Source organism: Auritidibacter ignavus, from assembly GCF_003703835.1.
Lineage (GTDB): Bacteria > Actinomycetota > Actinomycetes > Actinomycetales > Micrococcaceae > Auritidibacter > Auritidibacter ignavus.
The window spans coordinates 1-57671 of the sequence record NZ_RDQR01000010.1 but is presented as its reverse complement, the minus strand read 5'-3'; the positions used below and the strand labels follow the sequence as shown (position 1 = coordinate 57671).

The following is a 57671-nucleotide window of genomic DNA, read 5'->3' as shown; positions in this document are numbered from 1 at the left end:
ACTGGGGTCTGGTCCCTGGCTGGGCGAAGGATCTGTCCTTTGGGTCCAGAACGTTCAATGCCAGATCAGAAACGGTGGTCACCAAACCAAGTTTTCGTGCTGCCGTTCGATCCCAACGTTGCGCGGTTCCGGTCGATGGATACTACGAGTGGAAAAAGCTTCCCGGTACCACTGCACGAGGCACCCAGAAAAAACAGCCCTATTATGTGAGCCGCAAAGACGGTGCCCCGATCTTTTTTGCTGGGTTATACGAATGGTGGGCTGACCCTGAAATAGCCACCGATGATCCGCGTGGCTGGGTGCTGTCTACCACGATCCTCACCGGGGCTTCTCCGGAACCCGGTAGTAGCCCCGAGGTCCTCGACGAGCTAGCGGGACTGCATGATCGGTTTCCGTTGCCCATGAATCAGTTGACCATGGACCACTGGCTGGCGCCGGAGAAATTGACCAATGCTGATCAGGCCCAAGCTCTGGTCGATACCGTGGTTGCACAAGCCTACGACACAGCGGGCGACCAGTGGCAGATGCACCCGGTCTCGACCGCGGTCGGCAATGTGCGCAACAACGGCCCCGAACTGACTAAACCGGTCGAGACGCAACATCTTCCAGGACTCTAAGATCCTTCGCTTGGTCGCACACCCTCTTTTATCTACCAATCAAATGTTCTTATCTTGTCCCTGGTAGCCCGATAAGTTCAGTTGCAGTTAGAACGAATGTTCTCTTAGACTGGTGGTCATGATCGGCCTTCCCAACGATCATGTGCTTCCCATTTCTGCATATTTGGCCTGAGAACCAGGCTGATTGATTGGAAGTATGGTGAAAGAAGGCATCATCATGGGGTTGTTAACTCAATCTGTTCGGGTCGTGTGCACCACGGCCGGCATGCCCTTACATCTGCATCTCAAGGGCCGAAACTATACCGTGGTCGCTGAACCACAGCGTTGGTTTCAACGTTGCCGCTGGTGGTCCCAACAATCACGTTTTGTCGCTGGTAGGGGCCAAGGGATGATCGATCACGAAGTATGGCGCCTACAGATCAGACCCGCTATATCTTCGTCCACGCAACCGGTGATGACCGTGGATGTCTCCCATCATCTGGACTCCGGGCTGTGGAGGCTCATTAAGGTTCACGATGGTGCCCAGCTTGCCGAACGGGAAACCGCTTAGGGATGGGCATCCGGCATACCTCGCCGTTTCCCCATCTGAATGTTTCCAGCTCGTATAGTACGCACTACGGTGTGTCCTGGCCAGAAGATTTAGTGGCTGCAGCAGCTGCTGATGGGGCAGAAATTCTAGGGCTCACAGACCGTGATGGGCTCTACGGGATGGCAAAGCACCTCCGCGCATGTCTTGATCACGGGATTGCACCTGTGGTGGGAGTTAACCTAGCGGTCGCTGGAGATCATCCTGCACCGAAACCAGGCCGTATCCCACGCCATCGGTTAGGACGCCTCACTATTTTGGCAGCCGGTCATCATGAGGCCGGGTCATGCTCCTCACCTCATATGGGTGCTGGCTACCGTGCGCTGGTACGGCTGATCTCTCAGGCCCATGCACACACGCTGGGCGGAACCAGCGGGGGAGCCCCCTACATCACCGTCACAGAGCTGGCTGATGCCATGGGAGGCGGCTACTCTACTACGGCACCGGCACCGGATCTCTATGTTCTGCTGGGTCCAGAATCACCGGTCGGTCGCGCCTTTGCCCAACGGCGTTACCACGACGGGCGGAAGTTGCTACGTCAATGGCGAAATATCCTGCCACACGGTGGGCTGTGGATTGAGGTTGTCAGCCATCTAGCTCCGCCGGGGCAACGACTCTCAACCTCACACGCGGTGAAGTTTTTACGGGTTGCCGAAGACCTGGGACTTCCCTCGGTGCTCACCAATGCGGTGCGCTATGTTAGCCCCGATCAAGCAGCCACCGCCGATGTGCTGGATGCGGCCCGTAGCTTGACCAGTTTAGATCAGTTACACGATCTTCAGCCCACTGGCCAAGGGTGGCTGAAAAGCTCCGCACAGATGCACCAGCTGGCTGGCGAAATATCGCATCAGGCAGGTACCGGTCTGAGCGGAGCCCGTCAGCTGATCACCCGTACCCAAGAGCTGGCTCGCCGGTGTGTGCTGGATCCTCGAACCGATCTTGGATGGGGACAACCCAGGGTGCCAGAAACCGGGGTGATCGGTCTGAGCGCAGATCCCGGACGTGAACTCACGCAACGTTGTCGGGCCGGACTTACTCAACGCTTTCCCGGAGTGCCGGAACATTCCCGCCACGGAATTCAGCTGTCCCATCGCCTGCAACACGAGCTGAACATCATCCAGGACTTGGATTTTTCCAGCTATTTTCTCACCGTGGCAGAAGTGGTTGCCATGATTGAGAACATGGGAGTGCGTGCCTCGGCCCGTGGCTCGGGTGCGTCCTCGCTGGTCAATTACGTTTTACGTATCTCAGATGTCGACCCCATCGAACACGAGCTGATCTTTGAACGGTTCCTCTCTCAAGATCGGTCGACTCTGCCCGATATTGATATCGACGTCGAATCTGCCCGACGCCACGAGATCTACCGAGCGATCTTTGATCGCTTCGGTGACTCACGCACCACGTTAATGAGCATGCAAAACGGGTACCGAGTTCGCGGGGCGATCCGTGATGCTGGACGTGCCCTGGGCATGGAAGAACACGACGTCGATGCCATTGCCCAACAGATGTGGCGGTTTTCAGCCTCACATTTTCGAGAAGCCATGGAGACTATGCCAGAACTAGCAGAGTTCTCCCACCGGTTACAGGCCCAACGGAGCTTGGGCAATCACCAGCTGGACTTACTAGTTGATATCACCGAACGCCTCGACCGGTTGCCACGACACATCTCCATGCACCCCTGCGGGGTGATCCTCTCCGATTCCACCCTGCTCGATCGCACCCCGGTGCAACCTTCCGGGATCGATTTGCCCATGAGTCAGTTTGATAAACACGACATGGACTCGATGGGGCTGTTGAAACTGGATGTGCTGGGAGTGCGCATGCAGTCCACCATCGCCTACACGCTCCAGCAGATCCAGGAATCCACCGGGGAAGTCATCGACCTCGAACACGTCAGCCGCGATGATCGCGCTACCTTCGACATGATCGGTAGTACCCACACCCTCGGATGTTTCCAAATTGAATCACCGGGCCAGCGTGAGCTGATCGGCAAACTGGAACCCCGAAACCTCAATGACCTGATCATTGATATCTCGTTATTTCGCCCCGGCCCCATGAAATCCGACATGGTGAGGCCTTTCCTTGATTTCCGCAACGGAGATGCCCCGGCGCACTATCCTCACCCGGCGCTACAAGGGATTCTGGAAGAGACCCACGGGGTCACGGTATTCCATGAACAAATTCTGCGCACCCTGGATACACTGACCGGTTGCGGACTGGCCCGAGCCGATGAGCTACGTCGTCAACTCGGCTCGGAGCAACAAGACAAGGTTGAATCCTATTTTCGTTCCCGGGCACACCAACGAGGTTGGGACCGCGCAGTCATCGACGAGGTGTGGAATACCCTGGCAGCTTTCGGGTCATTTGGGTTCTGTAAAGCACACGGGGCAGCCTTCGCGGTGCCGACCTACCATTCAGCCTGGCTAAAAACCCATTACCCCGAAGCCTTTATGGCTGCAGTACTCGAACACGACCCCGGTATGTATCCGCAACGTGTGATGGTCGCCGAAGCCCGCCGGTTGGGTATCCCGGTGCTTCCGGTCGATATTAACCGGTCCACTGAGCACATGCACCTGGAATGGGTGCCCGACCAAAAGCGTTGGGGCATCCGGCTGTCGCTGACGACGGTCTCGGGCATGAGCGCGACCGAACGAAAACGTCTCCTCGCGGCACGACCCTATACCACCCTGGCTGATGTGCGCGATCGCTCCGGACTCCATCGCCGGACCTTAGAACACTTAGCACAGCTCGGTGCTCTCGATGCTCTGATCACCCCGCACGGGCTGTCGCGGACCGATCTGGTGCACTATCTGCAACACCAACATGCCCGACAAGACTCTGCCACAGGAGACCTGTCGGGCCGTCGAGTCCGCAAACCGTCGCGTCAAATTCCCGGGCAACTGGCCTTTGAACTTCCCGACACCGAGCTGTCGAGCCTGCCGGCACTGTTTCCTGCTCCGACGGTAACCGAACAGGTTGCGACCGAATTAGATCTCACCGCCTTGGATACCACCGCGCACCTGATGCAATCCCACTACCCGTATCTGAATGCTCTGGGCGTGACCCCAGCTGACAAACTGTTGAGCCTGCGCACTCAATCTCGCGTGTTGGTTGCTGGAGTTAGAGTTGCTACTCAAACTCCGCCGATGCGTAGCGGACGTCGGGTGGTGTTTATCTCTGTCGATGACGGGACCGGACTCGTTGACACCACGTTCTTTACTGAGGCCCAACATAACTCCGGCAACCTGCTGTTTGGTTCCCGTCTCTTGCTCATTGAAGGTACGACACGTAGAACCGGTCGCCGAGCGGTCAATGTGCAGGCTGTTCGGGCTTGGGACCTCCATGACCGGCAACGTCTGCCCGACCCGGACTACTTAGACAAAACCCGAGAGCAATGGGCCGCCTGGTTAGACCGTGACCGCAAGCTTCCGCCGCTGAAGGTCATACCCCACCATGCCCGGCCCATTCCCGTTCCAGATCCCGAGACGTGGGAACCCACGCCCCTTGACAGCACTCCACAACCATGATCTCAGGACACAAACAAAAACGAAGGGACCACCATGTACCTGAGCACACCAGATCAACCCATTAGCCTGGCTGCTCCCAAAAACATCGTCTACGCATTCCAGCAGGCCTGGAATCAACACGACGACCACCACTTAGCCAAACTGTTTGTTGCTGACGCCTCATTCGTTAGTGACACCGGATTGTGGTGGACAGGCCACGACGAGATTCAGCGAGCTCACGCGGAAGACTTTCAGGGCCCCCTGCGGGCGGCAAGCATCATCGTCGGCCGGGTCGAACTACGCATGCTGGGCGACCGCCACGCCATGGTCCAGGCCCGCGTCACCATGACCGGACACCACGATCGCACAGTACCGGCTGATCACCCCCGTCGCATGATCATGAGTTTCGTCCTCGCCCGAACAACGCATTCCTCACCGGAGTCAGCGACCACCGGTGGAGCACACTGGCGTATCGTCTCCGCGCACCAGACTGATCTCACCACTCATGGTCTCGCAGCTTGTGTCGATGCCGGCCCTACTGGGCTCTAACGGGAATACTGTTGTCTTATGATGAAGACTTCATGGCTGGTCTTGACCGCCGGACTAATGCTGACGGTGACCTTGGCAGGCTGCTCGAACGATTCCCAGGAGCCGGAGGAGCCCGCGAGCCCAGAATCAGCCACCACTGCCTCAACTCCGAGTCCGTCACAGACGGTTATGGACAGGCCATCAAACACGTTAAAGCCGGGCGAGAAAACGCTGACTGACAGCAACAGTCCGTCAGCAACCGACCAGGACACGTCAGGGGATCAGCCACCGCTGAGCTCCGGTGTTCAGGAATCTGAGGGATTCCCGGACTCTTCCCAGGGTGACGGCCTGTATGCCACCGGTGTGCGGTCAGCGGTCCACGAGGGGTATGACCGCATTGTCATCGACCACGCCGGGAGCGGAACACCGGCCTATCGGGCTGAATACACCGATCACCCACTGGCTCCAGGTATTGGGGAACCCATTCCGGGAGCCGAGGAGTCTTCCGGCACCTATTTAGAAATCAATCTCACCGGCATGGCCTCCCACGATCAGGTTGACGAAGCCCAGGCGCTACAGAACGGGCATCGGGTGACCTCCCTGGATGCCCAAGTGGCCCAAGATGTGGTGACCTACTTACCCTGGGAGGCCACCTCGACCTATTACATTGGCGTGGACCAACAACGTCAGTACCGCGTGCAGGTTCTCGAAAATCCCAGTCGCGTGGTGATTGACCTCGCCCATGACTGACAACACTCAGCGAAATAGGGGAGAACCCGGGGTCAGGCGTAGAATGTGCTGTGGTTGTTTGGTGGTCCCGTATGCCATCAAAAACTCAACCTGACATCAAGGAGGAACAGGCCTGTGGCCGAAATGAACCAAATCACGATCACCGTTGATGGCGAACAACGTGCGGTGGGCGCAGAGACAACCGGTACCGAACTCTTCGTCGATCAAAAAACCACGGTGGTCATGAAAGTCAATGGCGCATTGCAGGACCTGTCCCGCACCATTCCCGATGGTGCCGACGTGGTGGCTGTGGACATCACCGACCCTGAAGGTCTCGAGGTATTGCGTCACTCGACCGCACACGTGCTGGCCCAGGCTGTTCAAGAGCTGTATCCCAATGCAAAGCTGGGTATTGGCCCCTACATTACCGACGGGTTCTACTACGATTTTGACGTCGAGGAACCTTTTACCCCAGAAAACCTGAAGGCTCTGGAAAAGAAAATGCTGAAAATTGTCAACCAGACTCAGCATTTCCGTCGCCGTGAAGTCACCGAAGCGCAAGCCCGCGAAGAGCTGGCTCACGAGCCCTATAAACTCCAGTTGCTCGACAAACAGCACGAAGCCGATACCACCGGCGAAGGCGCCTCAGTAGAGATTGGCGCCGGCGAAATCACCATCTACGACAACATCGATCACCATGGTGAAACCGTCTGGAAAGATCTCTGCCGTGGACCGCATGTGCCGACCACCAAGCTGATCTCCAATGCTTTCGCCCTGACCCGCGCCGCTGGCGCGTACTGGCTGGGGAATGAGAAGAATAAGCAGCTACAACGCATCTACGGTACCGCTTGGCCGACCAAACAGGATCTGAAAGCCTACCAGGAACGCGTGGCTGAAGCCGAGCGTCGTGACCATCGTAAACTCGGTGCCGAACTAGACCTGTTCTCTTTCCCCGATGAGCTCGGTTCCGGTCTTCCGGTCTTCCACCCCAAGGGCGGAATTATTCGTAAGGAAATGGAAGACTATTCTCGGACCCGCCACGAAGAAGCCGGCTACGAGTTCGTCTATACCCCGCATATCACCAAACAGCACCTGTATGAAGTGTCCGGCCACCTGGACTGGTATGCCGAGGGGATGTTCCCGCCGATGCATGTCGATGAAGAGCGGGACCCAGAGACCGGCGACGTCACTCGCCAGGGCCAAAACTACTACCTGAAGCCGATGAACTGCCCGATGCACAACTTGATCTTTGCCTCTCGTGGCCGGTCCTATCGTGAACTGCCGTTGCGGTTATTTGAGTTCGGGTCGGTCTATCGCTATGAGAAATCCGGTGTCGTGCACGGTCTGACCCGCGTGCGCGGGATGACACAGGATGACGCGCACATCTACTGCACCCGCGAACAGATGAAAGACGAGCTGTCCAATACCCTGAAGTTTGTGCTGGACTTGCTGAAGGACTACGGGCTCGACGACTTCTATTTGGAACTGTCGACTAAGGACCCCGAGAAGTTCGTGGGATCGGACGAGATTTGGGAAGAAGCCACCCGCACCCTGGCCGAAGTGGCCACCGACTCCGGTCTGGAACTGGTTGACGATCCGGGTGGGGCTGCCTTCTATGGACCGAAGGTCTCCGTCCAGGCTCGCGATGCCATCGGACGCACCTGGCAGATGTCGACCATCCAGCTGGATTTCAATCTGCCGGAACGTTTCGACCTGGAATACCAGGCAGCCGACGGCACCCGGCAGCGTCCGGTGATGATCCACCGCGCGCTGTTCGGCTCGATTGAACGCTTCCTTGGCGTGCTCACCGAACACTACGCGGGTGCTTTCCCCGTCTGGTTAGCTCCCGAACAAGTCATTGCCATCCCGGTTGCGGAGGCATTCAATGACTACTTGGACACCATTGTGCAACGGTTGCGCGAGCGCGGTATTCGGGTGCGATTGGATGATTCCACCGACCGATTCCCGAAGAAGATCCGCACCGCCTCGAAGCAGAAAGTTCCCTTCGTGCTGATTGCCGGGGGAGAAGACCAAGAAGCCGGTGCGGTCTCCTTCCGGTATCGGGACGGTTCCCAGGACAACGGGGTGCCGATCGATCAAGCCATTGAACGCATTGTGCAGGCGGTGGAGACTAAAGAGCAGGTTTAAATCATGACGGATAACCAACAGACTCCTCACCCAGAAGACGCCGAGGTGACCGATGGCTTTGAGCTGCCGGGAACCCCGGACCGGCTCGATCGGTTGTGGACCCCACACCGGATGGCCTACGTCAAGCGTGGCCAGGGACAAGTCAAGGATGAAGCAAGCTGTCCGTTCTGTGCTGGCCCCTCACGTAGCGATGAGGACTCCCTGATTGTCGCCCGGGGTGAGCATTGTTATGTGTTGATGAACCTCTATCCCTATAACCCCGGGCACCTGTTGGTGTGTCCGTACCGTCATGTTCCTGACTACACGGACCTAACCATCGAAGAGACTGCCGAATTCGGACGTCTCAGCCAGATTGGCATGGTCGTGCTCCGACGGGTTTCACGAGCCCAGGGGTATAACCTGGGGATGAACCAGGGCAAGGTCGGCGGTGCCGGGATTGCGGCCCACCTGCATCAGCACATTGTCCCGCGGTTTGGCGGAGACGGGAACTTTATGCCCATTATCGCCCAGACTAAAGCACTGACGCAGACTCTGGCAGAAATGCGCGAGCTCATCGCCGAGGATTGGCCGGAGGCGACCCAAGAATTTGACCACCACCAGTCGCAGTCCGGTCACCAGACCGATGCCGCTGACCGTTCACAATGAGGCGCTATGACTACTTACACCCCTGCCGAGGACGAATCCACGCAGAACCCCCTGAGCCTGGGCGAGATGTTCTTGCTGTTATGCATCGATGATCGTGGAAAATTGTTGGCTTCCAAAAACATGGTGTCGTTGGCCTTGGCCGGAGCTGAATTAGCGGACCTTACCCGCCGTGGCCTGCTGACTGTCACGCAGGACCTGGTCATCCAATCAGAAGAGTTTTCTGGAAGTGACACGCCGCTGGCGCGAATATCCCAGGTCCTAGAGGATTCCCCTGAGAATCAGGACGCCGAACAGTGGATCTACCGGTTCGGTCGTACCGCGCTGTTCGATGCGGTGTTGGCTCAGCTCGAAGAACGGCAGATGGTCGAAGAGCTCAACAAAAAAATATTGGGCATTTGGCCCTGCACCCGGTACCGGAAGTGGGGTGCGTTCGAGAACGTCGACATTGTGACGGTGCTTCGCGGAGCGTTATTTGAAAATGAGCCTGTGGATCTCACCACCTGGCCGGTGCTGGCGCTGATGAACATGACCGGCATCTTAGACCAGGTCTTCCCGAACTTCAGCGCCGATACGGTCTCGCGCGTGCTGTATACCCGCCCGGGCATGACGCAGACCTCGGTGACTGAATCTGTTGCCGAGGTGTTGCAAGCCACCGAAAATGTCCTGGCAGAACACCTCACGGCAACCCGTGGCGGGGCCTCCGGTTTGCCCGGCACCCGTGACCTGCGTGGCAAGGACTAAGAAGCACCAACTGCCACAGACCGTGAAGAGACCAAGGTTGGCTTTTAGGTGAGCTGTTCGGTGATATTACGCTTGATGCGACCCAAGAGCGCGCTCATGCCACGCAAACGCAAGGGTGTGAGTGCCTTAGTCAGACCCAGCTGGCTGGCCATATCATCGGGCACGGCCAGAATTTCGGAGGCTTTGAAACCGGAAATCCCCTGAAGGACCACTGAGGCGAAACCGCGGGTCGTGGGTGCCTCCGCTGGCGCGGAAATCACCAGAGTCACCTCGGGGTCTTCTCCCTTACCGGTTTCAACCGCCAAAAATAGTGGGGTCTGGCACTCTACAACCTGTTCCATCTCGTCCTCGTGCCCGGCGTATTTTTCCGGAACCTCCGGCAACTCCTCGGAGAATTCAAAAAGTAATTCCAGACGGTCTGCCTCGGGAACGGCCTGAAAATCGTCGATGATCTCCTGTAGCGGGGCGGGATAGGTTGCGGTCATAACACCCTTTCAGCAACGAAGGACCTGCCGGCGCTGATCTGGGCCACCGGCACCGCTCCATTCTACGCCGATGGCACCTGTCATCCTAACGACAACAGGTGCCATCACTGTGGGCTGAGCAGACCAGATCCGGTTCTGAATCTGACCTAGTGCGACCGTGGGTCGGTGCCGGGTTCTTCGCCTTCTACAATCGGCACACCCACCGAGTTACCCCACTCTGTCCAGGAGCCGTCGTAGTTCCGCACTGAATCGTAGCCGAGTAGGTACTTCAGCACGAACCAGGTGTGGGAAGAACGCTCACCAATACGGCAGTAGGCAATCACATCATCGGTATCACCGAGTTCAGCCTGCTGGGTGTAGATCTCGCGAAGTTCCTCGACCGATTTGAAGGTTCCATCCTCGCGGGCTGCCGAGGCCCACGGCACCGACTGCGCGGTAGGAATGTGTCCACCGCGCAGGGTTCCTTCTTGCGGGTAGCCGGCCATGTGGGTGGTCTCTCCGGTGTATTCAGCGAAGGAGCGCACATCGATCAGGGGGCGATGGCCAATGTGGTTGAGCACCTGGGATTGTACCGCACGGTTGGTGGTATCGTCGCGGTCCACAACCGGGTACTCGACGGCGCTGACATCAGGCTTCTCCTGGGTGATTTCGCGTCCTTCGGCAATCCACTTATCCCGTCCACCATTCATCAACCGAGTGTCTGGGTGACCGAAGAGCGTGAATACCCACAGTGCGTAGGCAGCCCACCAGTTGGACTTATCGCCGTAGAACACCACGGTGGTGTCGCGGTCGATCCCTTTGGAACCGACCACCTCGGCGAACTGTTCTGGCGACGCGAAGTCACGAGTCACCGGGTCATTAAGTTCGGTGTGCCAGTCAATTTTGACCGCGCCAGGGATGTGGCCGGTGGAGTACAACAGCGTGTCTTCATTGGACTCCAAGATCACCACGTTGGGATCATCTTTGTGCTGGGCAACCCACGCGGTGGAGACCAATTTTTCCGGGTGGGCGTATTCACTGGACTCGACCGGGGGAGTGTTTTGTGTCTCGCTCATCGTGGTTGCACCTTTCCGTTGGGGTCATTGACTCACGTCACTGTGTGGGTTTAACCCTAATCTTCGACGATGGTCGATGGCAGGGCCCCGGGGGTGTTTGCGTCATACAAAGTCATAGGATGCAGGTGCGCTCGTCGGGACGAAACAGGATGTCTTCTGGCAGATGTATCGGGGCGAGAAGTTTTCGGGGTAGTGTCGTGACAGGAAACTTCACTGGTTTCTTCTCATCATCGTTTCCTACCAGAAGGGCCTGTTCCTCGTGACCGAGATTGTCCGCTTGGCCGAACGTCAACCCCAGGTATCTGCCGAACAACTGCTGGCAGGATTCCACCCCTCCTATCGCTTTGGTGAGGTGTCGTTCGAGACTTACATTCCTGATGATCGGTATCCATCTCAGGCTGAAGCGGTCAGTCGTCTGAAAAAATTCGCCGAGTCCATCTCCGGTTCCGGTTCGAACACCTCCGGAGGGTTCCTCGGTTTATTTGGGAAGAAAAAGAAGAAGGACAACCAGCCTGCCGGCCTGTACCTTGACGGTGGTTTCGGTGTAGGGAAAACCCACCTGTTGGCCTCACTGTGGCATGCGGCCGGAGGCGACCATAAAGCATTCGGTACCTTTGTGGAGTACACGAACCTGGTCGGGGCACTAACCTTTAGCAAAACCGTTGAGGTGCTCAAACAGTACTCACTGGTGTGCATCGACGAGTTCGAACTCGATGATCCCGGCGATACCGTGCTGATGTCGCGTCTAATGCGTGAGCTGGCCGATGCCGGGGTGAAACTGGCGGCTACATCCAATACTTTGCCAGGTGCACTCGGAGAAGGACGCTTCGCTGCCCAAGACTTCAAACGGGAGATTCAGGTATTGTCCTCTCAATTTGAAGTGGTCCGCATTGACGGTGAAGACTACCGCCACCGCGGTCTGGAAGAAGCCCCCGACCCGGTGGAGGATGACAAGATTGAACACCTGGCCCAGGAGAACTTCCCCGAAGCCCACGTCGTGGCGGTCGACGATTTCGCAGCGTTGATGAAAAACCTCTCACAGGTTCATCCCTCCCGTTATCGCGAAATGGTCAAGGATATCGACGTGCTGGTGCTCCACGACGTGGAGACCATTACCGAGCAGGCGATGGCCCTGCGGTTCGTGGTGCTGGCCGACAGACTCTACGATAAGGACGTTCCGGTTATCGCCTCCGGTGTGCCATTCGACCAGCTGTTCACCGAGGAGATGATGAACGGCGGGTACCTGAAGAAATATTTCCGAACGGTCTCGCGCATGACCGCGTTAGCACGGGAAGGTGTGCTCGGCCAAACCGAAGCAAAGTAGACCCGGTTTCGGCACCGGCGGGGGTTGCAGAGACAAAAGCAGGCTGGTCACGATCTCGCGTGACCAGCCTGGTGTTGGAGCGGATGACGAGATTCGAACTCGCGACCCCCACCTTGGCAAGGTGGTGCTCTAGCCAGCTGAGCTACATCCGCATGAACCATCCACCGGTTCAGTGCGCGATACTGGACTCGAACCAGTGACCTCTTCCGTGTCGAGGAAGCGCGCTAACCAACTGCGCCAATCGCGCTCAGATGCCGTGGCCATCGACCACAGTATCAGAACTTGAACACTCCCTATACTACTGGGTTACCACCCTGTCCGGGGGAGCATCTGAGGTGGGGACGGGAGTCGAACCCGCGTAGACGGCTTTGCAGGCCGCTGCCTCACCACTCGGCCACCCCACCAGGGTGCTTGTTCTGCGAGCGGATGACGAGATTCGAACTCGCGACCCCCACCTTGGCAAGGTGGTGCTCTAGCCAGCTGAGCTACATCCGCATCAGAAAACCGCGTCCGGAGCCCCGGGGGCGATTTCCAACGAGTTGAAACTCTATTACACAAACTCACGATTCGTCCAATCGAGCACCAGTGGCGGTGTGTCGTGAGCGGGATCCTGCGGTGTTTAGCCCCCAATAGACACCTTCGTATGCCCCCGTGAGCCCACAATGATGCGGCAGACCCAGAAAGGACGCGTGAGTGTCGTGTGATCAAGCGCTCATGGGCACCACTGCACCAGGGCGCGATCGTCACGACTCAATCTGGAGCTGTCGGTGGTCATCGGCGACAATGGTGACTATGACTCAACCCCTGTTGGCGCATCAAACACCTGCCGGACGTATGTATGCCCGAAGTACCCGGGATGCTCCCCAAGTTCCGTCCATCACCACGGTCATTGCGCAACAGCCAGCTGACCTGACCGGTTGGGCCAGCTATATGGCCACCCAGGCACTGATCACAGATACCCGATTGCCACAGGCGCTTGGCTCCGGGCCCAAACTCAAAGCGCTCGCTCGACACGCCAATGAGGCCGCCAGCCAGTACCGCGACCAGGCAGCCGAACGTGGTGACCGGGTGCACTACTATGCAGAACAGGTGGCCCGCGCACAGCTGGGTCAATCTCATCAGGTGCCACAGGCTCGTCAACTGCTGGTCGAGCACGCAGAGACTGCTTTCGCGGACCGGTTCGATGAGTGGTGGGAAAACTATCAGGTCCGCGCTCTGGCCGCTGAAGTCACGGTGTGGAATCACACGGTCGGTTATGCCGGGACGTTGGATCTGGTGGCCGAAATTGGTGGCCGGATCTGCTTGATTGACTACAAAACCAAAGGCACGACCCGTGATGGGCGGGTGAAGCCACTGGATGAAAAAGTGGTCATGCAATTGACCGCCGGCATGAAAGCCGAAGAATCCTTACGTGATGCCGACCAGGGTAGCTGGGTGCCCTGGGAATTTGGGCATGACGCGGTGCTGTTGGCGGTGGCCCTGGGCGAAACCGAAGCAGTGGCCTATCAAGCCCGCCCCGAGGTGCTGGCCGATCACTGGCGCAAATTCTGGTCACTGCGTCAAGCCTGGGAGTACGCCCGCGTGGTGGAGAACACTCCTCCTGCGCTACGACCCATTGCCCCGCCGGCGAGCGCGCGCTAGGCCGTGCGCCCAGATCGGGATAGGGTGGCCTGGTGACTGTTTTAGCTTTACGCACGGTACCAGACCCGGTCCTGAAGACTACCTGCCGAGAGGTTGATTCGGCTCGTTTCGGAACCGACAAACTACGACGTTTGATCACAGACATGATGGAAACGATGCAGGCGGTCGATGGTGTCGGGTTAGCCGGCCCCCAGGTCGGGGTCAGCCAATCGTTATTCGTCTTCGACGTGGAGGGTCGGCAAGGTCACGTCATCAATCCTGTCCTCGAGGTCAGCGGTGACGTATTGTACGAGCCGTCGGAAGGTTGCCTGTCGGTACCGGGACTGTTCTACGCGCCACCCCGGCGCGCAGAAGCGACAGTAACCGGACTCAATACTGAAGGCCAGGCAGTGACCTACCACGGGCACGGCTTGTTCGCGCGGATGCTTCAGCACGAAACCGATCATCTGACCGGTCACCTGTTTGTGGATCGTCTGCAGGGCGAACAACGGCATCAGGCGCGCCGGGCGATGAATACCAAACAGTTCAAGGCTGACACCGCCCAGACCCAGCATCAACGGGCCGAGCAGATCGGCTCGGCGTTTATGCGCGAGGGTCACTCCGCCGGCCTGCACTTGGCCCCGAGCCTGAAGCAACATACCCCCGGAGGAAAACGAGGCTAGGATGCGCATACTGTTTGCCGGCACCCCGCAGCCCGCGGTGACCGCGCTGGAATCCCTGCGGGCTACGATCAGCACTGACGTGGAGATCGTTGGCGTTTTGACCCGTCAGGACGCCCCCACTGGACGACGCAAGAAACTCACGGCCTCACCGGTGGCTGATTATGCCACGCACCACCGGCTACCGGTCATCAAAGCCAACCGGCTCAGTGGTGTCCACGGCCAATCCGTGCTGCCCCAGCTCGATGAGCTCCAACCCGATCTGGGTGTTGTGGTGGCCTACGGGGCGCTGCTACCGGCAGACGTGTTGGCGCATCTTCGTCTGGGCTGGATCAATCTACACTTTTCGCTCTTGCCCGAGTACCGTGGCGCGGCCCCGGTTCAACAGGCCATGATTGACGGTCGGTACCACACGGGAATGACGGTATTTCAGCTCGATGAAGGGCTCGATTCCGGAGCCGTGTGGGCCAGACAAAACTACACCATCGACCCGGAGCAAACCGCAGGTGCAGTGCTGGAAGACATGGCAACACGCGGAGGAGAGCTTCTCGCACACACCGTGGAGACGATCTCGGCCGGAACGGTGACGCCACGAGCACAGACCGGGGACTCTAGTTACGCCCCCAAGCTCTCGGGCGTCGATGGTTTGATTGATGCTAACCAGCCGGCTGAGCGCGTGCTCGCCCGGATTAACGGCACCACCCCGGAGCCGGGCGCTTGGGGGATGCTGGTCACCGACAACCTCGGTCCGACGGCAGACGGCGGTGACGAAGACCCCACGGCTCAAGCAGTGCGAGTCAAGCTCGGCGGCGCACGTCAAGTCACCCCGGAGGAGCCGACTGCATCCCAGGCCGGTACCCTCAGCGTGCGAGGCAAGCGCGTCGTGCTGAGTTGTGCGGAGGGAAGCGTCGAAATTACCGCAATCCAGCCGGCCGGGAAGAAAATGATGCCCGCCATTAATTGGGCTCGCGGTCAGAACGCACCGGTCAGACTCCTGACTACCGCGACCGCCCCCGATCTATTCGTGGCCAGCACAGGGAAGACAGATCAGAGACGATGAACACTGCATACCAAGACAACTCGGCTGCTGAACCACGTCGTGAACGTCGAAACCGGCAGGGACGAACTCGCAACCGTGGTGCCTCGGGCAAGAAACGGCAGTATTCCTCCCAGGCGCCCTCGCACCGCAACCGCACCGCAGATCCGGCGCGGCTAACCGCTTACCAGGTGGTACGTGCTGTTTCGGCCGATGATGCCTACGCAAACTTGGTGCTACCGCAGTACATTCGGCGCAACCGGCTGAACAAACGTGACGCCGGGTTCGCTACAGAGCTGACCTACGGTAGCCTGCGTTGGCAGGGTAGCTACGATGCGATTCTGGCCGAGTGTGTGGACCGGGAATTGGACAAGCTTGATCCCGAAGTGCTCGACGTGTTGCGTTTGGGAACTCACCAGCTCATGCATATGCGGGTCCCCACCCACGCCGCGCTGGACTCCACAGTGGCCCTGGTGCGAGACCAGATTGGTGCCGGACCGTCCGGATTGGTTAACGCGGTGCTACGCAAGGTATCGCACGCCACCTTCGATGAGTGGCTGGAAAAGTTGGCGCCCGGTGACGGTGACGATGATCTGGCCATCCGGTATGGGCACCCACGCTGGATTGTTCGTGCGTTGAAACAAGCTTTGGTGACCCACGGCCGATCCGCCGGTGAGCTGGTGCAACTCTTGGAGGCCGATAATCTGGCCCCCGATGTGAATCTCGTGGCACTTCCGGGAATCGGAGAACTTCAGCCAGTATTGGATCACGGCGCGGAACCCTCAAGCTTGGCCCCGGATGCGGCCACTTTTTCCGGTGGCGACGCCGGCAAGATCCCCGGTGTGGCTACCGGAGCTGTGCGGATCCAGGACGTCGGCTCCCAATTGGCTGCCCGCGCCCTGGTCGAGGTTGCCCCGGTCGGGGAGTGCGAACGATGGTTAGACATGTGCGCCGGTCCGGGCGGTAAAGCCGCGCTGTTGGCGGCAGAAGCCCAACGCGCCGGTGCGCACCTGGTGGCCAATGAAGTCTCCGAGCATCGATCGCGCCTGGTGGGCCAGGCTCTGGCACCGGTGGAAGGCTCGGTCTGGGAGCTGGTCACCTACGACGGTCGGGAACTCACCGACGGACTGGCACAACACGGAGCACCCGAAACCTTTGACCGCATTATGCTCGATGCACCCTGTACGGGGCTGGGTGCTCTACGCCGCCGTCCGGAGTCGCGGTGGCGTCGCACCACGCAAGATTTGGCGGTGCTTTCTCAGTTGCAACGGCAACTGGCTGATGCGGCCGTGGAGTTGCTCGAGCCGGGGGGATACCTGGGGTATGTCACCTGTTCTCCCCATCAGGTGGAAACTCAGCTCCAAGTCCAGGACTTACTCCAGCGCCACCCTGAGTTGCGACTGGTCGATACGCCGGCAGCGGTTCTGCGGGCCGCCACCGACCGGTTGGAGCGAACCAGTCTGACTCCCAGTGCCGAAGGACAACCGGCAACCGCCCAGCTGTGGCCACACCTGCATCACACCGATGCCATGTTCATTGCGTTGATGGCCAAAACCGACGGGCCTGACTAGGCTAAGAGTTTCCCGCCTCCACCATCACACTTCACCTCATCCGCACCCGACACATCAGAGAGAGCACCGTGACAATACCGCAGATTCATCCCTCTATTCTCTCGGCCGACTTTGCTCGGCTCGGCGAGGAACTGCAGAAAATACCCACTGCTGATGCGGTGCACGTCGACGTGATGGACAATCATTTTGTTCCCAACCTGACCATCGGCTTGCCGGTGGTCCAGGCAATTCGTCGGGCCACGAATCTAGGACTCGATATCCACTTGATGATCGAAGACCCCGACCGATGGGCCCCAGCCTACGCCGAGGCAGGCGCGGAGTCAGTAACCTTTCATGCCGAAGCCTCAGCGGCCCCGATTCGCTTAGCACAGCAGTTACGTGCGACCGGTACACGGGCCTCGATGGCGTTGAAACCAGCCACCCCCATAGAGCCGTACCTGGACATGCTGGGAGAACTCGACATGCTGTTATTGATGACTGTCGAGCCGGGCTTTTCCGGCCAAGCATTCCTCGAGATGGTCCTGCCGAAAATTCGCCGGGCCCGCCAGGCGATCAGTGCGGCAGAACTACCGGTGGCCCTGCAAGTCGACGGGGGGATTAATGCGGAGACCATTGAACGTGCGGCAGCAGCAGGCGCCGACACGTTCGTGGCTGGTTCGGCGGTTTACGGGGCCGAGGATGCAAGCGAAGCCATTGATCAGCTACGCATCCTAGCTGCCCGAGGCCACCGATGCCCTCAGACCCCATCGCGGAGCACAGCGAGCTGACTGGTATGGATTGGTTCATCGACGTTTTCGACTGGACGATCCCGATAGCCGGTGGAGGTCTACTGGTCCGTGAGGTCGTGGGGAACCTGTTCGGTCTGGCCTCTGCGCTGGGTGGTATGGTCCGTCGGGTGTGGGCGTGGCCGGTGGGCATCATCGGCAATATGTTGCTACTGACCGTCTTTCTTGCAGGTGTTTTCGGTGGGGAAGACGCGGTTAATCTACTCGGTCAGGCCGGTCGCCAAATCATGTTCATCGTGGTGTCGATCTACGGATGGGTGCAATGGCAGCGATCGAAGAAAGAACGTGAAGCAGGACGAGACGACTCAGAATCCACGGCGATTACCCCACAGTGGGCTTCCTGGCCGGTGCGTCTGGGATTAATTATTGCCCTGGTGGGAGGCACCGCCGCCATCACACCCCTGTTTAGGCTCTTGGGATCCTATGAACCGGTCTGGGCAGACACCTGGACATTTGTCGGCTCGCTGTTAGCGACCTGGGGAATGGCCAAAGGGTGGGTTGAATTCTGGCTGATCTGGGTCGCGGTCGATATCGTCGGGGTGCCCCTGCTGTTTTCGGCCGGGTATTACGCAACCGGATCGATGTACATCTTCTACGGTGCGTTTACGTTGGCAGGATTCTTTGTCTGGGCCCACGCCAGAGCCCACGAGAAGCCCGAAATAGAAACTCGCATGCCGGACCCCACTCTGCAACCCGGGTCTCATTCTGACGCATCGGATGAGCGCTAACTCACAAGCGAGGAAAGCCAGGTAGTCTAAAGGGGTGAAATCCTTCGAAGAACTCTTTGCCGAACTCACTGAGAAAGCCCACAGTCGCCCAGAAGGCTCCGGCACCGTTGCTGAACTGGACCGGGGGGTACATTTTATCGGCAAGAAAATCGTCGAAGAAGCTGCCGAGGTATGGATGGCTTCAGAATATGAAACCGATGCCGAAGCCGCTGAGGAAATGTCGCAGTTGCTCTATCACGTTCAAGTGATGATGATCGCCAAAGGCCTCACGCTCGAGGATATCTACCGGCACCTCTAAGTCATCTCGGGACTACACCAAGGAGAAAACACACCCATGTTGCGCGTCGCTGTGCCGAATAAAGGCTCCCTATCCGAAGCAGCCCAAGCCATCTTTCTCGAAGCTGGCTACCGGCAACGTCGAGACCGTAAAGAACTCGTCATGGTCGACAACGACAATCAGGTCGAGTTCTTCTATCTCCGCCCACGCGATATCGCCGTCTATGTGGCCGACGGTAGCCTGGACATCGGATTGACCGGTCGTGACCTTTTCGTCGATGCACAGGTCAGCGATACCGCCGAGGAGATCATGGCCTTGGGTTTCGCCGAGTCGACTTTCCGGTTCGCAGCACCTCACGGGCACTTCACGAACGTTCAGGAGCTGGCCGGTAAACGTATTGCAACCAGCTACGACGGGTTGCTTGCTGACTACCTGGATACGTTGGAGATCACCCCTGGCCGTATCGTTCACCTAGATGGTGCCGTGGAATCTTCAGTATCTCTGGGCGTGGCCGATGCGATCGCTGACGTGGTCGAGACCGGTAGCACTCTCAAAGCAGCAGGAATGGAGGTCATCGGTGACCCCATTATGCACTCCGAGGCCATCCTGATCACTCGCACGGGCCAACACCCCACTGGTCTGGATGTACTGATCCGCCGTCTGAAGTCCGTGTTGGTCGCCCGTCGCTACGTGATGATTGACTACGACATCCGTCGGGAACATCTGAATCAGGCACTCACTGTCACCCCGGGCCTGGAATCGCCAACCATCTCCTCGCTGGCCGATGACAACTGGGTCGCGGTGCGCTCCATGGTGTTGAAAAAGGACATGAATAAGATCATGGACGAGCTGTACCAGCTCAAGGCTCGGGCCATCCTGGCCTCGGCCATTCACGCTATTCGGCTCTAGACCGGCGCCGACCCCACGCGCACCACGTCCCTGCTGTCCCCGAACTACGACAAGGAACTGCTTCGTCAATGTCAGTCGCTATCCGTATTATTCCCTGCCTGGACGTCAATGACGGTCGCGTGGTGAAAGGAGTGAATTTCACCGACCTGCGTGACGCCGGGGACCCAGTAGAGCTGGCCACCCGGTATAACACAGCTGGGGCTGATGAGATGACGTTCCTCGACGTGACGGCGACTACCGCCGACCGGGAGACCACTTACGAGGTGGTGCAACAAACAGCCCAGCAGGTGTTTATCCCGCTCACGGTTGGAGGTGGGGTGCGCAGTACTGACGATGTCGACCGGCTATTGCGGCACGGTGCCGATAAAACCTCCGTGAACTCCGCGGCCGTGACACGTCCGCTACTGATCAACGAGATCGCTCAACGGTTTGGCAACCAGGTGCTTGTGCTCTCGGTTGATGCTCGTCGAACCAGTGACCCGCAGGTGCTCTCTGGCTTTGAGGTCACCACCCACGGTGGTCAACGCGGCACCGGGATCGACGCTGTGGAGTGGGTGCGCGAGGCCTGCGACCGCGGGGTGGGCGAAATCCTGTTGAACTCTATTGATGCCGACGGGACTCAGCAAGGTTTTGACCTAGAGATGATCCAGGCGGTTCGTCCCCATGCCAGCGTGCCCCTGATTGCTTCCGGTGGCGCGGGTAAACCCGAGGATTTCCCTCCGGCCGTTCAGGCCGGCGCCGATGCAGTCTTGGCCGCCTCGCTCTTCCACTTCGGACCCCACGAAATGATTGCTCGGGTCAAGGAGCAGATACGACAGGCCGGTTTCCCGGTTCGGTGCTCAGGCCAGTGATTTCACTCCGTGTGCGAGGGTGAATGAGGTCTAGGCCTGGTCGATCAGTACCAAAGCGTGGTCGGTACGACCAAAAGCGTGCATCACCAATTCACCGGCCGGTCCGGTGATGTAGGTAAACTCCGATCCATTCTTGGCCACAATACGCTCACCGTTGGAACGCACCAGGGCGACTCCCACCGAGGACTTCTTATACTGCCACTTGGCGGTGTGGCTGAGTTGTTCAAAAAGTGCTGAAGCATAGTCCTGCGCGAGCTTGCGTGGTGCCCATCGGTTTTGGGCGCGTCGAATATCTTCGGTGTGAACGAAGAATTCCAGGAGATTGGAAACCTCAGCGAGTCGTTTTCCCGCGAAGGTGCGACGGAACGTGGTGGCGACTTTACGCGCGGTTGAGGGCTTCTGTCCCGGTTTCGGGCCCCGAGCAAATTGTTCGACGAGGCGATGATACTCGGCCACCGACGTGCACTGGTCACCCAACTCCATGGTGCGCTCATGGAGCTTCTCCGACAGCGGGGCAAACAGCAATCCAGCAGCCAGGGGGGATGACTCTCGCAGGTGCAAATGAGCAACCAAATGCTGGGTCTGCCAGCCCTCGCACAGGGTCGGCTGATCAGGTCCGGCCGCCAGGAGCGCCGAGACCAGGGCATCGCGGGATGCCGCTACAAAATCATCCGCCCCTGCCAGGGCACCAGACCCTTTTTCCGTCACACTTGGAACCTAGCATGTCTGATGTGAACTCGATAGTGGACAAGCCGTTTTAGACTAGAAGAATCATGAATGCTCCCAACCACGCACCAGACCGCGCTCACACCGGTGGACTCGACCCGGAACTCGCCGCTCGGCTGAAGCATAATGACCAGGGATTGATTCCGGCCATCGTCCAGTCCGCTGATACCGACCAGGTGTTGATGCTGGGATATATGGACGATGAAGCACTCCATCGGACGCTGACCACCGGACGGGCCTGGTACTGGTCCCGCTCGCGCGGGGAATACTGGTGCAAAGGCGAGACCTCAGGGCACATCCAGCAGGTGGTTTCCGTCTCCTTGGACTGTGATGCCGATACGGTGCTCCTGAAAGTTCACCAAACCGGACCAGCCTGCCACACCGGCACCACCAGTTGCTTTACTGACCGGGAAATCCCGGTGATCCAACACTAATGTCCGGTCACGTCGTTGTGATCATCACCCCTGCCCCGAAACCCGACCCGACCGAACCTAAACCTTAAGGAGACCCCCATGCGCGATGTGGGCGTCATCAGTCCCAGCCCTGAGGAGTTCCATGCCCTGGCCCAGCGCCACCGGGTGATCCCAGTTACCATGACGGTGTTGGCTGACGCGGTGACACCGGTCGGGCTCTACCAACGTTTGGCTGAAGACCGTGCGGGCACCTTCCTGCTGGAATCTGCTGCTCAAGGCGGAGTATGGTCACGGTACTCGTTTATCGGTGCCGCCAGTTCAGCCACCTTGACCGAACGCAACGGCCAGGCCCATTGGCAAGGACAACCCCCGGCCGGACTGCCCACCCAGGGCACCGCGCTGGACGTGCTGGCCACCACCCTGGATCAGCTGACCTCCGATGTCCGTGCCGATCTTGGCACTGAGGTGCCATACTTACTGTCGGGCATGGTGGGATACCTCGGGTGGGAAACCGTCAGGCACTGGGAGCACCTACCGAATCCACCGGTCGATGATCTGCAGTTACCTGAGTTGGCGATGAACCTCATGTCCGATGTCGCCATCCACGATCACGTTGATGGCACCGTGACCTTAGTGGCCAACGCGATCGATCCCACCGGGCTCCATCACGGAACCGATGAGGCCTACCAGCACGCCGTGTCGCGGGTCCGGAACATGGCTCAGCTGATCAGTGCACCCGCTGCCGAACCGGTGAGTGTCGCCCCAGCCGGCTGGCAGGGCGTCGACACGTTTGAACGGGTTAAACATTCCTGGGATGAATCCGAATTTCTCGCCACCGTCGCCGAGGCACAGGAAGCTATCGCTGACGGCGAAGTCTTCCAAATCGTGGTCTCGCGCCGGTTTACTACCGAAACCCAGGTCTCGGGCCTTCAGGTCTACCGTGCCCTACGGGCCATGAACCCCAGCCCGTATATGTTCCTCTACACCTTTGACCGTCCCGACGGTAGCGGCCAATTCCAGCTCGTTGGTGCCTCTCCGGAAGCGCTGGTCACCGTCAATGACGGCCAAGTGGTTACCCACCCCATCGCCGGCTCCCGACCTCGTGGCACAAGCCTCGACGAGGACCACCGACTGGCCGAGGAACTTTTGGCCGATGAAAAAGAACGCTCCGAACACCTGATGTTAGTAGACCTGTCTCGCAATGACCTGTCCAAAGTCTGCCGACCCGGCAGTGTACAGGTCGGACAATTCATGGAGATTGAACGGTTCAGCCATGTGATGCATCTGGTCTCCCACGTCTCGGGCACCCTGGAACCCAGCGTATCCGCGCTGGACGTGCTGGCGGCTGCCTTCCCCGCTGGCACCCTGTCGGGCTCTCCTAAACCCCGCGCCTTGCAACTGCTCGACGCATGGGAACCCCAAGCTCGCGGGCCCTATGGGGGTGTGGTCGGCTATATCGACTTTGCCGGCAATATGGACATGGCCATCGCCATTCGCACCGTGTTGCTCAAAGACGGGGTCGCCTACGTCCAGGCCGGCGCCGGAATCGTCGCCGACTCGGTCCCAGCCGCCGAAGCAGCAGAAACCGTGGCCAAAGCTTCGGCACCGTTGCGGGCCCTGTTTGCCGCTGAACAACTCCGTCACTACCGAGACGATAACCGTGATGAGGAACAGTAATGCTCGCGAAGATCTTTTCTCGTCGCAATACCGTGTTGCTAGTGCTCGCCCTCGGTGCGGTGGCCTTGATCTGTGCCACTCAAACCTGGGTACGTGCCACCGAGATTCCCCAAACGCTTGACGCCGAGATCACCGTCAGCGGTCAAGACGTCTCACCGGTGACTACGGCCATGGCCTTGGTCGCCCTGGCCGCCGCAATCGCGCTGACTATCGTCCGCACGGTGGGACGCTGGGTGATCGGTGTGCTGCTGATCCTGGTGGGCGCTATGCTGGCCTGGGCCTGCGGGTTGGTCCTTGCCGATCCCGTCGGGTCCATTCAACCCGCCGTGGCTGAATACACCGGGCTGGCTCAAGACCCCGGCCCGGTGCAGGTGACGGCGGCAGGTTGGATTTGTTTGATCGTGGGAATGGGGTTAGCCCTGCTCGGGGTAGTTGTGTTGGTGGTCGGACGCCATTGGTCACTGTCCAGTTCCCGCAAATATGAAAAAGCTACGACTACCGTGCAACCGGAGTCTGGAACCAGTGGCAGGTTGTCCTCGCCCCAACCGTCCCGCACAGCTGAAATTGATGCCTGGGATGAACTTTCCCGTGGCCAGGATCCCACCTGACGGGCATCCATCAGCGCCGGGCCAGACTGCCAACTCAGACGTAAACAACGACGTGTGCTGATGGCATCTGTTCCGATTAGTGGCAGAATAGAGAATCATCACCCATCTTTGATCAGTGCATAAAGGAGCATCGATGTCTCAGCCCACCGATGAGAAGATCATCATTGACGATCACGGTCGCATTCTCAACGATCCCACCCATGCCGCCCCCGTTGAACACGGAAACTCCCCGGCTGCATGGGCCCTGGTGGTGCTGGTCCTGATCGGTTCGGTTGTGGGTGCTGTGGCGCTACTGGCCGGACAGATCTGGTTGATCTGGGTAGGTGGCGTCATTGCCGTGGCCGGACTGATTGTTGGCTTCGTGATGCGTCAAATGGGTTATGGAGTCGGTGGCTCCAAAACCAATAGCTCCCACTAAGGATCGCAGTCGCTATGGGTGGTACCGGTACCGTTCTGGATGAGATCATCCGCGGGGTGCGCGAGGACATCGATGACCGCATCCGTGCCGTCTCCCGCGCTCAAATCCAACGCGATGCTGTGTCTGTACCGGCTGCTCGCGACGCCCATCAAGCCCTGGTCAACGGTCGCAACGACCCCACTGGCGTCCGGATCATCGCTGAAATCAAGCGAGCTTCACCGTCTGCCGGGTCCCTGGCTGAGATTCCGGCTGTCGCTGAGCTGGCAACCCGGTATCAGAATGGGGGTGCCGCGGTGATCTCGGTGCTGACCGAACAGCGTCGCTTTCGTGGTTCACTGGCTGACCTGGACGCGGTTCGAGCGGCGGTGGATGTTCCGGTGTTGCGCAAAGACTTCACCGTTGACGAGTACCAAATCTATGAAGCGCGGGCACACGGGGCTGATCTCATCCTGCTCATTGTGGCGGCGCTCGACGATGCGCAACTGAAAGACTTCATTGACCTCACCCATGAACTGGGAATGAACGCGCTGGTTGAGACCCACACGGTCGATGAGATTCAGCGTGCCTACGATATCGCACCCAAGATCGTCGGTCTCAACGTCCGTAATTTGAAAACTCTTGAGGTCAATCGCACCCACTACGCTGAGCTGGCGCAACACCTGCCCGAACACGTCGTTCGGGTGGCCGAGTCCGGGGTGACTGGCCCCGAGCATGTGGCCGACTATGCCCGCCACGGAGCCGATGCGGTGCTGGTAGGGGAAGCGCTGGTCAAACACGGTACCCCCGCAGATGCGATCCGTGACTTCCGTGCCACCAGTGTCTCTGGCGAGAGGACCGATTCGTGACTGAGCGCTGTTGGATAGCTCGCAGTCAATGGTGCCGGTCACGTGAAGAATAATCCCGAAAGAAGAACGTGTATGACAACTGCCGATCACCACATCGCACCGGGGTCCCTGACCGGACCACAGGGACCATACCGGGAAGAACAGGGTCCCTATTTCGGGCCTTTCGGCGGACGCTGGATGCCGGAATCGTTGATTGCAGCTCTGGACGAACTCACCGAGGCCTTTAACGCCGCCCGTGAGGACCCTGAGTTCACCGCGGAGCTGGCAGATCTCTACGCCAACTACATCAACCGGCCCTCGTTGCTCACCGAAGTGACGCGCTTTGCCAAGGATCTGCCCGGGGTGCGGGTGTTTCTCAAGCGTGAGGACCTCAACCACACCGGCTCCCACAAGATCAATAACGTGATCGGTCAGGCGCTCCTGGCCCAGAAGATGGGTAAAACCCGGTTGATTGCCGAAACCGGAGCTGGCCAACACGGGGTGGCCACCGCCACCGCCGCCGCGTTGTTCGGGATGGAATGCACCGTCTACATGGGGGAGGAAGACACCCGTCGCCAGGCCCTGAACGTAGCCCGTATGCACATGTTGGGGGCCACGGTGGTGCCGGTAACCGTTGGCTCCCGCACACTCAAAGACGCGATCAATGAAACTCTGCGCGACTGGGTGGCCAGTGTCGACACCACACACTATCTGATGGGTACTGTGACCGGGCCACACCCGTTCCCGGCCATGGTGCACTACTTCCACCGGGTCATCGGCGAGGAAGCACGGCAACAAATCCTGGATGCCACCGGCCGGCTACCGGATGCGGTCACCGCCTGTGTGGGTGGTGGATCGAACGCCATCGGCATCTTCCACGGATTCCTCGACGACCCCAAGGTAGAACTCTACGGTTTTGAGGCCGGCGGACACGGCGTGGAGACCGGTAAGCACTCGGCTCCCATCACCGTTGGCGACGTGGGCATCCTGCACGGAGCGAAGTCCTACCTGATGCAGGACCGCGACGGCCAAACCCTGGAAACTCACTCCATTTCGGCCGGTCTGGACTACCCGGGCGTGGGCCCGGAACACTCCTACTTGAACGGCACCGGGCGAGCCCACTACGAGCCCATCAATGACGATGAGTGCATGCAGGCCTTTTTAAAACTCTCCCGTCGTGAGGGGATCATGCCCGCCCTGGAATCAGCACATGCGGTCGCCGGTGCCATCAAACTTGCCCAGCGGTGGCACGATCAGGGTCTCGTCTCTGCATCCACCCCCGCATCCGAGCAGAAGATCATCCTGGTCAATCTCTCCGGACGGGGCGATAAAGACGTCACGACCGCCGCGGAGTATCTCAACCTGTTGGATGACAGCACCGATACCGAGGAGACACAGCACAGATGACACGGAATCAGATTCGCTCCCGGTGCACCGAGAAAATCGAAGCTGCCCGCCAAGCCGGGCGTACCGCGTTCATCGGTTACCTGCCGGCCGGATTCCCCACACTGCAGGACTCCATTCAGGCCGCCATCGAGCTGGGACGCAACGGCGCTGACATTATCGAGATTGGCTTGCCTTACTCGGATCCGGTCATGGACGGGGAAGTCATCCAGAAGGCCACCGCCCACGCCCTGAACAACGGTTTTCATACTGATCAGGTTTTCCAGCTCGTCAACGACGTCACCGCAGCTACCGATGCGGCCGTGGTGGTGATGACCTACTGGAACCTGGTGTCACGCCTGGGGGTCACCGAGTTTGCCCGTCGGCTGGCCGAAGCCGGCGGAGCCGGACTGGTCACCCCTGATCTGGTGCCCGAAGAAGCTGATGAATGGTTCACAGCCAGTGACCGGTACGAGCTGGACCGTATCTTCCTCACCGCACCGTCGTCCTCGGATGAACGTGTCGAGCTGGTCGTGAACTCCAGCCGTGGTTTCGTTTATGCCGTCTCGGTCATGGGTGTGACCGGAGCCCGTCAACACGTCTCGGAAGCTGCCCAGCGCGTGGTGGATCGTGCGCACCGGGCGGGGGCACCGCGGGTGTGCGTGGGGCTGGGGATCTCACAGCCTGAGCACATCCAGCAGATTGGTCGTTACGCTGATGGCGCGATCGTTGGCACGGCCCTGGTGAGTGCTTTACGCGATCACGGTCCTGTAGCAGTGAGAGAACTTGCCGCTAAACTAGCAACCGGTACTGCTCGCAACTAACGAATCGTAGGAACCGATGTTGTCGACTATCAGCACCTGGGAGACACTGGCAGCTATCCCGGCCCCCGGCTGGGACGGCTTCACGCTAGGACCCCTCGAGATCCGTGCATACGCTCTGTGCATCATCCTGGGCGCCATTCTGGCGTTCTGGCTGGGTAATAGGCGCTGGAAGAAACGTGACGGCGCCGAGGGCGCGGTCTTCGACATCGGCATCTGGGCGTTGCTCTTTGGTATTGTCGGAGCTCGCCTCTACCACGTTTTCACCAACCCCGGCCCGTTCTTCGGCCCAGGTTTCGACGGGAGCGGTGACCCGGTGCGCATCCTCTACATCTGGGAGGGTGGCATCGGTATCATGGGGGCGATCTCGATGGGCGCGTTGGGTGCCTGGATCGCCTGCCGGCGTTATGGATACAAAATTGCTGCCTTCGCCGATGTGGTGGCTCCCGGCATCTTACTGGCTCAGGCCATCGGCCGATGGGGCAACTACTTCAACCAAGAACTTTTTGGTGGCCCGACAGATCTGCCGTGGGGTCTGGAAGTTGATGCCAACCACTACAATTTCCCGGACGGCTATCCCGCCGATACGCTGTTCCACCCCACGTTCCTTTACGAATCGTTGTGGAACCTGCTCGGCGTGGTCGTGCTCTTGCTGATCGATCGGAAATTCCAATTACGCCGAGGCATGATGCTGTGGAGCTATGTGGCCTGGTATGGCGCCGGACGCACCGTGATCGAGAATCTGCGTACCGACTACGTCGCCGACGTCGAAATCCTGGGTGTCACCATGCGCTTGCACGCCTGGATTTCTCTGGCGCTGTTCGTCGTGGCCGCTGTCATGCTCGTCTACCTGTTCTTCACCCGGCCTCGCACCGCTGAAAAACGCGCGGAAGCCGAAACTGTCTGGCTTCCCGGTCGCGCACCCGATACCACCACACAGACCGCTACAGACACCGAGCATCCGGATTCACCCCAACCGGTAGGATCATCCCAGGTCAACACCAGATCTGAGAGCTAAACCCGCGCGTCGGCAACAGCATCAGTGCGGCGAAACATCCGTCACTGAAGCGTTTCTTTTCTCTACCCATCAGTCCTAGGGTTAAAGCTATGAGACATGCAAAAATTGTCGCCACCTTCGGACCTTCGACCGCCAGCTATCACACGACCCGCCAGCTGCTAGAAGCAGGCGTTGACGTGGCCCGGCTGAACATGAGTCACGGTGACCACCAGATCCACCGTGAAACCTACGACACAATCCGCCAGGCGGCTACGGACCTGAATCAACCGGTGGCGATTTTTGCCGACCTGCAAGGGCCAAAGATCCGGACCGGCACCTTCGAGAACGGTCCTCATGAGCTCACCGCTGGACAGAGCTTCACCATCACGACCGACGATGTGCCCGGCACCGCAGAAAAGGTGTCCACGACCTTCAAAGGATTGCCCGCCGACGTGTCGGTCGGAGACCAATTGCTGGTCGATGACGGTAAGATTCAGTTGCGCGCCACTGAGGTGACTGATACCGAGGTGATCTGTGAGGTCATGGTCGGAGGCGAGATTTCCAACCACAAAGGTATCAACCTCCCTGGAGTGGCGGTCAATGTCCCGGCCCTGACAGACAAAGACCAAGAAGATCTGCGGTGGGCGTTGGACACCGGCGTGGATATGATCGCGCTGTCCTTTGTGCGCAACGCTGCTGATATCGAGCTGGTTCATCAGATCATGGATGAAAAACAGCGCCGAATCCCAGTTATCGCCAAGCTCGAAAAGCCCCAGGCGATTGATAATCTCCAAGACATCGTTGATGCCTTCGACGCGATCATGGTTGCCCGCGGTGACCTGGGCGTGGAGTTGCCCTTGGAAGATGTGCCCGTGGTCCAGAAACGAGCCATTGAAATGGCTCGTCGCTGGGCCAAGCCCGTCATCGTGGCGACTCAGGTGCTGGAATCAATGATTGAGAACCCACGCCCCACACGTGCCGAAGCCTCCGACTGTGCCAACGCGGTCCTCGACGGTGCCGATGCTGTGATGCTATCGGGTGAGACCTCGATTGGTAAATACCCAGTCGAAACCGTGCGCACCATGTCCGAGATCATCACCTCCACCGAAGTCCACGGTCTGGAACGCATCGCCCCGCTAGGCTCTAAACCCCGCACCCGGGGCGGTGCGGTGACTCGGGCGGCCGTGAATATCGCCGAACGGCTAGAAATCACCAACCTGGTGTGTTTCACCCAATCGGGAGACTCCGCCCATCGGCTGTCCCGGTTGCGTCCCGAACAGCCGATATATGCCTTCACCCACTCCGACCAGACTCACAACCAGCTGTGCCTGACCTGGGGTGTCACACCGCGGATCGTGCCCTTCGTGAATTCCACTGACCAAATGACGGCCCAAGTGGATGCTGAGCTGATCCGGGAAGGGGTCGCTGAACCCGGCGAACTTGTGATCATTGTGGCGGGCTCACCTCCCGGTAAGCCCGGGACCACCAATATGCTCAAGGTCCACTGCCTTGGGGATGTCACTTCCGAGGGCAGCGTCGAGACCAGTCAAGAACCGGTCAGTCCCGCACCACGTCACCGTATGGATCAGATATCAGGCTGGTCACCGCTCTAAACCCACCGTGAGCTCTCAGTCCTTGGGGTCTTGCACCCCGCGACTGGAGTTCATCTGTTCAACGACGGTCGCAGCTACCTGATGCATCGTCAGTCGCCGGTCCATGGAGGTCTTCTGGATCCACCGGAAGGCCTCCGGCTCCGTTAGTCCCAATGTCTCCATCAGCCACGTCTTAGCACGATCAACCATTTTGCGGGTTTCAAACCGCTCGGTGATATCCGACACCTCATTGGCCAAAGCTTGCATTTGATCAAACCGGGCTGCCGCCAACTCAATGGCCGGTACGAGGTCCTGCTCCTTGAACGGCTTGACCAAATACGCCATCGCACCGGCCTCAGTGGCTTGAATTATTAACTCCCGTTGCGGCAGCGCGGTGAGAATCACCACCGGAGCGAGTTTCTCGGCACAGATCTCACGGGTTGCGACAATCCCATCCACCACCGGCATCGAAATATCCATCAGCACCACATCCGGTTGGTGTTGCCGGGTGAGATCAATGGCACGTTGTCCGTTCTCGGCTTGACCGACCACCTCGTACCCGAGGCCTTCGAGCGTTTCGACAATATCGAGTCGAATAATGGTCTCGTCCTCGGCCACGACAATACGACGGGTCTGGCGTGGCAAACCCAGCTGTCCGGTGTCTTGCTCAGACGTCATAACATCCTCCAACCATCGTGGCGTTGACCCCGGTCAAGCGACCGCTGATGTGTACCGAGTCACTATTCTACGCAACCTGTTCACCAGCTCGTGAGACACCGCTCTCACCGTGTTCAGAATTTCTTTCCCAGGCAGAATTGTGTGTAATATGGGTCGAGTGCCAGCCCGAATGGCGGAATTGGTAGACGCGCCGCACTCAAAATGCGGTATCGCAAGATGTGTGGGTTCGAGTCCCACTTCGGGCACCACTCTCCACTGTTCTCAGCGGTCTCTCCGCGTTTACCACCGCACCCTACCCGTGCTACATCGGTGCTTATGACATCACCCCGACACGGGGCCAGCCTGTGTTTGACTGTCTCCTGCAAGCAGGGAAGGATGATGTTGCTGGTTACCTGGAGGTTCCAGGTCACCTGGTTTAAAATAGATCATCGGAATGACCATCACTGGCACCCACACGTCACACCAACACACAGTCTGATACTCGGAGGGGGAGTCATGCCACAGCCAGCTCAGTACGGCCGCTCCCATCCCGGGTTCCTTCCTATTCGTTGGGTGCTTTTGCATTCCGGGACGAACGGGCACATCACCCAGTGGGGTCAAATGCTGTCCGGGTTACCGCCCACGTAGACCGATGGCCATCCCCGCTGCGGGGCCCGGACCATTCCGGTTCCTGCAGGTTTTCTCATCCCTGCCCCCAACGATAAAGGTAACTTCCTTCGTGCTTCTGGCCTCCGTCATCCTGGTCCTTCTTGGCGTGATCAGCGCCGGCCCATTATCGCAATGGCTCGGTCGCAACGCCGGATGGGTATTATGCCTGCCGCTGCTGGCGGCCGCCGTCCTGTTGATGAGCGCCTACATCATCAGTCCCGGCGGTGAGGTGATCGAGTATTATCCCTGGATCCCGGGCCTGCTCGAAATCGGCTTCCACCTCCGACTCAACGGTCTCTCCCTGCTGTTCTCTCTGCTGGTGTTGCTCATCGGGGCCGGAGTGCTGTTCTACTCGCCACGGTATTTGGGCTCAACAAAACTCGTCTCCTTCTATCTGACGATGTCAGCCTTCGCGCTGGCCATGCTGGTGTTGGTACTGTCCAACGACCTGCTGGTCTTCTACATCGCCTGGGAAGGCACCACCTTCTGTTCCTTCTTCCTCATCGCCCGCTCCGGCCCGCATGCCCACCAGCCGGCCATCCGCACATTACTGGTCACCGTGGCCGGAGGACTGTGCCTGCTGGCTGCGGTGTGTGTGATGACCGTAGCGGCCGGAACCACCGTGATCACCGAGGTATTAGCCTCCGAGATCTGGACCCGTCCCGGCATCACCACCAGCGTGGTGGTACTGCTGGCGATGGCAGCACTGACCAAATCTGCGCAGTTCCCCTTCCAAGCCTGGTTGCCCGACTCCATGGTGGCCATCTCCCCGGTGTCTGCTTACCTGCACGCGGCCGCGATGGTCAAGGCGGGGGTCTATCTCCTGTTGCTGTTCTCGCCAGCACTGGCCGGGCATGGACTGTGGACCCTGTTGCTGGTGTTGCTGGGAACCATCACGTGTCTGTTCGGTGCTTTCGGCGCCCTGCGTCGGTACGACCTGAAAGAACTGTTGGCCTACTCCACCATGTCCCAGCTGGGCTATCTGGTGATGCTTATCGGTGTCGGCACCCCACTGGCGATCACCGCCGCGGTGCTACACACCATGGCCCACGCCCTGTTTAAATCCGCTTTATTCCTCTCCGTTGGCATCATCGACCACCAAGCCGGCACCCGCGATATGCGCATGCTGGCCTCCCGCGATGTGAACATGCCGGCCACTCTCACCGTGCTCACCGTCGCTGCCGCCTCCATGGCCGGTCTGCCACCGCTGTTCGGGTTCGTGTCCAAAGAAACCCTGTTCGACGCACTGATCGAAACAAACCTCCCCGGCGAATTACACGTGGCCCTGACCGTGGCAATCGTCGTGGCAGCCATCTGCACCTTCGCTTACTCGGGCCGACTGGTCTGGGGCGCCTTCGGTAACTACCGTTCACCCCGTGGCTGGCTGAACACCCCGCGGGGCTCCTCGGCCGATATCCGCACCGTTAAAGATGGCAAGATCACCTTCTGGATCTTCCCGATGATCGTCTCGCTGGCCGGCGTCGTCCTCGGGCTGGCTCCCGGGCTCACCGATCAACTCGCCACCGCTGCTGTCTCCGAGGCCGTCGGCAGCTACACCGAAGTCCACTCTGCGCTCTGGCACGGGTTCACCCCCGCCCTGGGGCTATCCGTGCTGGTCATCATCGGCGGTGTGATCGCGGTCTGGAAGATGCCAGAGATCGAAGCATTCCTGGTTCCGCGCGGGATTCCCGTTTCCGGACTCGGCGTGGTCGAAGCCCTGCGTGAAGGACTCATAGACTTCGGTGCCCGTGTGGGTGCCTGGACCTCCGGACAAAACCCAGGACGCCACCTGATCGTGCCCGCTGTGGCAGTCATTGCCCTGGCCGTCATCGGACTTTTCACACTCCCGGGCCACCTACCCGACCAAGTCGATGGTCTCGATCTGCCCCTGGACTGGGCACTGGTGTTGCTGACCGGGGTCGGTGTATTCGCTACCATCAGAACCCAAACCCGCATTTCAGCCCTGGTGGTTGTTGGCGTGGTCGGCTTCACCACCACGCTGTGGTTCTTCAACCTGGGCTCGGTCGATGTTGCCCTGACCCAGCTGCTGATCGAGATCCTCACCGTGGTGGTCATGGTGCTACTGCTCAAACGGTTGCCCCAACGATTCTCTACGACCTCGCTGCGCCAGGCCCTACCGGCCGCCATCGCGGCCCTGGGCGCTGGTGGCGCCGCCTTCCTTGGCGTCTTTGCCCTGACCGGCCGACGCGAACTGTCTGATGTGGGATCCTATTACGCCACCGAAGCCACTGAGATCACCGGCGGCGACAATATCGTCAATACCATCCTCGTCGAATTCCGTGCGCTAGACACCCTGGGCGAGCTCACGGTACTCGGTGTGGCCGGTATCGGCGTGGCGGCACTGTTGGCCTCACGCAAGCCCGACCCGGTGTTGCAATCAGCAGCCTCTAGCACCTCGCCACTGTCGCACCCTCACGTGAATCTGGCGTATCTGCGCAGCTTCACCAAGATCGCCGTCCCGGTGATGATGGTGCTCTCCCTGGTCACGCTGGTCCGTGGCCATAACGAACCCGGCGGCGGATTCATTGCCGCGCTACTGGCCGGGGCCGGGTTCTCGTTGCTGTACCTGGTCGCTTCCTCCGATCAACGCGCTCCTGTGCGCTGGCCTTATATCACGCTGATCGGTACCGGCGTGGTCGTCGGTGTGCTCACCGGTATCTGGGGCATGCTCGAAGGATCCTTCCTCACCCCACTACACGCCGATGTATTTGGCCTGCACCTCAACACCGCGCTGATCTTCGATCTGGGGGTCTACTTGGCGGTGCTGGGCTTGATCCTCATGGCTTTCAACCTGTTGGGTATGGATCAACCCCGCGATGACGGCGCTCTGGGACAACAATTACCTCCACCCCCGGACCCCCACCCGACCACCGGAGTGCTCCCCTCACAGCGGATCCGGACTGAATCGCGGTCCCGGCAACCAGACACTGATGCAAACCCCTCACACGATCGGCAGGTGAAACGATGACCCTGGCACTAACCGTTGGCCTCCTTGTGGCAGGGGCCGTGTACCTGTTCACCAAACGAGAAATGTTGCGCATCATTCTGGGCTTCATCCTGCTTGGCCACGCCGGAAACTTGGTGCTGATGGCTGCCGGTGGCGCGTCCCGACGTCACGAGCCCTTCGGCGAGGTTGACCCCGAACTGGCCGCCGACCCTTTGCCTCAAGCCATGGTGCTCACCGCGATCGTGATTGCCTTCTCCATCACGGTATTCATGCTCGTCCTCGCGGTCACCGGTGACCGAGGTGACCGTACTGCCGGTCGCACCGAGACTCTGGACACCACAGCAGAGGCGGTCTCTGACGCCACCATCCCGGGCACGGCCACTCACACCTTGGAAGTCTTGCACGCCCAGGAAGAGGCCAACGACCAAGCCCGCTCGGCCCAACAAGCCGCTGAGCAGTCCCAGCAGGCCGGCACACAGCGTCCCACAGGAGGCGAGAAATGAGCCAAAACGTGCTGGAGATGCTGTTGCCGATGATGGTCGCGGTTCCACTACTGGTCGGCGGGGCCCTGGCGGTGGTCGGTAACCGGCTGAAACTACACGCCTGGGTGATGATGATCACCCAGCTCGTGATCCTGGCCTTCTCGGTCTACTTGGTGGCCTACTTTGCCCACCCCGATCACCCGGATGCGCTGGGCCACTCGGTGGGGTTATGGCCCTATGGTGTCGGCATTCCGTTTGTGGCCGATATGTTTTCGGCCCTGATGCTGACGGTCACCAGCATCCTGACGGTTTGTTGTACCTGGTTCGCGCTGGCCTCCTATGCGGCCAACTCCATGTTCTTTGCCCCCCTGGTGTTGATCCTGGGATCCGGCGTCAACGGTGCATTTCTCACCGCGGATTTGTTCAACCTCTTCGTGTTCCTTGAGGTCATGCTTCTGCCGTCTTATGGGTTGTATGTCCTCTCGGCCAACCGACAGACCCCGGCCCGTCGCGTTCACGGTGCCCGGTTATACGTCACCTTGAACCTGTTCACCTCCACGCTGTACATGATCGGTGTGGGTTTCCTCTACGGCACCGCCGGGAGCGTGAACATCGGTGTGCTGGCCAGCCTGGGGTCCTCCGACCGGACGGTGGCCATGGCCGCGTCGGTGTGTTTGTTGGCGCTGGGTATTAAAGCTGCCATCGTCCCGCTGCACGGCTGGTTGGCCCGGTCCTACCCGGCCACCTCACCGGCGATCACCGCGCTGTTCTCCGGACTACACACCAAGGTCGCCATCTATGCGATTTACCGGCTGTACGCGGTGATTTTCGACGGCGACACCCGCTTTCTGTGGGTCGGAGTATTGCTGTTCTGCCTCACTATGGTCATCGGCGTGCTCGGGGCGGTAGGGGAGAAGACCACCCGCACCATTTTGGCCTTCCACATGGTTTCCCAGATTGGTTACATCCTGCTCGGCGTCGCATTGTTCACCGAATTGGGGCTGACCGCCGGCATCTTCTACCTGTTGCACCACATGATCGTCAAAGCCAGCCTGTTCCTGTCTACCGGGGCCGTGGAAGTCCGCTACGGCACCGGTGTGATCGGTGCACTGGGCGGAATCGTACGTACCGAACCCTGGGTGGCTGGAGCCTTCTTGGTGGCTGCCCTGTCATTGGCCGGGATCCCACCGTTCTCCGGATTTATGGCGAAGTTCTTGCTGATCCTTGGAGCGGTCGAAGCCGACGAAATCGCCGCGGTCGTCGTGATGGTGGTGGTCTCGTTGGTTACGCTGCTATCGATGCTGAAGATCTGGTCGGGGATGTTCTGGGAAAAATCCGCCCAGCGGACCAAGTCGAAATCGCGTAACACCCCCTCGGCGACCCGTATTATTGCCTCAACCGCTTCGGCCTACTCTGATCCGAACTCGCGGACCCCCCAACTGGCCCATATGGCCTCCGAATCACAGTTCCAGACTCTCACACAGTCGATGACCATTATCGAATCCGACCGGTCGACCGTGCCCAAAAAACGCATTAGCTGGAACCTGTCGCTACCAGCGATCGTGCTCGCTGGACTCACCATCTGCTTGGGCCTGGGCGCACAGCTGCTACTGACCCTGTCAGGAATGGCCGCCGAAGGCCTGCTCGATACCAGCAACTATCTCGAGGCGGTGATGAACGGATGATCACGACCCGACGTTCTGCCAGCGTGGGTGACTACTTCAGCTGGCCCTTCCGGTTCATCTGCGTGTTGGTGTGGTACATCAAAGAAGTGATCGTCGCCAACTGGGCGGTGATTGCCGATAACCTCACGCCCGGACTCAACGCCCACTCTGGGATCGCCCGGGTGCCGACCCGGTGCGAATCCGAACTCGAAGTCACATTGCTGTCCTCGATGATTACCATCACCCCCGGAACCCTGACGCTGGGGACCACCATTGACGTCCACGGGGTGCGCTGGATCTACGTGCACTCGCTCTACGACGGAGATGCGGACGCCATTCGCGAGGGGTCCTGGGATATGGAAGAACATATGCTCCGCGCCAAACGTCCCGAAGGTTTCGATCACCCCCGACCCGAACACCCGAGATCGGGCCCGGAACTCTACAAAGAACTCTTCGATCCCGAAGTTCAGGCTGGAGAGCGCGCCCTCGCCGAAGACACCGAGGCCGAACAGGACGGGAGGTAACCAATCATGGACCTGATCAATCTCGATTTCCTCGGTCTTGACATCGCCTTTGCGCTACTGATCGTCTCGACCCTGGTGGCCACCTGGCGCATGTTGAAAGGACCGACCGAAGCGGACCGTGCCATCGCCGGGGATTTGCTGATGTTCGGTGTGGCCGGACTGATCGCGATCTTTGGGGTTCGACTCGGCGGTCAGTTCACCTTCGATATTGTGCTGGTAGCCTCGGTGATCGGATTCCTCTCCGCCATCTCGCTGGGTCGAGCACTCACCAGGGGGCAACGCTAATGGATATCACCACCTTCTCTTTCGTTCTCGGCCAGGTCTTCGTCGTGCTCGGGGCCCTGGTTTTTGCCACCGCAGCCCTGGGCCTGGTGCGGTTTACCGACCCCTTCATGCGCGTCTCCGCCGTCGGTACCGCCGGGGGACTGGGCATGATCCTGGTGGTCGTCGGCTGCCTGCTGGTCCAACCCACCGTGGTTGACACGCTCAAGGTCATCCTGATTATCTTCATGCAACTGGGTACCTCCGCGATCGGCACGATGGCCATTGCTCGCTCCAGTTATCTGACCGGCGTACGGATGGACCCCGGCTACTTTGACGAGCTGGACGAAGACGACGTCACCGGGGAGAGTGTGGAAACCCGCTGAGAACCCGGCGCCCCACCGATAGGATGGAAGCTGTGATTGAGCAACAAAGATCCCGCACCACCGCATCGGATTCCGCCGTGACGTCCCCGGAGCGCTCCCAGCAGAACTCTCGGCTGTTGGTCATCGATGGCCACTCCATGGCGTTTCGGGCCTTCTACGCGCTACCGGCAGAGAACTTCGCCACAACCACCGGGCAACACACGAATGCGGTGTATGGATTCTTGACCATGTTGCTGTCGATGATTCGCGAGCAACAACCCACCCACGTCGCGGTCGCCTTCGACGTCTCCACCCCGACCTTCCGTTCGGAAGAATACGGTGAATACAAGGCCGGTCGGCAAGAAACTCCCGAGGAATTCTCCGGCCAGATTGATCTGATCGGTAAAGTCCTCGAGGCCCTGAACATTCCGGCGATCACCGTCGACGGCTACGAAGCCGACGACATTGTGGCAACCTTCTCGGCGCAAGCCGAGCAAGCCGGTTGGACCACCGTGGTGGTCTCCGGCGACCGGGACGCCTTCCAGCTGATCTCGGAGACCACCGCGGTGTTGTATCCGACCAAGGGTGTCTCCGAAATCCCACCGATGACCACCCAAACGGTGCTGGATAAATACGGGGTTACTCCAGCACAATACCCCGAGCTGGCGGCCCTAGTCGGGGAAAAAGCCGATAATCTCCCCGGTGTCCCCGGTGTTGGCGCCGGTTTCGCTTCCAAATGGTTGAAACAATACGGAGATCTGCAGGGCGTGATCGAAAACGCTGACCAGATCAAGGGGAAAAAAGGCCAAGCGCTACGCGAGCACCTCGACGATGTGATCCGTAACCGCAAACTCAACGCGCTGGTACGCGACCTAGACCTTCCCGTTCAGCTCGAAGCCACCGCGCTGTCTGCACCGGATCACGACCACATCAACGATTTATTCGATTCCCTGGAATTCAACCGCGTGCGCGAACGGGTTTTCGATGTCTTCAATGAACGTCTCGGCCTCGAAGGCTCCTCAGCTCAGGCCTCGGTGGAGGTCACCATCGAGCTGATCACCCAGGCAGCCCAGCTACGGGATTTTCTCTCCACCCATGGTGGCTCTTCGCTCGGGGTTTTCGCCCAGATCACCGCCCCGGAGGTCATCACCCGACGCAAAATCCCGGCCCCTGGCGACTACGGCACCGTGGCCGCAGTCTCTATCGCCACTGAAGACCAGGCCGGTGTGATCGAGCTTTCCGGGTCTACTGACACCGAGCTGATCGCCGAAGTCAACGATTTCTTACTCTCGGGCTCCTACCAAAAAGTGGTCTACGACCTAAAAACACTGATCAAAGCCGGTGGCGCCACCGAGGTGCTCACGCAGTCCTTGAACGAGGACCAAGACCTCCACCACATTGCCGAGGTCGTCGACGACATCCTGCTCTGCGGATACGTGCTCCAGCCGGACCGTCGCGGTTACGATCTGCCAGCGCTAGCGCAGACGTATCTGAACACCACGCTCGAGGTGCCCAAAACAGCACCGGTGAATAAACAGGGTGAGCTCGATCTGGGGGAGACTCACGAGCCAGCACTGAGCCAGGAAATGCAGACCTATCTGGGTCAGGCCGCGTCGATGCTGATCCGACTCCACGAAGTCATGTACCCCGAGCTGATCGCCCGCGATGCGCATCAGCTGGTCACCGAGGTGGAAATTCCGCTCTCCCGAGTGCTGGCCGTGATGGAAGAAACCGGGGTTGCGGTCGATACCAATAAGCTCCACGAGCTCCTGGAAGTCTTTAGTGATCAGGCTCAGGCCGCCGAAGACCGAGCACGGGAATCCATCGACGGTGACCCGGTGAACCTGGGCTCGCCCAAACAGCTTCAAACCGTGCTCTTCGACCGGTTGAATCTACCCAAGACTCGTAAAACGAAAACCGGGCACTCCACTGATGCCGAATCCCTCAATGATCTGCTGGACAAGACCGATCACCCCTTTCTGCACAACCTGATGGCCTATCGAGATGCCACCAAATTGAAACAAACCGTGCAGGGTCTGCTCGATTCGGTGGCTACCGATCAGCGCATCCACACCACCTACTCTCAGACCGCGGCGGCGACGGGGCGACTGTCGAGCCTGAACCCGAACCTGCAGAATATTCCGGTCCGCACTGAAACCGGTCGACGTATTCGCGACATTTTCCAGGCCGGGACCATTCCCGGATGCGATGAACCCACCACACTGCTGACAGCGGATTATTCGCAGATCGAAATGCGCATCATGGCCCACTTGTCCGAGGATGCCGGATTGATCCAGGCTTATCAGGAGGGTGAGGACCTCCACCGGTTCGTCGGCTCCCAGGTCTTTGATGTCCGTCCCGCAGAGGTGACCACTGCGATGCGTGACAAGGTCAAAGCGATGTCCTACGGTCTGGCCTACGGTCTGAGTTCTTTCGGGCTATCCAAACAGCTCAGAATTCCGGTTGATGAGGCCCGTGAGCTGATGAGTTCCTACTTCCAGCGCTTCGGCTCCGTGCAAAAATACCTGCGTGGGGTGGTCAAAGAAGCCCGCAACGACGGCTATACCTCCACGATGATGGGGCGACGTCGCTATCTGCCAGACTTGCAGTCCGATAATCGCCAATTGCGGGATATGGCAGAACGCGCGGCGCTGAATGCCCCGATTCAGGGCTCGGCCGCGGATCTGATCAAGGTCGCGATGCTCGGTGTCGCCCGGCGACTCCGCGAGGAATCGATGAACACGCGGATGCTGTTGCAGGTCCACGACGAACTGATTCTCGAGGTCCCAGAATCAGAACGGGAACGGGCCGAAACAATTCTGGTTGAAGAAATGTCGCAGGCCGCCGAGCTCTCGGTGCCCCTGGATGTGCAAGTCGGACGCGGACGCACCTGGCAGCAAGCAGCCCACTAAGTGCAGAGCACGTCATGTTCCGCGCAATACTGCGGAATTGATCGTGTTGTCACATTGACCTTGACAACGTCATGCCGTAAGATTATCAGGTGCGCCGGCATGCCGGCGCTCTGCTGAGATTTCCCCGCACCGACGCTGAGGCGTCTTCACGATAGCGAGGTCGTTCTCAACATCCAAAGACCATTAGTTAATAAACCATATCCATTCGGAGTCCCTACTACATGACCACTACTACCAATGCCCCACAGGTTGCCGTCAACGACATTGGAACGGAAGACGATTTCCTCAATGCCGTCGATGAGACCATCAAATACTTTAACGATGGCGACCTGGTGGCTGGCACCGTCGTCAAAGTCGACCGCGACGAGGTCCTGCTCGATATCGGCTACAAGACCGAGGGTGTGATCCCGTCTCGCGAACTGTCCATCAAGAATGACGTTGATCCCGACGATGTCGTGGCGGTGGGCGACTCCATTGAAGCCCTGGTGCTGACCAAGGAAGATAAAGAAGGCCGTCTCATTCTGTCCAAGAAGCGTGCTCAGTACGAGCGGGCTTGGGGCGACATCGAGAAGATCAAGGACGAAGACGGTGTGGTCACCGGTACCGTCATCGAGGTGGTCAAGGGTGGCCTGATCCTCGACATCGGGCTGCGTGGCTTCCTGCCGGCCTCCCTGGTTGAAATGCGTCGCGTTCGCGACCTGGCCCCCTACATCGGTCAGCAGCTGGAAGCTAAGATCATCGAATTGGATAAGAACCGCAACAACGTGGTGCTGTCCCGTCGTGCCTGGCTGGAGCAGACCCAGTCCGAGGCTCGTTCGAACTTCCTGCAGGCTTTGCAGAAGGGTCAGGTCCGCAACGGTGTGGTCTCCTCGATCGTCAACTTCGGTGCTTTCGTGGACCTGGGTGGCGTCGACGGTCTGGTTCATGTTTCCGAGCTGTCCTGGAAGCACATTGACCACCCCTCTGAGGTTGTCGAAGTGGGTCAGGAAGTCACCGTTGAGGTCCTCGATGTCGACATGGACCGTGAACGCGTCTCCTTGTCGTTGAAGGCCACTCAGGAAGATCCGTGGCAGCTGTTCGCCCGTACCCACGCTCTGGGTCAGATCGTGCCCGGTAAGGTCACCAAGCTGGTACCGTTCGGTGCTTTCGTCCGCGTCGAAGACGGCATCGAAGGTCTGGTGCACATCTCCGAATTGGCACACCGTCACATCGATACCGCCGAGCAGATTGTCTCCGTCGGCGAAATCGTCTACGTCAAGGTCATCGACATCGACCTGGAGCGCCGTCGCATCTCGCTGTCGCTGAAGCAGGCCAATGAGGGCGTTGACCCCGAAGGCACCGAGTTCGACCCGGCCCTGTACGGTATGGCCGCCGACTACGACGAAGAAGGCAACTACAAGTACCCCGACGGCTTCGACCCCGAGTCCAACGAGTGGATGGAAGGCTACGAAGAGCAACGTGCTGCTTGGGAGCAGGACTACGCCGATGCTCAGGCCCGCTGGGAAGCTCACAAGGAACAGGTTGCTCGCCACCTGGCCGACAGTGCCGAAGCTGCCGCGGCTGGACCGGTCGACACCGGCCAGGCTTCGTATTCTTCCGAAGAAGAGCACTCCGATGCTGATGACGCCGGTACCCTGGCGTCCGATGAAGCGCTGGCTGCTCTGCGTGAGAAGCTTACCGGCCACTAAACATTGCCTGTCCAGTTCGTCGAGCCGCTGACTGAGACGAACTGTCGAGAACAGTGGGCCCGAGGGAAACTTCCCTCGGGCCCACTGTTTTGATGATGGCTACCATCGCTACGATGACATACGCTAGGCCTCAGACGACGGGGTGGTCTGAGCCTGCCGAGCACGGCGGATGAATGCTTCCATCAGGTGCCGATCCTTGACCCCTCGTTCCTTCTCCACCCCGCTGGAGACGTCGAGCCCCGCCGGATGGTAATTTCGGACCACCTCGGCGACGTTCTCGGGATGGAGCCCACCGGCTAACACCACCGGAACCCTGGCCTCGTGAATCCAATCTGGGGGAGCGGTAAAGGACCCGGTGCCGTGGCTGATGTCGTAGAACCAATACTCGACATTAGGGTGGGCATCGGCACGGGTGGGGGCTTCAGCTGAGGCCACAGCCAAGTGTGCCGGCCGAGGATCATACTCATAGAGTTGGACGGCATCGACAAGATCGAGAGCCTGTTCCACCTCGGTAAAGGTCATCCCCACTGCCATCGTCCGAATCCTGTTCCGGGCTACCCGCGCGAGATCAGCCAGTTGCTCAACCGGGACATACCGAGGTGAGTTCCGAACACACATGAAACCCACCGCATCGTAGCCGAGCTCAGCTGCCCATTCGACATGCTCCGCCCGGGTCACTCCGCACACTTTGATGAACATTGATGGGTGCCTTTCCTCTCTTGCGCTTATCATGAGAATAGCCTGGCTGGCCTAGCCGGTGACTTCAGAGATAGTCACCGTAAAGGATTTGGTCCGCGCCAACTGTGTCGTCGGGCCCACCAGACGTTCCAGATGCGGACGATACTGTAGCCCCGAATTCCATACGGCCACCAATAAGCCGTTCGCGGTCAGCACCCTGCCCGCTGCGACAAACAGGTCGAGTGCAATCTGCCGGGTCACCGCCGAGGACCCGTGATGGAAGGGTGGATTCAACACCACCAGATCAACCGACGCATCAGCAAGTTGCTTCGTATCGGGCTGGTGGTAGACCGCGAAGCGACTGTTATTGTCCAACCCGTTCGCCACCAGGGTCGCGCGCGTTGCACAGACAGCGGCAGCTGAATCATCGGTGGCAATAATCTGCGGGATGGAGGTCTCCAATCCCAGCACGGTAGCCACCGTGCCATTACCACTGCCCAGATCAACGGCTGTACCCGCACCTCGGATAGCATCCTGGAAAGCATGGTCGGTTCCCAAAATGGTCTCCAGCATCAACCGGGTACCCGGATCAACCCGGGCGGCACCAAACGTTAGCCCGTAGGCGCGCAGTGCCAGCTCGTGGTCAAGCACCCGGTCGGTGTTCACCCGGGGGATCCGTGGTGGGGTCTGGCGTGTCGCATCTGGGAGGTGTGGGTCACGGGCACGAATAACACGGGCCTTATACGCACCGCGCGAGGCCGAAACGTGCCCAAAATATTGGCCCAAACGGTCATTAACCGACCGTTGCAGATCTTTCTGTCGTGCCCCGGCGAGTAACACTACGGTCTCCTTGGCCCAGCGGGCCACATGCCATGCGGTTTCCTCCACCGCTTCCAACGGGCGCGGCAACCGATACAGCACCGTGCCGGCACCCTGGAGGATCTCGCGGCTCACCACATCATCCCACGGTTCGTGGGCGAGATCGGCCTGTGCCCTGAGCCGATCGAAGAGTAGCGCCGAATCTTGCACCACGCGCAGTGGCATGCCCCGGCTTCTCAGCTCCGCGGCCACTGTTCCCTCGGTCTCGTTCACCACCACGACGGGCAGATCCCGATAGCTCGGTGACTGCTCGAGTAGCTCATCGAGTTGGTCGAGCAAGAGTCGATCGACACCGGTGGCAACACGCTGCGTCCGTGATTGAGGGTGATCGGTCATGAGCTGATATCCATCCATTGCGTGCTGGTTGCTACCGGATGGGCAGCTCCCGAGGTGATCGTGGCCAGATCAGTCTGGAGTTTCTCCACTGCACCGCGTTCGTCGCGGATACCGAGCTGAATGTGGGCCGAGGTGCCACCATAATTGGTCCCAAACACCTCGACACCGGTTGCACGCAACTCGTTCTCCCACCGGCCGGCATCGGCGTGCGGTGCGGCAACCTCATACAACAACACCCGCGCCCGACGTCGCACCACTGTGGACTCGAGCCCAGCGACAACGGCATCCGTATAGGCACGGACTAGGCCACCGGCACCGAGTTTAATCCCACCAAAATATCGCACCACTGCCACCACCGTGTCGGATAGATACCCGTCGAACTGAGGGTGAGTGAAACTATACAGGGCTTGCAGCATCGGGATCCCGGCGGTTCCGGCCGGTTCACCATCATCACAGCAGCGTTGTACCGTCCGATCCGGCCCCAGAATAAAGGCTGAACACACATGTCGAGCCCCGTGGTGGTGCTTCCGGATTCGCTCGATCACTTCACGGGCAGCAGACTCGCTCTCAACCCGGTGCACATAGGCGATGAATTCAGATTTCTTGATCTCCAACCGGACTCCGTCGGTCTCGCGCCTGGCGGCGGGGACCAGATAGGATGAGCACTGTGAATCGGGCATAGTCGACAGTCTAGGCGGTTTCGCCAGCTGAGCCCGAGCTCGCCCACCATCCAGGAGGACCTCGATGACACACCTCGGCCTGACCGGAGGAATTGGATCCGGTAAATCGACGGTGGCGAAGATGCTGGCCGAGCTGGGCGCAGTCATCATTGACGCCGACGCCATTGCCCGGTCGCTGATGGCCCCTGGTCAACCGGTGCTACAGGAAGTGGTCGAGCATTTTGGTGAGCACCTTCTCGACGAACACGGACAGCTGGACCGTCACGCCCTGGCCTCGATCGTGTTTAACGACGACCAAGCACGCCAAACACTCAACTCGATCGTCCATCCGGCGGTCCGGGCTGAGACCCTGCGCCAGATTGAGGCTGCCACCGCGGAAGGCTCGGGGGAGACCGTGCTGATTGAAGACATTCCCTTACTGGCCGAAACCGGGCAAGCGGAGCGTTTCGACGGAGTGATCGTGGTGACATGTGATCAGCAGACTCGACTAGAGCGGCTCACCACCTATCGAGGGATGGACCCTGCCGATGCCAAAGCCCGGATGGAGTCCCAAGCCACCGACGCCCAACGCACCCAGATCGCCACGTGGGTCATTGACAATTCCCAATCGCTGGAACACACACAACAACAGGTCAGCGAACTCTGGCAGTCGCTGTACTCCGCTCGGTGAGTTCACCCACGTCTGACAGGGGCGGAGTGACAGTCGAGCCCAACCGCTCGATAGCGGTAGGTCATGGTGTAGCGAAAAGATCTTAATTGTGCAACACGGTCGTGTTGCCGGTCTGAGCCGGGTATCTCAGAGCTATTCTAAGCGCATGCGTAATATGGCGTCATATACAGCGGAGCGACCGGCATCGACGACGGTGTCCGCCGATGGAACCAACACGAGCTCCCACACCGCCGCACGACCCCCACGGTTGCGTGGCTTTGATGGGTTGCGGGCCATTGCCGCCATGGCCGTCTTGGTGTATCACCTCATTCCCGGGTGGGCTCCAGCCGGCTTTGCCGGTGTGGATATGTTTTTCGTGGTCTCCGGCTTCTTAATCACCGCCCTGTTGCTCCAGCAACTACACCGTCACGGACGGCTTGAGCTCAAGAGTTTCTGGGTGCGTCGCTTCCGTCGGCTGGTGCCGGCCGTGGTCGTTACCCTGATCGGTGCCTCCGCTCTGGCTCTGGCGGTCGGCGGCGATGCACTCGTGTCCTTGCCACGCCAGTTTGTTGGTGCACTGACCGGAACCTATAACTGGGTCGAAATCGCCAATGGTGCAAGCTATTTTGAACAGAATTCCCCGTTGCTGTTCACCAATATGTGGTCGTTATCCGTGGAGCAACAGTTCTACGTCTTCTGGCCCCTCATCGTTGCGTTGCTCGTCTTTTGGTCCCGGTCCCGACGACTCGCCGTCGTCTTCGCTGTTGCCGCGACGTCGATCGTTGCCCATGTCTGGTTGTCTGGGGTTGACCTCTCCCGTGCCTACATGGGTACCGACACACACCTCTGGGGTCTGATGTTGGGCGCCGGCATCGCCTTAGCGATCCCGGGTGCTCTGAAGATGCCGATCAATCCTACGCGCTATCCCACCCTGTGGGGCGTGGGCGGTTGGCTGGGATTGCTGGCTGCCATCACGATGATGATGGTCCTACCCGAGTCCCTGATGTATCCCTGGGGGATGGTTGCGATTAGTGTGGCCGTGGCCATCACAGTCCGCAGTCTGCTCAACGATGTGGCCCCGTCTCAACCGGCCCTGGCGTTGACCGCCATCCTGGAGAACCCGGTCCTGGTGTGGTTGGGCGTGCGCTCTTACGGGATCTACCTATGGCACTGGCCGCTGTGGGTGCTGATGTACTACCTCAGCCCGACGATGAACCCGCTGCTGGCAGCACTGCCGATCATCGTGCTCAGCATCGTTTTCGCGGAGCTGTCCTACCGCTTCATTGAAACCCCCATCCGCACCCACGGGTTTTTGACCTGGTGTCGTCAGCTGGTAGCGCAAATCACGCAGCTGATGCCGGTAGCCAAGGTCGCAACCATTGCGGGTCTGGCCGGGGTATTGATCGTTGCGGGTTCCGCCATTGCCGTATCGCCACAACAATCCAGCGCCGAGCGAGCCCTGCAACAAGCTGCCGGGGATCAAGACCGCCTCGTGATCGGCTCTGAGTCCGACGATGAAGCCCAGGACGAACCAGGCCAACAGCCCTCGGAGCAACCTTCGGAACAACCCGCCGAGGACCCATCCGCTGCGCCCAGCGACTCCGCTACAGAAACTGCTGAGGATACTGCCACCGAACACGCCTCACCGGTCGGTCATCCCGGCCCAGAAGTCACTGGAGAGAACATCACGATGATCGGTGATTCTCTGCTCGTCGCTGCCGGAAAGACCCTGAATCAGGATTTTCCCGGCATTTATCTCGATGCAGAGATTTCCCGCTCCATCCAGTCTGCGCCGGAGATCTTGAACCGGTTGAAGTCCGAGGGCAAACTGCGACCCTATGTCGTGGTCGGGCTGGCCACAAACGCCGTCATTAGCCAGGATCAGATCGAGACCATTCGCGAGATCATCGGTCCCGATCGGCGCCTGGTGTTGGTGACCGGTTATGGTCCGTCTCGGGCAACCTGGATCGACCCGGCCAACCGGGCCATCCGGGAAGCTGTGAAGAACCACGACGATATTTATCTGGCCGACTGGAATAACGCCATCCAGGACCACCTTGACTTGCTGGCCGATGACTCGGTGCACCCCAAGGACCAGCAGGGACGCGCGCTGTACAGTCAGACCGTCGAGAAGGCCTTGGCCCGGGCTCAGTCGGGAGAACCGCAGGTCTCCTAACGGGTTGCTGGCGCGTTCGCTCTGGGTCTGACGACCGGGCTTTTGCGGTGGCAGACCGGGGGGAGAAGAGTAGGGTAGAGGCATGAGTCTGGCCCAAGAAATCACCCGGCAAGTTGCGCCCTTCAAGGTGGAATCTCCCTATCAGCCCTCTGGCGATCAGCCACGTGCTATCGCCGAATTGGCTGAGCGTGTCAGTGGCGGGGAAAAAGACGTGGTGCTGATGGGGGCCACCGGCACCGGTAAATCTGCGACCGCGGCCTGGACCATTGAACAACTTCAGCGTCCCACCCTGGTGATGGTCCAGAACAAGACTCTGGCCGCCCAGCTGGCCAACGAATTGCGAGACCTGCTTCCGCACAACGCGGTCGAGTACTTCGTTTCCTACTACGACTACTACCAGCCCGAGGCCTACGTCCCGCAGTCGGATACCTTCATTGAAAAAGATTCCTCCATCAATGAGGAAGTCGAACGCCTCCGCCACTCAGCCACCAATGCTTTGCTCACCCGCCGGGACACCGTGGTGGTCTCTACGGTATCGTGCATCTACGGTTTGGGTACCCCGGAGGAATATATCCGCCAGATGGTCACCCTCAAACGGGGCCAAGAGCTGGACCGGGACGAATTGTTGCGTCAGTTCGTGAATATGCAGTATGTGCGCAATGACCACGACTTCCACCGTGGCACCTTCCGGGTCCGTGGCGACACCGTAGAGATCATCCCGATGTATGAAGAGCTTGCGGTCCGTGTGGAATTCTTCGGCGATGAGATCGACTCGATCCAGACCCTGCACCCGCTGACTGGTCACGTGATCCGGGAAGAAGACGAGATGTACATCTTCCCGGCCTCCCACTACGTGGCCGGTGATGATCGGATGGCTCGGGCCATCGAGTCCATCGAGGATGAATTGCGCGTGCGACTGGCAGAGTTAGAGGCCCAAGATAAGTTACTCGAGGCCCAACGGTTGCGGATGCGCACCACCTACGATCTCGAAATGATGCAGCAAATGGGCTACTGCAACGGGATTGAGAATTACTCGCGCCATATTGACGGCCGTGGTCCCGGCTCTGCTCCACACTGTTTACTCGACTATTTCCCCGATGACTTCTTGTTGATCATCGACGAATCCCACGTGACCGTGCCCCAAATTGGCGGAATGTATGAAGGGGATATGTCGCGTAAACGCACCCTGGTCGATCACGGGTTCCGGTTGCCCTCAGCATTGGATAACCGGCCACTGAAATGGGATGAGTTCCTCGAGCGCATCGGCCAAACCATTTATCTGTCGGCCACCCCGGGCCCCTACGAGCTGGCCCAAGCTGACGGCGTGGTGGAACAGATTATTCGACCCACCGGACTCATCGACCCCGAAGTCGTGGTCAAGCCCACCAACGGCCAGATCGATGACCTGATGGACGAGATCAACCAGCGGGTCGAGCGTGACGAACGCGTGCTGGTTACTACCCTGACCAAGCGTATGGCCGAAGACCTGACCGAATACCTGATCGAGCACGGGGTCAAGGTCCAGTATCTGCACTCCGATGTCGACACGCTCAAACGGGTGGAGCTGATGACCCAGCTACGCAAGGGCACGTTCGACGTGCTGGTCGGCATTAACCTCTTGCGCGAAGGCTTGGATTTGCCCGAGGTATCGCTGGTGTCAATCTTGGACGCCGATAAGGAAGGATTCCTGCGCTCAACCACCTCGCTGATTCAGACTATTGGTCGTGCCGCCCGCAACGTTTCCGGCCAGGTGCATATGTACGCCGATAAAATCACCGACTCGATGCGACAGGCTATCGACGAAACCAACCGTCGTCGTGAAATCCAGCAGGCTTATAACACCGAGCACGGTATCGACCCGCAGCCGTTGCGTAAGCGCATTGCCGACATTACGGACCAACTGGCCCGTGAGGATGCCGACTCCGAAGACTTCCTGTCGGGCATGGGCGGGGTCAAGGCCGGCTTTGATTTTGGTGAGGGACACCGTGGCTACACCTCGATGATCACCGATGAACAGAAATCCCAACAGGCCGATCGTGAGGGCCAGCAGGCCGTGAAGATTGCTGCCCTTCCGGCCAAGGATCTGCAGGACTTGATCGACAACATGTCCCAGCAGATGCATCAGGCCGCCACAGATCTGCAGTTCGAACTTGCCGCGCGCCTGCGCGACGAGGTAGCGGAGCTCAAAAAAGAACTGCGTCAGATGAAACAAGCCGGACACGCCTAATATCATCGTCGAGATGCTACAGTAGTCCACGAACAGGGGAGTATCCCGATCTTTCTCGCGAACGTCAGCACGTGGAGATCATTCTCAACCGGGCGCGAGGCTTGAGCAGAGACCATCAGCTCAAGTGGGAGAGACTTGTGATTCATTCTCGTATCCTCAAAGGAGCTTCCCTGTGGAAATCAACCTTGTGACCTGGTTGGTCACCATTGCGATCATCCTGGGGTTATTGGCTTTCGACTACTTTGCCCACGCTCGGAAAGCCCATACCCCCACGATCAAAGAAGCCGCGATTTGGTCCTCCATTTACATTGGACTGGCGTTGCTGTTTGGCCTGGTATTTTTCCTCTTCGGCGATACCTCCCACGCCGTGGAGTACTACACCGGGTTCTTACTTGAAAAGTCACTATCGATCGATAACCTGTTCGTGTTCATGATCATCATGAGCAACTTCCAGGTACCGCGCGAGTACCAACAAAAGGTGCTGTTGTTCGGTATTACCTTCGCGCTGATCTCCCGGACGATTTTCATCCTCCTCGGCGCAGCCGTGATCAACGCCTGGTCGGATGTGTTCTACGTCTTCGGTCTGTTCCTGATTCTGCTGGCCGGCCAGCAACTCAAGGGCGAATTGACCTCGGCCGACGAGAAGTCCAATGAGGCCGAAAACATTATGGTGCGCACCGCCCGTCGGATTTTCCCGGTCTCACACGATTATCGCCAGGACAAACTGTTCACTAAAGAACGTGGCAAGCTGATGATCACCCCGATGTTGTTGGTCATGATCGCGATCGGTGCCACCGATGTGCTCTTCGCCTTCGACTCGATCCCCGCGATCTATGGTGTCACCCAGGAGCCCTATATCGTCTTCGCCGCCACCGCTTTCTCGCTGATGGGCTTGCGCCAGCTGTACTTCCTGATCGATGGCTTGCTGGACCGTCTGGTGTACTTGGGATACGGTTTGGCAGCCATTCTCGGCTTCATCGGTATCAAGCTGGTGCTACACGCCCTCCACGAGAACAGTTTGCCGTTTATCAACGGTGGGGAACCAGTGCCGGTTCAAGAAATTCCGACCGAGATGTCGTTGGTGGTTATTATTGCCATCCTGCTCATTGTGGTTGTCACCTCGTTGACCTCGAAGAAGGGCAAGGCGCTGATCGCATTGCAGAATGCGGAGAAGTTCTCCTTCCGGTATTCCAAGCTGGATGACTCCACTGCAGAGCAAGAGCGCGAGAAGGCCGCTGCGAAAATGGATGAGTGGACTGAAAAGGCCCGTCGGGTCGAGTATAAATACCTAGACGAGCTGATCGAACATAAAGACCAATGGTCCAGCATTATCCGTCAGGCCCACGAGACCCGACTGGAAGACGTCCAACGGTCCGGCCGTTCCGCCCCGGTCTCACAACAGGTGGTCAACGAGTCCGGCTCGATTATTGACCCGCCGGACGACATCGAGGACTCACACGATTCCGCCGAGAAAGAGGGTGCCCGAAGCCAAGACTCGACTCGTCGCTAACCAGCGGGCTGACGGGCGCCGTGCTTACCGGTCGTGAATCATCGTTTGCAGGCGGGTGAAGATTTTCGCCCCCGCCTGGCCGATCCCGTCATGATGGTAGGCATCGGTCTCCCACACCTGTAGCTTGGCCACCCGTCCGGCGGTCTCCAGTGACAGGTCGCGATCGACGTAGACATCGTCACGATAGACCGCTGCAGCCACCGGCACCTGGTTAGCTGCCAATTGCTCGAGGTCGTATAATCGGCCCCACCCGGTGTGTTGCGCAATCAATTCGGTCGCCTCAGCGATCGGAATCAGCGTCGGATCAGTGCGGGTATACCACCGGTAGCACATCTCACCGGTCAGCCACGGGGTCTGCGTGACCTCAGCATCGAAGTCTGGATACTCTCTCAGCATCCGTTCGGCCGCCCAGTTGGTGGGCTCGGCGGCCTGATCCGGCTGAGCGTAGATGGCTTCGTGCAGGATCAGATACAGCGGATTTCTGGCCCGGGATACCTGCTCATATACCGCGTGCAGAAAGTGATCGCTGAGCTGATCAGTCCCCGGGATGAACGCTTGCTCCAGCACGTAGTGCAAGGTGTCAACCCGGGTATTGCCACCCAGCATCATCCCTAGGGTTTGCACGCGAGGGACGGTGAGCTTCGACCCATCGGGAAGGACTATTCCGCCGGCACGAACCCGCTGATACACCCGTGCCAACACCTTCAGATCCTCCGGGTAACGGTCGAAGTATTCCTGGTTGCGGGCCCGCATCCGCGCGTAGGTGGCCCGATAGACGCGGTCGGCCGGTCCAGACAGTGGGGCTAGACCGCCGGTGATTAAGCTACCGCACAAGCCCTCAGGGGCGAAGCTGAGGTAGCTGAGTGTACAGAATCCGCCAAAGGACTGGCCGAGCGAGACCCACGGCTCGATGCCGAGACCTGTTCGGAGGGCTTCAGCATCGGCCACAATATCCGGTGCCCGGAAATGAGTTAGGTAGTCCGCCTGCGCGGTCGCATCCCCACGGGCACGCAACGTGTGATGATTCAGTGGGGTGGACAGACCGGTGCCACGCTGGTCGAGCATCATCACCCGGTAGGTCTTCAGTGCCTCGGCCAGCCATCCTCCGATGGTGCCCGGCCGTTGTCCGGGGGAGCCGGGTCCGCCCTGGAAGTAAATCAACCACGGCTTGGCGTTGATCTCGGAATCCGGGTCATCGTCGGGGTGGCGAAACTCGCGAGCGGTGACCCACAGCATCTCAGGATCGGTTGCTGCGCCTGCTTGGTCGTGATCAACCGGAACCTGCACGCGGTGGGTGCGCTGCCGGTACCCATCCTGGCGGGTGGTGAACTCACTGGAGTTCACACCGGTGCTCATCGACGAGACGGACTCCACGGAATCACTCCTTTACTGTATGTGCTAGCCTTCGATTGGTTCACCCACCGATAGCATCGTGATCGCTGGGGCCCCCTGCTCGTTGGAGGCCGCCAAATGCACCACAGCATTCAGTGCCCAGTCGTAGTTTGCCTCGGGATCCACGAGCACTTGCGTAATACTCCAGTAATCACCGGGGCTGGCCCCGAGATCGTCCAACTCGCCAGGGCCCAGCTGCGGCTCGGTGTTGATCCGTAATAACTTTGGGTCCCGTGCCGAGGCGGTATCGTCCAGGTCCTCGTAGTCGGCGAAGAAATCATCCAGCGCGTCGGCCCAATTATCGCTGGTGAACGGGATGGCGCCCTCAGGCAGATAATCCATCCCTTCCAGCTCCGCGTCCTTCTCTGCCCCAAAGAGCTGTACCCGCCGAAACATGGCATTGCGGATCATCACCCGGAACACGCCGGTCTGCTCGGTGAGCTTCGGAGGGCTGGGAGGCTCAGGATTCTCATATTCTTCTCGCGCCTGGTCGATATCGCCGGGAATCAGGTCCTCCCATTCCTCTAACAGCGAGGAATCGGTGAACCGGATCATGGTATCCAGCCAGTCCTGGATGACGTCGATCTCGGCAGTGCGCACATCCTGGGGGATAGTCTGACGCATGGCCTTCGCCGCATCGGTCAGATACCGCAACACCACGCCTTCAGAGCGGGCCAAGGAGTAAAAGCTGACGAACTCGCCAAAGCTCATCGCACGTTCGTACATGTCGCGCACCACCGACTTAGGTTCCAGCTCAAAATCTTTCAGCCAGGGGGCTGCCTGCGCATACATCGCGAACTGTTGCTCGAGAAGCTCACCGAGCGGTTGCGGGTAGGTGGTTTGGTCCAAGATGTTCATCCGCTCGGTATACTCCAGCCCCTCGGCCTTCATTTCGGCCATCTTCTCGTCCTTGGCCTTCTTGGTCTGGGCAGACAGAATCTGTCGTGGCGAATCCAGGGTGGCCTCCACGATAGAGACCATATCCAGGGCATACGTGGGGCTGTCCGGGTCCAGTAGCTCAAACGCCGCCAAGGCAAATGGCGACAGCGGCTGGTTCAGTGCAAAATCCGGTTGCAGATCTACCGTGATCTCGAGTTGACGACCAAACTCGTCCGGGGTGTCAGACTTGACCAGCACGCCTGTGGCCAGTAGCTCGCGCAGGATGCCGATCGCCTCTCGCTGTAATTGCGCCTGCCGAGCGGGGGTCTCGTCCGAGCGCGTGATCAACCGACGCACATGCCGGACCGGGTTCCCCACTCGTTCGACCAGGTTCAACACCATCGAGTGGTTGATCCGCAGCTGCGAGACCATCGGCTCCGGCTCAGCAGCGACTAGCTTGTCGAAGGTCTTTTCCGACCACGACACAAAACCTTCCGGCGGTTTTTTCTTTGCCGAGGACTTGCTGGACTGTTTGATGCGCCGGGCTCGCTCCTGCGGATCTTTAATGCCGGCAAATTTCTGTTCCAATTTGGCCTGCTCGGCCTGTTTCTCGATGACGTGCTCGGGTGCTTGAACGACCACATAGCCGGCAGTATCAAAACCGGCACGTCCGGCCCGGCCGGCGATCTGGTGAAATTCGCGAGCATTCAGGTGCCGGGTTTTGCGCCCATCAAACTTACTCAGCGCGGTGATCAACACGGTGCGAATCGGCACGTTAATACCCACACCCAGCGTGTCGGTACCGCAGATGATTTTCAGTGTGCCCTGCTGAGCGAGCTTTTCAACCAACCGGCGATACTTGGGCAACATTCCGGCGTGATGAACTCCGATCCCGGCCTTGAGGAGCCTTTTCAGCGTCTTGCCAAACCCGGCCTGGAAGGGGAAGGTCTCCAGCTGTTCGGCCAGTTGCGCTTGCGCTGCTTTGCTCAGGACCGCCAGCGAGGAGAGATTGCTGGCCTGCTCAACGGCGTCCAGTTGCGAGAAGTGCACAATATAGATCGGTGCCTGATCGGCTGCCACCAACTGTTCTGCCCGGTGGACCACCGACTGCTCGGAGTAGCTAAAGTGCAACGGAATCGGCCGGGTGGCGGCGGTAACGGTCACAGTGGGCTTGCCGGTTGCCTCGGTGAGGCGCTGTTCGAACCGCGTGGTGTCGCCCAAGGTGGCGCTCATCAGCAAGAACTGGGCCTGGGGGAGCTCAATCAGCGGGACCTGCCAGGCCCAGCCACGGGCCGGATCGGCGTAGTAGTGGAACTCGTCCATGATCACCTGGCCGATGTCCAGTCCGGTGCCTTCCCGCAGGGCCACATTCGCCAGAATTTCCGCGGTGCAACAAATAATCGGCGCCTGAGCATTCACCGAAGCATCCCCGGTAATCATTCCCACGTTCTCGGCCCCAAAAATATCCACTAGGTCGAAGAATTTTTCCGAGACCAACGCCTTGATCGGTGCGGTGTAGTAAGACACCTGGTGGTGGGCCAACGACAAAAAGTGCGTGGCCAAAGCCACCATCGACTTCCCAGATCCGGTCGGGGTGGCCATAATGACGTTCTTGGATTCCAACAGCTCGGTGACCGCCTGGTCCTGGGCCGGATACAGCGTGATGCCACGGGAGCCGACCCACTGCGTGAAACGGTCGTAGAGCTCAGCCGGATCCTGGGCGGTGCGGTCTTGGTGGTCGGGAAGAACGTCAGTCAAAAGCATCATCTCGTACTCTACGGCAGTTGCGCGCTCGCTTCAGTGGCCGTAGACCGGCACCGCAGAGCCGGCACCGAAACGATCTGTTTCTTTGCGTGTCAGTGCCCCATCGGCACCACCGTTGCGCGGGTCTACGGTAGAGGTATGGAGAATTTCATCTGGGATCCTAGCCAGTATGCTATCTTCGCCGGGCACCGGGCCCGTCCCTTCTATGATCTCAGTGCTGCGATCTACGCCGATCAACCCCGCACCGTGGTGGATATGGGATGCGGGCCCGGGAACATGACCCGCACCCTGGCCCAACGGTGGCCGCAGGCGGAGGTCATTGGTCTGGATTCCTCCCGAGAAATGGTTCAAGAAGCTCGCCTCAGCCTTCAGGACGACCCGCAGGCCCCCACGAACCTGCGGTTTGAGCACATCGAGGCCGAACAGTGGGAGCCCGATGCCTCGGTGGACGTGGTGGTCTCCAATGCCATGTTGCAGTGGATACCCAACCACCGGCAATTGATGGACCGCTGGTTGGGGCAGATGTCACCGGGTGCCTGGTTTGCGATGCAGGTCCCCGGCAATTATTCGGCACCCTCCCACAGGACGATTGCCGAGCTGGCGAATCGGCCCGAATATGCTGAAGCCTCCCAACGGACCTACACCGGCGAATCGATCTACACCCCGCGAGAATACACGCACACGCTGATCCGTCGGGGATTCCGACCCAATGTGTGGGAGACGACCTATCACCAGGTACTGACCGGGGAAGAACCGGTCTACAACTGGGTAAAAGGTGCCGCCCTGCGTCCGGTGCTCCAAGGTCTTGCCGAGATTGATGAGCGCGACGGCTCCAATCTGCAAGCCGCATATCTGAGTGAATACCGAGAGCGGATGTTGCACGACTACCCGCCCTACACCAGCCCGGATGGCACCGTGGTCACCATCTTCCCGATGCGCCGGGTGTTCGTGGTAGGCCATAAAGAGCTGGACTACACCATCTAACCATCGGTACCGCCAGTACCGCTCGTCACCGGTTCAGCCCGGTCCTGGGCCGGGTTACCAGCCGCGTTGTTTCCACTCGTCCAAGTGCGGACGCTCCGCGCCCAGGGTGGTGTGATCGCCATGTCCAGGCAACACCACCGTGTCGTCGGGATAGCGATCAAACACTCGCGCGGTGACATCGGCAAACAGTTGCGCGAAGCGTTGGGGGTCCTGGTCCGTATTGCCCACACCTCCAGGGAAGAGCGAATCACCGCTGAAAATCACCGGCGACTCGTCGTCGTCCGCTCGATAGGCCAGGGCTACCGATCCCGGGGTGTGCCCGCGCAATCCAATCACATCCAGGCTGATCCCGTCGAACTGGGCTGTGTCACCGTGGTGGAGCACCACGGTCGGAGCCACGCCGGTAGCTTCTGCAATGGCCTCGGCATCGGCAGCACCGGCCGCGGTCGGTGCCCCGGTGGTCTCGGCCACCGCGGCCAGCGCCCGGATGTGGTCCCAGTGCTGGTGGGTGGTAATAATGACCGCCACGTGCGGTTCACAGGGGGTATCGGCACGGGCGGATTCCAGTAGCTCGTCAATGGCCTCGGGGAAGTCAGCAGCATCGATAAGCACTTGCGTACCGGAACACTTGGAGGTCAGCAGGTAGACGTTATTGCGTATCTCGGAGACCCAGCGGCTGCGGATGGTGACCTGTGGCAGGTCCGCGATCACGCGAATCTCACCGGCTGCGGGGTGGTTGCTGGGCTGGGTCGAGGTATCGTGACTGGGCATAGCGCTCAGTTTAGGGTCTGGGTGGGCTGACTGTACAGGTCAGCACCGACGCGCTCAGGGCCGGATTAGCGGCTCTTCACAATCGAGGGTGTAGACGGGGCTTGAATCCTCCGCTCTCGAGCAAGGACCTGGCGATGTAGTTGGTTGGGTTCCGGAAGCCCAGGGCGGATCCGCGCAGGTGTTCGAGTCGTCCGTTGATGGCCTCGGTGGGTCCGTTGGAGGTTCCGGGGCGGTCGAAGTAGGCCAGGATGTCTGCCGCCCTTTTCTTCAGCGTCC

Annotated in this window: 50 protein-coding genes and 5 tRNA genes (1 of these 55 running past the window's edge); 40 read left to right on the top strand and 15 right to left on the bottom strand. The window is 59.4% G+C overall.

The features are described from left to right. The 7 genes from DYI20_RS06725 to DYI20_RS06690 form a co-directional block, all read left to right on the top strand. Positions 1-617, top strand: partial view of an SOS response-associated peptidase gene (locus DYI20_RS06725; protein WP_110101018.1) — the 3' portion only. The gene continues 211 nt to the left of window position 1, outside the view; only the last 617 of its 828 coding nucleotides appear in the window; its start codon lies beyond the left edge, outside the window; its stop codon occupies positions 615-617. A 552-nt stretch (positions 618-1169) separates the two neighbouring features. After that, positions 1170-4730, top strand: coding sequence for a DNA polymerase III subunit alpha (locus DYI20_RS06715; protein ID WP_110101019.1), 3561 nt, complete (start codon positions 1170-1172; stop codon positions 4728-4730). Between the two features lie 33 nt (positions 4731-4763). Then, entirely contained in the window at positions 4764-5258 is a 495-nt protein-coding gene (locus DYI20_RS06710) for a YybH family protein (RefSeq protein ID WP_110101020.1), read from the top strand. 168 nt (positions 5259-5426) lie between these two features. Then, entirely contained in the window at positions 5427-5987 is a 561-nt protein-coding gene (locus DYI20_RS06705; protein WP_146206426.1) for an AMIN-like domain-containing (lipo)protein, read from the top strand. 123 nt (positions 5988-6110) lie between these two features. Then, entirely contained in the window at positions 6111-8114 is a 2004-nt protein-coding gene (gene thrS, locus DYI20_RS06700; protein WP_208392110.1) for a threonine--tRNA ligase, read from the top strand. A gap of 3 nt (positions 8115-8117) precedes the next feature. After that, a complete protein-coding gene (locus tag DYI20_RS06695) occupies positions 8118-8759 on the top strand; it encodes an HIT family protein (RefSeq protein WP_122549156.1) in 642 nt (213 codons plus the stop codon). Between the two features lie 6 nt (positions 8760-8765). Beyond that, positions 8766-9500 (top strand): GOLPH3/VPS74 family protein, encoded by a 735-nt coding sequence (locus DYI20_RS06690; RefSeq protein ID WP_110098244.1) that lies wholly within the window; start codon positions 8766-8768, stop codon positions 9498-9500. Positions 9501-9544: 44 nt separating this feature from the next. On the opposite strand, the gene DYI20_RS06685 is transcribed toward DYI20_RS06690, so the two are convergent. Both DYI20_RS06685 and DYI20_RS06680 read right to left on the bottom strand, forming a co-directional pair. Continuing rightward, positions 9545-9985: a SufE family protein gene (locus DYI20_RS06685; RefSeq protein WP_110098245.1), complete on the bottom strand. Its 441-nt coding sequence runs from the start codon at positions 9983-9985 to the stop codon at positions 9545-9547. A gap of 146 nt (positions 9986-10131) precedes the next feature. After that, positions 10132-11040 carry a sulfurtransferase gene (locus DYI20_RS06680; protein ID WP_110098246.1) on the bottom strand — a complete coding sequence of 303 codons (909 nt, stop codon included), beginning with the start codon at positions 11038-11040 and terminating at the stop codon, positions 10132-10134. Between the two features lie 259 nt (positions 11041-11299). On the opposite strand from DYI20_RS06680, the gene zapE reads away from it, so the two are divergent. Further along, positions 11300-12364 carry a cell division protein ZapE gene (zapE, locus tag DYI20_RS06675; RefSeq protein ID WP_110110083.1) on the top strand — a complete coding sequence of 355 codons (1065 nt, stop codon included), beginning with the start codon at positions 11300-11302 and terminating at the stop codon, positions 12362-12364. Positions 12365-12439: 75 nt separating this feature from the next. On the opposite strand, the gene DYI20_RS06670 is transcribed toward zapE, so the two are convergent. The 4 genes from DYI20_RS06670 to DYI20_RS06655 all read right to left on the bottom strand — a co-directional run bounded on the left by DYI20_RS06670 (position 12440) and on the right by DYI20_RS06655 (position 12859). Next, positions 12440-12516, bottom strand: a tRNA-Gly gene (locus tag DYI20_RS06670). 21 nt (positions 12517-12537) lie between these two features. Next, positions 12538-12611: transfer RNA gene (locus tag DYI20_RS06665), tRNA-Val, on the bottom strand. Between the two features lie 86 nt (positions 12612-12697). Beyond that, positions 12698-12768, bottom strand: a tRNA-Cys gene (locus DYI20_RS06660). A gap of 17 nt (positions 12769-12785) precedes the next feature. Next, a tRNA-Gly gene (locus tag DYI20_RS06655) sits at positions 12786-12859 on the bottom strand. Between the two features lie 297 nt (positions 12860-13156). On the opposite strand from DYI20_RS06655, the gene DYI20_RS06650 reads away from it, so the two are divergent. The 9 genes from DYI20_RS06650 (at position 13157) to hisF (ending at position 20821) form a co-directional block, all read left to right on the top strand. Next, positions 13157-14005, top strand: a complete 849-nt coding sequence (locus DYI20_RS06650; RefSeq protein WP_110122660.1) for a cytochrome — start codon at positions 13157-13159, stop codon at positions 14003-14005. 32 nt (positions 14006-14037) lie between these two features. Then, positions 14038-14667: a peptide deformylase gene (gene def, locus DYI20_RS06645; protein ID WP_110101024.1), complete on the top strand. Its 630-nt coding sequence runs from the start codon at positions 14038-14040 to the stop codon at positions 14665-14667. 1 nt (position 14668) lies between these two features. Beyond that, complete coding sequence (fmt, locus tag DYI20_RS06640; RefSeq protein ID WP_110101025.1) at positions 14669-15724, top strand: methionyl-tRNA formyltransferase; 1056 nt, start codon at positions 14669-14671, stop codon at positions 15722-15724. Continuing rightward, entirely contained in the window at positions 15721-17271 is a 1551-nt protein-coding gene (locus DYI20_RS06635; protein WP_110101026.1) for an RsmB/NOP family class I SAM-dependent RNA methyltransferase, read from the top strand. The genes fmt and DYI20_RS06635 overlap by 4 nt, the downstream gene beginning before the upstream one ends. A 68-nt stretch (positions 17272-17339) precedes the next feature. Next, positions 17340-18038: a ribulose-phosphate 3-epimerase gene (gene rpe / locus DYI20_RS06630; RefSeq protein ID WP_110101027.1), complete on the top strand. Its 699-nt coding sequence runs from the start codon at positions 17340-17342 to the stop codon at positions 18036-18038. A gap of 5 nt (positions 18039-18043) precedes the next feature. Then, positions 18044-18784 (top strand): nicotinamide riboside transporter PnuC, encoded by a 741-nt coding sequence (pnuC, locus tag DYI20_RS06625; RefSeq protein WP_122549169.1) that lies wholly within the window; start codon positions 18044-18046, stop codon positions 18782-18784. A gap of 34 nt (positions 18785-18818) precedes the next feature. After that, complete coding sequence (locus DYI20_RS06620) at positions 18819-19082, top strand: phosphoribosyl-ATP diphosphatase (protein WP_122549155.1); 264 nt, start codon at positions 18819-18821, stop codon at positions 19080-19082. Positions 19083-19118: 36 nt separating this feature from the next. After that, a complete protein-coding gene (gene hisG, locus DYI20_RS06615) occupies positions 19119-19970 on the top strand; it encodes an ATP phosphoribosyltransferase (protein WP_110101029.1) in 852 nt (283 codons plus the stop codon). Positions 19971-20038: 68 nt separating this feature from the next. Then, complete coding sequence (gene hisF / locus DYI20_RS06610) at positions 20039-20821, top strand: imidazole glycerol phosphate synthase subunit HisF (protein WP_110101030.1); 783 nt, start codon at positions 20039-20041, stop codon at positions 20819-20821. 30 nt (positions 20822-20851) lie between these two features. Here the strand turns inward: hisF and DYI20_RS06605 are convergent, their stop codons facing one another. Continuing rightward, positions 20852-21529 (bottom strand): TIGR03085 family metal-binding protein, encoded by a 678-nt coding sequence (locus DYI20_RS06605; protein WP_110101031.1) that lies wholly within the window; start codon positions 21527-21529, stop codon positions 20852-20854. 65 nt (positions 21530-21594) lie between these two features. Here DYI20_RS06605 and hisI point away from each other — a divergent pair, with 65 nt between their 5' ends. The 9 genes from hisI to pyk all read left to right on the top strand — a co-directional run bounded on the left by hisI (position 21595) and on the right by pyk (position 30301). Next, entirely contained in the window at positions 21595-21981 is a 387-nt protein-coding gene (hisI, locus tag DYI20_RS06600) for a phosphoribosyl-AMP cyclohydrolase (RefSeq protein WP_110098258.1), read from the top strand. Between the two features lie 78 nt (positions 21982-22059). Further along, on the top strand, positions 22060-23637 hold the full coding sequence (locus DYI20_RS06595; protein WP_122549154.1) for an anthranilate synthase component I: 1578 nt from the start codon (positions 22060-22062) through the stop codon (positions 23635-23637). Further along, positions 23637-24245 carry a Trp biosynthesis-associated membrane protein gene (locus DYI20_RS06590; RefSeq protein WP_110101033.1) on the top strand — a complete coding sequence of 203 codons (609 nt, stop codon included), beginning with the start codon at positions 23637-23639 and terminating at the stop codon, positions 24243-24245. Before DYI20_RS06595 ends, DYI20_RS06590 begins: the two co-directional genes overlap by 1 nt. Positions 24246-24378: 133 nt before the next feature. After that, positions 24379-24663, top strand: coding sequence for an HGxxPAAW family protein (locus DYI20_RS06585; RefSeq protein ID WP_208392072.1), 285 nt, complete (start codon positions 24379-24381; stop codon positions 24661-24663). A gap of 14 nt (positions 24664-24677) precedes the next feature. Beyond that, positions 24678-25508 (top strand): indole-3-glycerol phosphate synthase TrpC, encoded by an 831-nt coding sequence (gene trpC, locus DYI20_RS12585; RefSeq protein WP_110101034.1) that lies wholly within the window; start codon positions 24678-24680, stop codon positions 25506-25508. Positions 25509-25580: 72 nt separating this feature from the next. Beyond that, positions 25581-26894: a tryptophan synthase subunit beta gene (gene trpB / locus DYI20_RS12580; RefSeq protein WP_110101035.1), complete on the top strand. Its 1314-nt coding sequence runs from the start codon at positions 25581-25583 to the stop codon at positions 26892-26894. Further along, on the top strand, positions 26891-27694 hold the full coding sequence (gene trpA, locus DYI20_RS06575) for a tryptophan synthase subunit alpha (protein WP_122549153.1): 804 nt from the start codon (positions 26891-26893) through the stop codon (positions 27692-27694). Before trpB ends, trpA begins: the two co-directional genes overlap by 4 nt. Positions 27695-27710: 16 nt before the next feature. Further along, on the top strand, positions 27711-28709 hold the full coding sequence (gene lgt, locus DYI20_RS06570) for a prolipoprotein diacylglyceryl transferase (RefSeq protein WP_110101037.1): 999 nt from the start codon (positions 27711-27713) through the stop codon (positions 28707-28709). Between the two features lie 89 nt (positions 28710-28798). Then, positions 28799-30301, top strand: a complete 1503-nt coding sequence (gene pyk, locus DYI20_RS06565) for a pyruvate kinase (protein WP_110098265.1) — start codon at positions 28799-28801, stop codon at positions 30299-30301. A gap of 15 nt (positions 30302-30316) precedes the next feature. Here pyk and DYI20_RS06560 read toward each other — a convergent pair whose 3' ends face one another. After that, positions 30317-30958: an ANTAR domain-containing response regulator gene (locus tag DYI20_RS06560; protein ID WP_110098266.1), complete on the bottom strand. Its 642-nt coding sequence runs from the start codon at positions 30956-30958 to the stop codon at positions 30317-30319. Positions 30959-31121: 163 nt separating this feature from the next. Between DYI20_RS06560 and DYI20_RS06555 the strand changes: the two genes are divergently transcribed. The 9 genes from DYI20_RS06555 (at position 31122) to rpsA (ending at position 42470) form a co-directional block, all read left to right on the top strand. Continuing rightward, a tRNA-Leu gene (locus DYI20_RS06555) sits at positions 31122-31206 on the top strand. Between the two features lie 470 nt (positions 31207-31676). Further along, positions 31677-34595 (top strand): DUF4040 family protein, encoded by a 2919-nt coding sequence (locus DYI20_RS06545; protein ID WP_166769816.1) that lies wholly within the window; start codon positions 31677-31679, stop codon positions 34593-34595. Further along, on the top strand, positions 34592-35077 hold the full coding sequence (locus DYI20_RS06540) for a sodium:proton antiporter (RefSeq protein WP_110098269.1): 486 nt from the start codon (positions 34592-34594) through the stop codon (positions 35075-35077). The genes DYI20_RS06545 and DYI20_RS06540 overlap by 4 nt, the downstream gene beginning before the upstream one ends. After that, on the top strand, positions 35074-36741 hold the full coding sequence (locus tag DYI20_RS06535) for a monovalent cation/H+ antiporter subunit D family protein (RefSeq protein ID WP_166769815.1): 1668 nt from the start codon (positions 35074-35076) through the stop codon (positions 36739-36741). Before DYI20_RS06540 ends, DYI20_RS06535 begins: the two co-directional genes overlap by 4 nt. Beyond that, a complete protein-coding gene (locus DYI20_RS06530) occupies positions 36738-37244 on the top strand; it encodes a Na+/H+ antiporter subunit E (RefSeq protein ID WP_208392071.1) in 507 nt (168 codons plus the stop codon). The genes DYI20_RS06535 and DYI20_RS06530 overlap by 4 nt, the downstream gene beginning before the upstream one ends. Positions 37245-37250: 6 nt before the next feature. Then, positions 37251-37529: an MrpF/PhaF family protein gene (locus tag DYI20_RS06525; RefSeq protein ID WP_110098270.1), complete on the top strand. Its 279-nt coding sequence runs from the start codon at positions 37251-37253 to the stop codon at positions 37527-37529. Further along, positions 37529-37891: a cation:proton antiporter gene (locus DYI20_RS06520; RefSeq protein WP_122549151.1), complete on the top strand. Its 363-nt coding sequence runs from the start codon at positions 37529-37531 to the stop codon at positions 37889-37891. Before DYI20_RS06525 ends, DYI20_RS06520 begins: the two co-directional genes overlap by 1 nt. Positions 37892-37923: 32 nt before the next feature. Beyond that, complete coding sequence (gene polA, locus DYI20_RS06515; protein WP_341770999.1) at positions 37924-40782, top strand: DNA polymerase I; 2859 nt, start codon at positions 37924-37926, stop codon at positions 40780-40782. A gap of 221 nt (positions 40783-41003) precedes the next feature. Next, positions 41004-42470, top strand: coding sequence for a 30S ribosomal protein S1 (rpsA, locus tag DYI20_RS06510; RefSeq protein ID WP_122549149.1), 1467 nt, complete (start codon positions 41004-41006; stop codon positions 42468-42470). Between the two features lie 123 nt (positions 42471-42593). On the opposite strand, the gene DYI20_RS06505 is transcribed toward rpsA, so the two are convergent. From DYI20_RS06505 to DYI20_RS06495, 3 genes are read right to left on the bottom strand one after another with little or no spacing between them, the layout of a single operon-like run. Continuing rightward, the gene (locus DYI20_RS06505; protein WP_166769814.1) at positions 42594-43169 is read right to left on the bottom strand and encodes a phosphoribosylanthranilate isomerase; all 576 of its coding nucleotides are present in this window, start codon (positions 43167-43169) and stop codon (positions 42594-42596) included. Positions 43170-43220: 51 nt separating this feature from the next. Next, positions 43221-44363 carry a class I SAM-dependent methyltransferase gene (locus tag DYI20_RS06500; RefSeq protein ID WP_166769813.1) on the bottom strand — a complete coding sequence of 381 codons (1143 nt, stop codon included), beginning with the start codon at positions 44361-44363 and terminating at the stop codon, positions 43221-43223. After that, a complete protein-coding gene (locus DYI20_RS06495) occupies positions 44360-45043 on the bottom strand; it encodes an IMPACT family protein (protein ID WP_110101043.1) in 684 nt (227 codons plus the stop codon). Before DYI20_RS06495 ends, DYI20_RS06500 begins: the two co-directional genes overlap by 4 nt. 64 nt (positions 45044-45107) lie before the next feature. On the opposite strand from DYI20_RS06495, the gene coaE reads away from it, so the two are divergent. From coaE to DYI20_RS06475, 4 genes are all read left to right on the top strand, one after another. Beyond that, positions 45108-45713: a dephospho-CoA kinase gene (gene coaE, locus DYI20_RS06490; protein ID WP_122549146.1), complete on the top strand. Its 606-nt coding sequence runs from the start codon at positions 45108-45110 to the stop codon at positions 45711-45713. A gap of 193 nt (positions 45714-45906) precedes the next feature. Continuing rightward, positions 45907-47868, top strand: coding sequence for an acyltransferase family protein (locus DYI20_RS06485; protein ID WP_158524748.1), 1962 nt, complete (start codon positions 45907-45909; stop codon positions 47866-47868). An 82-nt stretch (positions 47869-47950) separates the two neighbouring features. Then, positions 47951-50095, top strand: a complete 2145-nt coding sequence (gene uvrB / locus DYI20_RS06480; RefSeq protein WP_110098279.1) for an excinuclease ABC subunit UvrB — start codon at positions 47951-47953, stop codon at positions 50093-50095. A 172-nt stretch (positions 50096-50267) separates the two neighbouring features. Next, entirely contained in the window at positions 50268-51605 is a 1338-nt protein-coding gene (locus tag DYI20_RS06475) for a TerC family protein (RefSeq protein ID WP_122549144.1), read from the top strand. Between the two features lie 24 nt (positions 51606-51629). Here DYI20_RS06475 and DYI20_RS06470 read toward each other — a convergent pair whose 3' ends face one another. Continuing rightward, complete coding sequence (locus tag DYI20_RS06470) at positions 51630-52979, bottom strand: alpha/beta fold hydrolase (RefSeq protein WP_244924667.1); 1350 nt, start codon at positions 52977-52979, stop codon at positions 51630-51632. Between the two features lie 24 nt (positions 52980-53003). Further along, positions 53004-55640 (bottom strand): DEAD/DEAH box helicase, encoded by a 2637-nt coding sequence (locus tag DYI20_RS06465; RefSeq protein ID WP_122549166.1) that lies wholly within the window; start codon positions 55638-55640, stop codon positions 53004-53006. A gap of 138 nt (positions 55641-55778) precedes the next feature. On the opposite strand from DYI20_RS06465, the gene DYI20_RS06460 reads away from it, so the two are divergent. Beyond that, positions 55779-56624: a methyltransferase domain-containing protein gene (locus DYI20_RS06460; RefSeq protein WP_122549143.1), complete on the top strand. Its 846-nt coding sequence runs from the start codon at positions 55779-55781 to the stop codon at positions 56622-56624. A 54-nt stretch (positions 56625-56678) separates the two neighbouring features. Here the strand turns inward: DYI20_RS06460 and DYI20_RS06455 are convergent, their stop codons facing one another. Together DYI20_RS06455 and DYI20_RS06450 are read right to left on the bottom strand one after the other, a co-directional pair. Beyond that, complete coding sequence (locus DYI20_RS06455; protein ID WP_122549142.1) at positions 56679-57395, bottom strand: MBL fold metallo-hydrolase; 717 nt, start codon at positions 57393-57395, stop codon at positions 56679-56681. A gap of 76 nt (positions 57396-57471) precedes the next feature. Further along, a partial coding sequence (locus DYI20_RS06450) for a transposase (RefSeq protein ID WP_136090121.1) occupies positions 57472-57671 on the bottom strand: 200 nt, incomplete at its 5' end.

Bases quoted from the DNA above. Each gene is read 5' to 3' on its own strand.
- DYI20_RS06715 (WP_110101019.1), top strand. From the start codon at position 1,170: ATGGGCATCCGGCATACCTCGCCGTTTCCCCATCTGAATGTTTCCAGC.
- DYI20_RS06710 (WP_110101020.1), top strand. From the start codon at position 4,764: ATGTACCTGAGCACACCAGATCAACCCATTAGCCTGGCTGCTCCCAAA.
- DYI20_RS06705 (WP_146206426.1), top strand. From the start codon at position 5,427: ATGGACAGGCCATCAAACACGTTAAAGCCGGGCGAGAAAACGCTGACT.
- thrS (WP_208392110.1), top strand. From the start codon at position 6,111: ATGAACCAAATCACGATCACCGTTGATGGCGAACAACGTGCGGTGGGC.
- DYI20_RS06695 (WP_122549156.1), top strand. From the start codon at position 8,118: ATGACGGATAACCAACAGACTCCTCACCCAGAAGACGCCGAGGTGACC.
- DYI20_RS06690 (WP_110098244.1), top strand. From the start codon at position 8,766: ATGACTACTTACACCCCTGCCGAGGACGAATCCACGCAGAACCCCCTG.
- DYI20_RS06685 (WP_110098245.1), bottom strand. From the start codon at position 9,985: ATGACCGCAACCTATCCCGCCCCGCTACAGGAGATCATCGACGATTTT.
- DYI20_RS06680 (WP_110098246.1), bottom strand. From the start codon at position 11,040: ATGAGCGAGACACAAAACACTCCCCCGGTCGAGTCCAGTGAATACGCC.
- DYI20_RS06650 (WP_110122660.1), top strand. From the start codon at position 13,157: ATGACTCAACCCCTGTTGGCGCATCAAACACCTGCCGGACGTATGTAT.
- fmt (WP_110101025.1), top strand. From the start codon at position 14,669: ATGCGCATACTGTTTGCCGGCACCCCGCAGCCCGCGGTGACCGCGCTG.
- DYI20_RS06635 (WP_110101026.1), top strand. From the start codon at position 15,721: ATGAACACTGCATACCAAGACAACTCGGCTGCTGAACCACGTCGTGAA.
- pnuC (WP_122549169.1), top strand. From the start codon at position 18,044: ATGGATTGGTTCATCGACGTTTTCGACTGGACGATCCCGATAGCCGGT.
- hisG (WP_110101029.1), top strand. From the start codon at position 19,119: ATGTTGCGCGTCGCTGTGCCGAATAAAGGCTCCCTATCCGAAGCAGCC.
- hisF (WP_110101030.1), top strand. From the start codon at position 20,039: ATGTCAGTCGCTATCCGTATTATTCCCTGCCTGGACGTCAATGACGGT.
- hisI (WP_110098258.1), top strand. From the start codon at position 21,595: ATGAATGCTCCCAACCACGCACCAGACCGCGCTCACACCGGTGGACTC.
- DYI20_RS06595 (WP_122549154.1), top strand. From the start codon at position 22,060: ATGCGCGATGTGGGCGTCATCAGTCCCAGCCCTGAGGAGTTCCATGCC.
- DYI20_RS06590 (WP_110101033.1), top strand. From the start codon at position 23,637: ATGCTCGCGAAGATCTTTTCTCGTCGCAATACCGTGTTGCTAGTGCTC.
- DYI20_RS06585 (WP_208392072.1), top strand. From the start codon at position 24,379: ATGTCTCAGCCCACCGATGAGAAGATCATCATTGACGATCACGGTCGC.
- trpC (WP_110101034.1), top strand. From the start codon at position 24,678: ATGGGTGGTACCGGTACCGTTCTGGATGAGATCATCCGCGGGGTGCGC.
- trpB (WP_110101035.1), top strand. From the start codon at position 25,581: ATGACAACTGCCGATCACCACATCGCACCGGGGTCCCTGACCGGACCA.
- trpA (WP_122549153.1), top strand. From the start codon at position 26,891: ATGACACGGAATCAGATTCGCTCCCGGTGCACCGAGAAAATCGAAGCT.
- lgt (WP_110101037.1), top strand. From the start codon at position 27,711: ATGTTGTCGACTATCAGCACCTGGGAGACACTGGCAGCTATCCCGGCC.
- pyk (WP_110098265.1), top strand. From the start codon at position 28,799: ATGAGACATGCAAAAATTGTCGCCACCTTCGGACCTTCGACCGCCAGC.
- DYI20_RS06560 (WP_110098266.1), bottom strand. From the start codon at position 30,958: ATGACGTCTGAGCAAGACACCGGACAGCTGGGTTTGCCACGCCAGACC.
- DYI20_RS06540 (WP_110098269.1), top strand. From the start codon at position 34,592: ATGACCCTGGCACTAACCGTTGGCCTCCTTGTGGCAGGGGCCGTGTAC.
- DYI20_RS06535 (WP_166769815.1), top strand. From the start codon at position 35,074: ATGAGCCAAAACGTGCTGGAGATGCTGTTGCCGATGATGGTCGCGGTT.
- DYI20_RS06530 (WP_208392071.1), top strand. From the start codon at position 36,738: ATGATCACGACCCGACGTTCTGCCAGCGTGGGTGACTACTTCAGCTGG.
- DYI20_RS06525 (WP_110098270.1), top strand. From the start codon at position 37,251: ATGGACCTGATCAATCTCGATTTCCTCGGTCTTGACATCGCCTTTGCG.
- DYI20_RS06520 (WP_122549151.1), top strand. From the start codon at position 37,529: ATGGATATCACCACCTTCTCTTTCGTTCTCGGCCAGGTCTTCGTCGTG.
- rpsA (WP_122549149.1), top strand. From the start codon at position 41,004: ATGACCACTACTACCAATGCCCCACAGGTTGCCGTCAACGACATTGGA.
- DYI20_RS06505 (WP_166769814.1), bottom strand. From the start codon at position 43,169: ATGTTCATCAAAGTGTGCGGAGTGACCCGGGCGGAGCATGTCGAATGG.
- DYI20_RS06500 (WP_166769813.1), bottom strand. From the start codon at position 44,363: ATGACCGATCACCCTCAATCACGGACGCAGCGTGTTGCCACCGGTGTC.
- DYI20_RS06495 (WP_110101043.1), bottom strand. From the start codon at position 45,043: ATGCCCGATTCACAGTGCTCATCCTATCTGGTCCCCGCCGCCAGGCGC.
- coaE (WP_122549146.1), top strand. From the start codon at position 45,108: ATGACACACCTCGGCCTGACCGGAGGAATTGGATCCGGTAAATCGACG.
- uvrB (WP_110098279.1), top strand. From the start codon at position 47,951: ATGAGTCTGGCCCAAGAAATCACCCGGCAAGTTGCGCCCTTCAAGGTG.
- DYI20_RS06465 (WP_122549166.1), bottom strand. From the start codon at position 55,640: ATGCTTTTGACTGACGTTCTTCCCGACCACCAAGACCGCACCGCCCAG.
- DYI20_RS06460 (WP_122549143.1), top strand. From the start codon at position 55,779: ATGGAGAATTTCATCTGGGATCCTAGCCAGTATGCTATCTTCGCCGGG.
- DYI20_RS06455 (WP_122549142.1), bottom strand. From the start codon at position 57,395: ATGCCCAGTCACGATACCTCGACCCAGCCCAGCAACCACCCCGCAGCC.